The 45,583-nt window shown below is 38.2% G+C and carries 42 protein-coding genes and 5 tRNA genes; 22 read left to right on the forward strand and 25 right to left on the reverse strand.

Translation table 11 applies throughout. The features are described 5' to 3' along the window. The coding region (locus DV424_RS08240; RefSeq protein WP_154099475.1) for an IS3 family transposase at window positions 1–163 on the forward strand (163 nt) is incomplete at its 5' end. Between the two features lie 53 nt (window positions 164–216). On the opposite strand, the gene DV424_RS08245 is transcribed toward DV424_RS08240, so the two are convergent. Beyond that, window positions 217–1,533: an NCS2 family permease gene (locus tag DV424_RS08245; protein WP_118859681.1), complete on the reverse strand. Its 1,317-nt coding sequence runs from the start codon at window positions 1,531–1,533 to the stop codon at window positions 217–219. A 233-nt stretch (window positions 1,534–1,766) separates the two neighbouring features. Between DV424_RS08245 and DV424_RS08250 the strand changes: the two genes are divergently transcribed. Further along, on the forward strand, window positions 1,767–2,297 hold the full coding sequence (locus DV424_RS08250) for an inorganic diphosphatase (RefSeq protein WP_005630160.1): 531 nt from the start codon (window positions 1,767–1,769) through the stop codon (window positions 2,295–2,297). 118 nt (window positions 2,298–2,415) lie between these two features. On the opposite strand, the gene DV424_RS08255 is transcribed toward DV424_RS08250, so the two are convergent. The 4 genes from DV424_RS08255 to DV424_RS08270 form a co-directional block, all read right to left on the reverse strand. Beyond that, a tRNA-Lys gene (locus DV424_RS08255) sits at window positions 2,416–2,491 on the reverse strand. A 50-nt stretch (window positions 2,492–2,541) separates the two neighbouring features. Beyond that, window positions 2,542–2,628 (reverse strand) — tRNA-Leu (locus tag DV424_RS08260). Window positions 2,629–2,655: 27 nt separating this feature from the next. Continuing rightward, window positions 2,656–2,729 (reverse strand) — tRNA-Cys (locus tag DV424_RS08265). 6 nt (window positions 2,730–2,735) lie between these two features. After that, window positions 2,736–2,811: transfer RNA gene (locus tag DV424_RS08270), tRNA-Gly, on the reverse strand. A 245-nt stretch (window positions 2,812–3,056) separates the two neighbouring features. Between DV424_RS08270 and DV424_RS08275 the strand changes: the two genes are divergently transcribed. From DV424_RS08275 to trxA, 3 genes are all read left to right on the forward strand, one after another. Further along, complete coding sequence (locus tag DV424_RS08275) at window positions 3,057–4,166, forward strand: methionine biosynthesis PLP-dependent protein (RefSeq protein WP_192880672.1); 1,110 nt, start codon at window positions 3,057–3,059, stop codon at window positions 4,164–4,166. 12 nt (window positions 4,167–4,178) lie between these two features. Continuing rightward, entirely contained in the window at window positions 4,179–5,174 is a 996-nt protein-coding gene (locus tag DV424_RS08280; protein ID WP_118859683.1) for a 2-hydroxyacid dehydrogenase, read from the forward strand. Between the two features lie 119 nt (window positions 5,175–5,293). Beyond that, a complete protein-coding gene (trxA, locus tag DV424_RS08285) occupies window positions 5,294–5,617 on the forward strand; it encodes a thioredoxin (protein ID WP_005627940.1) in 324 nt (107 codons plus the stop codon). Between the two features lie 100 nt (window positions 5,618–5,717). Here trxA and DV424_RS08290 read toward each other — a convergent pair whose 3' ends face one another. The 6 genes from DV424_RS08290 to DV424_RS08315 all read right to left on the reverse strand — a co-directional run bounded on the left by DV424_RS08290 (window position 5,718) and on the right by DV424_RS08315 (window position 10,809). Next, window positions 5,718–6,182, reverse strand: coding sequence for a peroxiredoxin (locus tag DV424_RS08290; RefSeq protein ID WP_118859684.1), 465 nt, complete (start codon window positions 6,180–6,182; stop codon window positions 5,718–5,720). Further along, window positions 6,175–7,344 carry a cobalamin-independent methionine synthase II family protein gene (locus tag DV424_RS08295; protein ID WP_118859685.1) on the reverse strand — a complete coding sequence of 390 codons (1,170 nt, stop codon included), beginning with the start codon at window positions 7,342–7,344 and terminating at the stop codon, window positions 6,175–6,177. The genes DV424_RS08290 and DV424_RS08295 overlap by 8 nt, the downstream gene beginning before the upstream one ends. Window positions 7,345–7,397: 53 nt before the next feature. Beyond that, window positions 7,398–8,204: a phosphate/phosphite/phosphonate ABC transporter substrate-binding protein gene (locus DV424_RS08300; protein ID WP_118859686.1), complete on the reverse strand. Its 807-nt coding sequence runs from the start codon at window positions 8,202–8,204 to the stop codon at window positions 7,398–7,400. 13 nt (window positions 8,205–8,217) lie between these two features. Next, complete coding sequence (locus tag DV424_RS08305; protein ID WP_118775244.1) at window positions 8,218–9,345, reverse strand: acyl-CoA dehydrogenase family protein; 1,128 nt, start codon at window positions 9,343–9,345, stop codon at window positions 8,218–8,220. Between the two features lie 111 nt (window positions 9,346–9,456). Then, window positions 9,457–10,245: a TatD family hydrolase gene (locus tag DV424_RS08310; protein ID WP_118859687.1), complete on the reverse strand. Its 789-nt coding sequence runs from the start codon at window positions 10,243–10,245 to the stop codon at window positions 9,457–9,459. A gap of 54 nt (window positions 10,246–10,299) precedes the next feature. Then, the gene (locus DV424_RS08315; protein WP_105898885.1) at window positions 10,300–10,809 is read right to left on the reverse strand and encodes a peptidylprolyl isomerase; all 510 of its coding nucleotides are present in this window, start codon (window positions 10,807–10,809) and stop codon (window positions 10,300–10,302) included. 102 nt (window positions 10,810–10,911) lie between these two features. Here DV424_RS08315 and cysS point away from each other — a divergent pair, with 102 nt between their 5' ends. Beyond that, window positions 10,912–12,291, forward strand: a complete 1,380-nt coding sequence (gene cysS, locus DV424_RS08320) for a cysteine--tRNA ligase (RefSeq protein ID WP_118859688.1) — start codon at window positions 10,912–10,914, stop codon at window positions 12,289–12,291. A gap of 75 nt (window positions 12,292–12,366) precedes the next feature. On the opposite strand, the gene DV424_RS08325 is transcribed toward cysS, so the two are convergent. The 3 genes from DV424_RS08325 to nrdD form a co-directional block, all read right to left on the reverse strand. Beyond that, window positions 12,367–13,233, reverse strand: coding sequence for a ferritin-like domain-containing protein (locus tag DV424_RS08325; RefSeq protein ID WP_118859689.1), 867 nt, complete (start codon window positions 13,231–13,233; stop codon window positions 12,367–12,369). A 10-nt stretch (window positions 13,234–13,243) separates the two neighbouring features. Continuing rightward, complete coding sequence (tesB, locus tag DV424_RS08330) at window positions 13,244–14,104, reverse strand: acyl-CoA thioesterase II (RefSeq protein WP_005652525.1); 861 nt, start codon at window positions 14,102–14,104, stop codon at window positions 13,244–13,246. A gap of 117 nt (window positions 14,105–14,221) precedes the next feature. Further along, window positions 14,222–16,345 carry an anaerobic ribonucleoside-triphosphate reductase gene (gene nrdD / locus DV424_RS08335; protein WP_118859690.1) on the reverse strand — a complete coding sequence of 708 codons (2,124 nt, stop codon included), beginning with the start codon at window positions 16,343–16,345 and terminating at the stop codon, window positions 14,222–14,224. Between the two features lie 280 nt (window positions 16,346–16,625). Between nrdD and DV424_RS08340 the strand changes: the two genes are divergently transcribed. Then, the gene (locus DV424_RS08340) at window positions 16,626–17,066 is read left to right on the forward strand and encodes an HI0074 family nucleotidyltransferase substrate-binding subunit (RefSeq protein ID WP_118859691.1); all 441 of its coding nucleotides are present in this window, start codon (window positions 16,626–16,628) and stop codon (window positions 17,064–17,066) included. Beyond that, entirely contained in the window at window positions 17,059–17,403 is a 345-nt protein-coding gene (locus tag DV424_RS08345) for a nucleotidyltransferase family protein (RefSeq protein ID WP_118859692.1), read from the forward strand. Before DV424_RS08340 ends, DV424_RS08345 begins: the two co-directional genes overlap by 8 nt. Window positions 17,404–17,415: 12 nt before the next feature. On the opposite strand, the gene grpE is transcribed toward DV424_RS08345, so the two are convergent. Beyond that, window positions 17,416–18,012: a nucleotide exchange factor GrpE gene (grpE, locus tag DV424_RS08350; RefSeq protein ID WP_140449484.1), complete on the reverse strand. Its 597-nt coding sequence runs from the start codon at window positions 18,010–18,012 to the stop codon at window positions 17,416–17,418. Window positions 18,013–18,111: 99 nt separating this feature from the next. Between grpE and DV424_RS08355 the strand changes: the two genes are divergently transcribed. Continuing rightward, window positions 18,112–19,002, forward strand: coding sequence for an NAD(+) kinase (locus DV424_RS08355; protein ID WP_118859693.1), 891 nt, complete (start codon window positions 18,112–18,114; stop codon window positions 19,000–19,002). A 111-nt stretch (window positions 19,003–19,113) separates the two neighbouring features. After that, window positions 19,114–20,790 (forward strand): DNA repair protein RecN, encoded by a 1,677-nt coding sequence (gene recN / locus DV424_RS08360; protein WP_118859694.1) that lies wholly within the window; start codon window positions 19,114–19,116, stop codon window positions 20,788–20,790. A gap of 20 nt (window positions 20,791–20,810) precedes the next feature. On the opposite strand, the gene glnE is transcribed toward recN, so the two are convergent. The 8 genes from glnE to dksA all read right to left on the reverse strand — a co-directional run bounded on the left by glnE (window position 20,811) and on the right by dksA (window position 30,986). Continuing rightward, complete coding sequence (gene glnE / locus DV424_RS08365; protein ID WP_118859695.1) at window positions 20,811–23,756, reverse strand: bifunctional [glutamate--ammonia ligase]-adenylyl-L-tyrosine phosphorylase/[glutamate--ammonia-ligase] adenylyltransferase; 2,946 nt, start codon at window positions 23,754–23,756, stop codon at window positions 20,811–20,813. Window positions 23,757–23,761: 5 nt separating this feature from the next. Beyond that, on the reverse strand, window positions 23,762–24,697 hold the full coding sequence (miaA, locus tag DV424_RS08370) for a tRNA (adenosine(37)-N6)-dimethylallyltransferase MiaA (RefSeq protein ID WP_118859696.1): 936 nt from the start codon (window positions 24,695–24,697) through the stop codon (window positions 23,762–23,764). A gap of 7 nt (window positions 24,698–24,704) precedes the next feature. After that, window positions 24,705–26,594 (reverse strand): DNA mismatch repair endonuclease MutL, encoded by a 1,890-nt coding sequence (gene mutL / locus DV424_RS08375; protein ID WP_118859697.1) that lies wholly within the window; start codon window positions 26,592–26,594, stop codon window positions 24,705–24,707. Further along, window positions 26,595–27,893, reverse strand: coding sequence for a LysM peptidoglycan-binding domain-containing protein (locus tag DV424_RS08380; RefSeq protein ID WP_118859698.1), 1,299 nt, complete (start codon window positions 27,891–27,893; stop codon window positions 26,595–26,597). Between the two features lie 7 nt (window positions 27,894–27,900). Continuing rightward, window positions 27,901–28,377 carry a tRNA (adenosine(37)-N6)-threonylcarbamoyltransferase complex ATPase subunit type 1 TsaE gene (gene tsaE, locus DV424_RS08385; RefSeq protein ID WP_118859699.1) on the reverse strand — a complete coding sequence of 159 codons (477 nt, stop codon included), beginning with the start codon at window positions 28,375–28,377 and terminating at the stop codon, window positions 27,901–27,903. A 75-nt stretch (window positions 28,378–28,452) separates the two neighbouring features. Then, window positions 28,453–28,935 carry a 2-amino-4-hydroxy-6-hydroxymethyldihydropteridine diphosphokinase gene (gene folK / locus DV424_RS08390; protein ID WP_118859700.1) on the reverse strand — a complete coding sequence of 161 codons (483 nt, stop codon included), beginning with the start codon at window positions 28,933–28,935 and terminating at the stop codon, window positions 28,453–28,455. 8 nt (window positions 28,936–28,943) lie between these two features. Further along, window positions 28,944–30,302 (reverse strand): polynucleotide adenylyltransferase PcnB, encoded by a 1,359-nt coding sequence (gene pcnB, locus DV424_RS08395; RefSeq protein WP_118859712.1) that lies wholly within the window; start codon window positions 30,300–30,302, stop codon window positions 28,944–28,946. 246 nt (window positions 30,303–30,548) lie between these two features. Next, window positions 30,549–30,986, reverse strand: coding sequence for an RNA polymerase-binding protein DksA (dksA, locus tag DV424_RS08400; protein WP_005630220.1), 438 nt, complete (start codon window positions 30,984–30,986; stop codon window positions 30,549–30,551). Between the two features lie 258 nt (window positions 30,987–31,244). Here dksA and DV424_RS08405 point away from each other — a divergent pair, with 258 nt between their 5' ends. The 6 genes from DV424_RS08405 (at window position 31,245) to DV424_RS08430 (ending at window position 39,967) form a co-directional block, all read left to right on the forward strand. Then, on the forward strand, window positions 31,245–33,611 hold the full coding sequence (locus DV424_RS08405; RefSeq protein ID WP_118859701.1) for a DNA internalization-related competence protein ComEC/Rec2: 2,367 nt from the start codon (window positions 31,245–31,247) through the stop codon (window positions 33,609–33,611). Window positions 33,612–33,651: 40 nt separating this feature from the next. Next, complete coding sequence (gene msbA, locus DV424_RS08410; RefSeq protein WP_118859702.1) at window positions 33,652–35,415, forward strand: lipid A ABC transporter ATP-binding protein/permease MsbA; 1,764 nt, start codon at window positions 33,652–33,654, stop codon at window positions 35,413–35,415. A 72-nt stretch (window positions 35,416–35,487) separates the two neighbouring features. Continuing rightward, window positions 35,488–36,486, forward strand: a complete 999-nt coding sequence (gene lpxK / locus DV424_RS08415; protein ID WP_118859703.1) for a tetraacyldisaccharide 4'-kinase — start codon at window positions 35,488–35,490, stop codon at window positions 36,484–36,486. Between the two features lie 74 nt (window positions 36,487–36,560). After that, entirely contained in the window at window positions 36,561–37,325 is a 765-nt protein-coding gene (kdsB, locus tag DV424_RS08420; RefSeq protein ID WP_118859704.1) for a 3-deoxy-manno-octulosonate cytidylyltransferase, read from the forward strand. 1 nt (window position 37,326) lies between these two features. Beyond that, window positions 37,327–39,156: an excinuclease ABC subunit UvrC gene (gene uvrC, locus DV424_RS08425; protein ID WP_118859705.1), complete on the forward strand. Its 1,830-nt coding sequence runs from the start codon at window positions 37,327–37,329 to the stop codon at window positions 39,154–39,156. Between the two features lie 97 nt (window positions 39,157–39,253). Further along, window positions 39,254–39,967: a TerC family protein gene (locus DV424_RS08430; RefSeq protein WP_009766779.1), complete on the forward strand. Its 714-nt coding sequence runs from the start codon at window positions 39,254–39,256 to the stop codon at window positions 39,965–39,967. Window positions 39,968–40,005: 38 nt separating this feature from the next. Here DV424_RS08430 and DV424_RS08435 read toward each other — a convergent pair whose 3' ends face one another. Continuing rightward, window positions 40,006–40,332 carry a zinc ribbon domain-containing protein YjdM gene (locus DV424_RS08435; protein WP_005689896.1) on the reverse strand — a complete coding sequence of 109 codons (327 nt, stop codon included), beginning with the start codon at window positions 40,330–40,332 and terminating at the stop codon, window positions 40,006–40,008. 103 nt (window positions 40,333–40,435) lie between these two features. On the opposite strand from DV424_RS08435, the gene DV424_RS08440 reads away from it, so the two are divergent. Then, window positions 40,436–40,990 carry a YtfJ family protein gene (locus DV424_RS08440; RefSeq protein WP_118859706.1) on the forward strand — a complete coding sequence of 185 codons (555 nt, stop codon included), beginning with the start codon at window positions 40,436–40,438 and terminating at the stop codon, window positions 40,988–40,990. A 56-nt stretch (window positions 40,991–41,046) separates the two neighbouring features. On the opposite strand, the gene DV424_RS08445 is transcribed toward DV424_RS08440, so the two are convergent. Beyond that, window positions 41,047–41,136, reverse strand: a tRNA-Ser gene (locus DV424_RS08445). A gap of 180 nt (window positions 41,137–41,316) precedes the next feature. Between DV424_RS08445 and DV424_RS08450 the strand changes: the two genes are divergently transcribed. The 5 genes from DV424_RS08450 to DV424_RS08470 are packed head-to-tail and all read left to right on the forward strand — an operon-like array spanning window position 41,317 to window position 45,414. After that, entirely contained in the window at window positions 41,317–41,979 is a 663-nt protein-coding gene (locus tag DV424_RS08450; protein ID WP_105886224.1) for a Bax inhibitor-1 family protein, read from the forward strand. Between the two features lie 59 nt (window positions 41,980–42,038). Continuing rightward, window positions 42,039–43,103, forward strand: coding sequence for a YcjF family protein (locus tag DV424_RS08455; protein WP_118859707.1), 1,065 nt, complete (start codon window positions 42,039–42,041; stop codon window positions 43,101–43,103). Further along, entirely contained in the window at window positions 43,103–43,777 is a 675-nt protein-coding gene (locus DV424_RS08460) for a TIGR01621 family pseudouridine synthase (RefSeq protein ID WP_118859708.1), read from the forward strand. The genes DV424_RS08455 and DV424_RS08460 overlap by 1 nt, the downstream gene beginning before the upstream one ends. Before the next feature lie 47 nt (window positions 43,778–43,824). After that, on the forward strand, window positions 43,825–44,628 hold the full coding sequence (gene xthA / locus DV424_RS08465) for an exodeoxyribonuclease III (protein WP_118859709.1): 804 nt from the start codon (window positions 43,825–43,827) through the stop codon (window positions 44,626–44,628). Window positions 44,629–44,637: 9 nt separating this feature from the next. Then, a complete protein-coding gene (locus DV424_RS08470; RefSeq protein ID WP_118859710.1) occupies window positions 44,638–45,414 on the forward strand; it encodes a TIGR01619 family protein in 777 nt (258 codons plus the stop codon). Window positions 45,415–45,583 lie beyond the last annotated feature (169 nt).

Below are 45,583 nucleotides of genomic sequence, written 5' to 3' on the forward strand. Positions count from 1 at the left end.
TGGGCGATTAAAAACGGAATGTTATTACGGCAAACGATTTGAGACGTTCGAACAACTGGAAAAAACGATTCATGAATATATTCATTATTACAACCATGAGCGCATTCAGGGGAAACTAAAAGGACTCAGCCCTGTGAATTACAGAACTCAGTCCTTGAACTAAATCAGTCTAACTTTTTGGGGTCAGATCACTTTTCCCCTTTCTTATTTCTGTTACTAAATCGCCCAACCGCCTGCATAGAATGCAACGAGTACGATTGCAATAATCATGGTTCCTGCATTTAAGCGTTTAATATCGCCACTCACAATTCTTCCAATTACTAATGCCGCAAAACCTAACATAATACCTGTTACGATGTTCGCTGTAAGTACGATAAATACTGCGCAGATTAATCCGCTCATCGCGCCAACGAAATCATCGAAATCTAATTTGCTTACATTGCTTAACATTAATAAACCAACATACATTAATGCTGGAGCAGTTGCGTAGCCTGGCACTAAGAACGCTAATGGTTGGAAGAAAAGCATTAATAGGAATAACACACCAACAACGATTGCAGTAATACCTGTTTTACCGCCTGCTGCTGTTCCTGCTGCAGACTCAATATAAACGGCAGCTGGTGCTGTACCGAATAAACCTGAGAATAAGCTACTGATTGAGTCTGAAGTTAGGGCTTTACCGCCATTGATAATTTGACCATCCTTATCAAGCAAGTCGGCTTGACCTGCAACTGCACGAATTGTACCAGTTGCGTCAAATACTGCGGTCATCACGAGAGCAAATACCACTGGTAAGATTGCAGGTTGTAATGCGCCCATAAAATCTAATTGTAAGAAAAGAGAGTTTTCGCCAAAAGTTGGCATTTTGAAAATTTCTCCGCCAAATTTTACATTTGGATCAAAAATTAAACCGACAATAGTAATAGCGATAATTACCCATAAAATACCGCCTTTAATTTTCATTTTTTCAAGACCAATAATTAACGCTAAACCAATTAAGGACATCATGACTGGGAATGAAGTAAAATCGCCTAATTTTACTGGTAAGCCCGCTTGGTTGCTGACAACTAAACCAACACCGTTTGCCGCAATTAAAAGTAAAAATAATCCGATACCAATGCCTGCTCCGTGAGCGATACTGGCTGGTAAATTACGCAAAATCCATGCACGGATACCTGTGGCAGAAATTAAGGTAAACACAACCCCCATTAAAAATACTGCACCTAACGCAACGGGAATAGCGACCTTTTGACCAATCACTAAGCTAAATGCAGTGAAAGCTGTAAGAGAAATTGCACAACCAATTGCCATTGGTGCATTTGCCCATAAGCCGATTAAGATAGAGCCTAATCCTGCAACTAAACAGGTGGCAATAAAGACAGATTCCGCAGGAAAACCTGCAGCACCTAGCATATTGGGTACCACGATGACAGAATAAACCATTGCTAAGAACGTGGTTAGACCCGCGATAATTTCTTGACGAACAGTTGAACCACGTTGCTTGAGTTCAAATGTTTTTTCTAAAGTTGGCATAGTGTTCCTTGAAGTTAAGTAAAAAATTGGAAGTAATAAGGTGCGCTATTCTACATCATAAAAATAAGAAGTAAACGTTTGCGTAAGTTTTATTTAGGGGAAAGTGCGGTCAAAATTATGAATAGTTATAAAATAATCTATTTGCTGATTTTCTCAACAAATCAAACTGCGAGTATGCGGAAAAACTGCTATACTTGTCGCGTTTTTTAACTTGATAAAATGAAGGAAACAAAATGGCTGATTTTAATCAAATTTTAACGCCAGGCGATGTAGATGCCGGCATTATCAATGTAGTAAATGAAATTCCAGAAGGTAGCTGCCATAAAATCGAATGGAATCGTAAAGTTGCGGCATTCCAGTTAGATCGTGTTGAGCCAGCAATTTTTGCAAAACCAACTAACTATGGCTTCATTCCACAAACTTTAGATGAAGATGGCGATGAGTTAGATGTGTTATTAATCACTCGCCAACCATTAGCAACAGGTGTATTCCTTGAAGCTAAAGTAATAGGTGTCATGAAATTTGTTGATGATGGCGAAGTGGATGACAAAATCGTTTGTGTCCCTGCAGATGATCGTGATACAGGCAATGCGTATAATTCATTAGCAGATTTACCGGCAAACTTAATTAAACAAATTGAATTCCACTTCAATAACTACAAAGCACTTAAAAAACCAGGCTCAACGAAAGTGACCCATTGGGGCGATGTAGAAGAAGCGAAAGAAGTGATTCGTGAGTCTATTAAACGTTGGAATGAGCGTTAATTAATAAACACATTTGATTGTAAAAGTCCCTGATTCTTTGAGTTGGGGATTTTTTATAGCAAATTTCAGAAATTTAGATAATAAAAAAACACCTTTCGGTGCTTGCTTTATTTTTAAGTGGTGGGTCGTGAAGGATTCGAACCTTCGACCAACGGATTAAAAGTCCGCTGCTCTACCGACTGAGCTAACGACCCAATTAGACGACTTTAAAGTAAATTTTAAAATCTTTAGATTGGTATTTAAATGGTGCCCGAAGCCAGACTTGAACTGGCACGCCTCGAAAGGCGAGGGATTTTAAATCCCTTGTGTCTACCGATTCCACCACTCGGGCATATAGACAACTAACATTTGCGTATTATGGAGGCGTGTCCCGGAGTCGAACCGAGCTACATGGATTTGCAATCCAGTGCATAACCGCTTTGCTAACACGCCACGAATTGGAGCGGGAAACGAGGCTCGAACTCGCGACCCCGACCTTGGCAAGGTCGTGCTCTACCAACTGAGCTATTCCCGCATTCGCTGTTAGTGGTGCGCATTTTACGGAAATTCAGATAACTGTCAATTACAGATTTAAAAAAATTATCTAACCGTTTAAAAAAAGTTCATTTTGTTCAAATAAATCACAGAAAATGATGGAAAAATGGAATTTTATGTAATTTTCTAATTTCTACTTTTATCACTTTTTCCTTTGTGCCAAAATGCTAAACGTTTTTAGCACGTAAAGTGCAGTTGATTTTTTCATTATTTTCAGAGGATGTTATGACACAACAATATGCTATCGATACTTTATTAGCTCAAGCAGGCAATCGCAGTGATGAGCGTACTGGTGCAGTTTCTACACCAATTTTTCTTTCTACTGCTTATGGTCATTATGGTATCGGTGAAAGCACGGGATTTGATTACACGCGTACCAAAAACCCAACTCGTACAGTGTTAGAAGAAACGATAGCTAAATTAGAGAATGGAGATCGTGGTTTTGCGTTTTCTTCTGGTATGGCTGCAATTCAAGTTTTGATGACGCTTTTCACTGCACCAGATGAATGGATCGTTTCTAGCGATGTGTATGGTGGTACTTATCGACTATTAGATTTTTCTTATAAAAATAACAATAGTGTAAAACCTGTTTATGTCAATACGGCATCTGCTTCAGAAATTGAGGCGGCAATTAACCCAAATACGAAAGCGATTTTTATTGAAACCCCATCGAATCCTTTAATGGAAGAATGTGATGTGGTTGAAATTGCAAAACTTGCGAAAAAACATAACTTAATGTTGATCGTGGATAATACGTTTTTAACGCCAGCGCTTTCTCGCCCATTAGATTTAGGCGCTGATGTGGTGATTCACAGCGGGACTAAATACATTGCTGGGCATAATGATGCACTTGTCGGGTTGATTGTTGCAAAAGGCCAAGGACTTTGCGATCGCATTGCTTATATTCAAAATGGTGCGGGGGCAGTACTTTCTCCGTTTGATTCTTGGCTGACTATTCGTGGTATGAAAACCCTTTCTTTGCGCATGAAACGTCATCAAGAAAATGCACAAGCTATTGCGGAATTTTTAAAAGCTCAACCGCAAGTGGAATCGGTGCTTTATCCAAATAAAGGTGGGATGTTGTCTTTCCGTTTGCAAGATGAAGATTGGGTTAATACGTTCTTAAAATCCATCAAATTGATTACTTTTGCAGAAAGTTTAGGCGGTACAGAAAGTTTTATTACTTATCCTGCCACTCAAACTCATATGGATATTCCAGAAGCCGAGCGTGTAGCTCGTGGGATTACTAATACCTTGCTGCGTTTTTCAGTCGGTATTGAAGATGTAGAAGATATTAAAGCAGACTTACTACAGGCTTTTGCAAACTTAAAATAATTGGAGCAAACCATGAAAATTGCAATCTATAGCACTAAAAGCTATGACCGAAAATATATTGAGCTCATTAACGCGAAATATAATTTCGATTTAGAATTTTTTGATTTTATGCTGAACGAGAGTACCGCACGTTTGGCAGAACATTGCGAAGTAGTATGCATTTTCGTGAATGATAATGGTAGCCGAAAAGTATTAGAAAAATTAGCTGCACTTGGTGTGAAAATCGTGGCTTTGCGCTGTGCCGGTTTCAATAATGTTGATTTAAAAGCCGCTCAAGAATTAGGCATTCAAGTTGTACGCGTTCCCGCTTATTCGCCTGAAGCGGTGGCGGAACATACCATCGGTTTGATGATGACACTGAACCGTCGAATTCATCGTGCTTATCAGCGTACCCGAGAAGCGAATTTCTCTCTTGAGGGATTAATTGGTTTTAATATGCACGGACGCACGGTCGGCGTGATCGGAACAGGCAAAATTGGGATCGCAGTGATGCGCATTCTGAAAGGTTTTGGCATGAATATCTTGGCATACGATCCTTTCAAAAATCCAGTGGTGGAAGAACTGGGTGGACAATATGTTGAATTAGATGAGATTTATGCTAGATCTCATGTGATTACGCTTCATTGCCCAGCAACGCCAGAAAACTATCATTTATTAAATCGCGAGGCTTTTGCAAAAATGAAAGATGGCGTGATGATCGTTAATACGAGTCGCGGTTCTTTGATTGATACTCAAGCTGCAATTGATGCGTTAAAACAGCGCAAAATCGGTGCGTTAGGTATGGATGTGTATGAGAATGAACGAGATTTGTTCTTTGAAGATAAGTCTAATGAAGTGATTCAAGATGATATTTTCCGCCGTTTATCTTCTTGTCACAATGTGTTGCTAACAGGCCACCAAGCGTTTTTAACGGAAGAGGCACTAACGAATATTGCGGATGTGACCTTATCAAATATTTATAAATTAAAATCTGGCAAAGAGTGTGAAAATATTGTTTTGCCGTCTTAGCTTTTGGCAATTAAAACGATTAGTTTACATTTTTTAAAACGGTGTTATTCTGCACCGCACTTGTAAGTTTAAAAAAAGCCCTTATATAGGGATTCCATTCACAAAATAAGGAAAACAAAATGAGCGAAGTATTACACATTAATGACGCAGATTTTGAAAGTGTTGTAGTTAATTCAGATATCCCCGTTTTATTAGACTTTTGGGCACCTTGGTGTGGTCCTTGCAAAATGATTGCACCAGTGTTAGATGAACTTGCGCCTGAATTTGCTGGTAAAGTTAAAATCGTGAAAATGAATGTGGATGACAACCAAGCAACCCCAGCACAATTTGGTGTTCGTAGTATCCCAACATTATTATTGATTAAAAATGGTCAAGTTGTTGCAACTCAAGTTGGTGCATTACCAAAAACTCAATTGGCTAACTTCATTAACCAACATATTTAATCGTTGCTTAAAGTTATAAGTAACATTAGAGCATTGATAAGATTGCCCCTTAATGGGGCAGTTTTTTTGTCTAAAATTTTGATGAACGACCTGATGAGAATCAAAGTACTTGCTCAAATTCTATATTTAAAGGAAAGGCTTTGGTTATTGTATTGTAAATAAAACAACAGCGTAATGCATTTTGTGTGAGTTGTGTGAAGATGTCATCGGTTAAATCTGATGAAATAAAAATTTTAATTTTGCCGTCATTAATGATAGGTTGCTCACTATAGCCGCGAACGCCCAGTAAGGTTAAAGGATTGGCGAGGTTGAGCCAAATTTTTCCTTCCATTTCTACAATATCAGCACGTTGTTGAGCAAAATGTGCTTTTATACTGCTCAAAATTCCCCCTAAAATAGAAACAGCAAAATAATCTACCGCACTTTTTTGTAACGATTGGTTATCGAAATTGACTTGTGAATAGAGAGAAATGCTGTCATTCGGGGTGAATAATTTAATTTCTTCTCCGCGTAATACTGCTCGATATTTCGCTGTAAAACATTCACTTTCAGGTACGTTATACATAACGTTCCTTCAATATTGATTTTGCTTCATTTAATACCTTAAGTTTGGCTTCAATAATATCAAAACCATTTAAAGGGCGGTTAGAAAAAGTGGCAAATCCACAATCTGGATTTAGCCAAATTTGCTCTGGTGGAAGGTAATTTAAGGCTTTTTCTGCGCGCTGAACAATCTGCTCTACGCTTTCCTCTTCATCAGAACGAGGATTGATGACGCCTAAGCCTAAAATACATTTTTGTCTTAAGATTTCACTTTCTAATAACGAACTTAATTCTCCCGCTCTTGGCGTAGAAAATTCGAGCATTAAAATATCAGGTAATGCCGATTCAAATAAATCCACTAGTGATGTATAAGGTCCGCGCAGTAATACGCTTTCATCTTTGCTCCAGTTGCCACGGCATACATGTAGTGCAGTTTTGATATTTTTATTTCTTGCATACTCAAAGATTTGAGTAATTAAACTTTTTGCAAACTGTAGTTCCGCTGCAAAATCTTGTTTTTCGCTTAACGCCGCACACATAAATGAACGTGTTTGATGATGGCTAAAAATAACTTCTGTCAAAACAGGCTCATCAAATTGAACTACGCTTACGCCTAGCTCACACAAATGATCAATTTCTTGCTTTAAGATAGCAACAACATCTTTTGCCATTTCTTCTTTTGATGAATAATGTTGCCCTGACACAGGCGAAAGCCACATGGAGCGAGCCATTAAGTAAGGCCCTGGCAAGGTTGCTTTAATTGGCTGCTTAGTTAGATTTTTCAGTAGCAACATCTCATCTGCTACCAAAGATCGTTTGTAGCTAATTTTTCCCACGCAAATAGCATTTTTTATGGAAAGTGCGGGAACATCCAAGGTTTCTAGCATTGACTCAAAAATTTGCTTTTCTTTAATGTGATCGAGCATTTCACTCATGCTCATTAAGGTCGCACCTTGAATTTTTTGTGCAATAAAAGAAAGGTAATTGTCGCGAAGTAATTCGCCACTCGTGATGATATCAATGCCAGTACGTTGTTGAAGTTCGACAATTTGTTTTGTTTCTTGAACAACGATTTGATCAAGCTCTGCTGTGGTTATTTTGCCTAGTGTGTGCTTTTTACGCGCCATCAAAAGTGCTTGGCTACGAGGCATTGAGCCTAAAAGGGAAGTTGTGAAAGGTTTCATAGAAAATCCACAATGATGGGCGTTTATTACACGCCCATCATGACATATTGATCTTAAAAGAATTTTAAATATTCATTGGCAGCTTGTAATTGAGCAAAACCTTTTGTTCTGCCCGCAACCCAACGTGTTAATCCTTCCAAATCCATCATTTCTTTATGTTCTGGATTGTTGTAATCCATTTTGAATAAGGTTTCGGTGAATGCATTGAATTTGGTTTCATCTAATCCCACGCGTCCACTAAAAATACAATGGTCAAATGATGGTGTTTTTGCGAGCACTCGAACTGTTGCGGGATCGAGCGTGCCATCTTTTGTCCAACGTTCAAAGTTGAAATCTAACATCCATGTTGCGGCAACTTGGCGATCTTTTAATGCATTGGCTGCATCTAATTCACCGCCTACATGATCGCCGTGCAAACCAACACCTACATCAAAGCGTTTTTCTACATAATCTTGACCAAATTCCAAGCCATGTTGATGTAAAAACTCGATTGGAATTAACCGCGCTTGTGGGGAATCTATCGCACCAAAAGCAATAGTTTTATTTTTTAAATCTTCAATCGATTGGATAGTTAGATCATTAACAACTAAATAGCTTTGACGATCTTGGTCGGTATCACGCATGGCACCATTTAAGGTTTTACCACCACTACGTAAGTAACCATCTAACCAAGCTAGAGGAGAGTTCCACGCTACATCAATTTCAGTATTGAGTAACGCATCAACTTGCCCTTTGTAGTCTTTGAAATACACGGGTTCAATAGGGAAGCCTTCTTTTTCGAAAAAGTCTGCAATAATTCCCCAAATCACTGTCACTTGTGGGGCGTAGATTACCGCCCCAATTTTTAATTTCTCACTCATTTTTCACCGCACTTTATGGAATTTGTTGACCTGTAATGGCTTTACCTAACCAAATATTTAGCACATCGACACTTGGTGCCATCACTTGACTTGCTAATGCATCGCGTAAATAGCGTTCCATTGGTCCCATTTTGTTATAAGCCTTGCCACCGCCAATACGCATACCAATTTGTGCAAGGGTAATCGCATTTTCGCTCGCGAGAATTCGGGCAGCTAATAATTTAGCCAATGCATCTGCATCACCTTCTGTGGCTGCACGAGCCGCATCTCGCGTAGCACATACAGCAGCGTTTGTGTTTGCATAGATTTTAGCTAAGTGAATTTGCACGGTTTCGATTTCAGCTAATGCAGTGCCCGATGTGTATTTACGGTGTGTTGAATGTTTAATTGCCTCAGTAAGCACTGCTTTACATACGCCACTATAGACAGCAGCCAAGCCACAAATAAAGGCTGGTGCGATACCACCAAATACTTGTTCTGCGCCTGCGCCAACTTCGCCAATACGCCAGCTACGATCTAATGGCATATCGGTCATTCGCATAAAGCAAGAAACATTACTACGCATACCTAAGCCATTCCAGCTATCAGCTTCAAAAGTTAAGCCTTGAGTACCAAGTGGAAGCACCCAGTTATCAATAGTTTCGCCATTTTCAGAAGGCAAAAGCGCTAAATAATAAGAGGCATAATTTCCCGATGTCACCATGGATTTTAAGCCATTGAATACTGCATGTTCAGCATTAAATTGTGCGGTTGCATCGGTAATATAGAAGTGAGTACCCGTGCCTAATTCACTATAGGCGAGTGCGGCAAAGGTTTGATTTTGAACAATGTCAGAAAAGATTTTTTGTTTGAGTTGATCGCTGCCGAATAGATTTAAACAATTCACAGCAACGTTACTCATCATGTAACAGAGACCAGCAGAGGCTGAACTTTCAGCTAATGCCATACAGACTTCAGCATGTTCTTTGAGGGTTAATCCCATTCCGCCGTATTCTTTTGGAATTAAAAGTGAAAACCAACCAGCTTTACCTAATTCCTTAAATGCCTGAACAGGAAATTCTTTTTTTTGATCGAGTTCGTCGGCGTAAGGCTCAATAAACTGTTCCGCTAACTTTCTCACCTGAGTATAGATTTGCGACATAATATATCCTTATTGTGTGTTGAGAAAAACTTTCTACGAGGCGGATATTATTATGCTCCGTTTCTTTTTTCTAGTATTTAATTCAAAATAATTTCAGTAATGTGACGTGGATCAAGAAAAAATCTGGCAAGCATTTTCCCATGTGGCTTTTTTAATCAATTCAGCAGGTTCATTTCTTAAGGCGCAAAGAGCTTTAAAACTTTCCACAATACGCTCAGGTCGATTAGGTTGGCCTTGAAAACCAAATACAGGCATATCAGGACTGTCTGTTTCCAACACTAAGGCATCAAGCGGCAACTTCGCGATTGCTTGACGAGTTTTATTGGCGCGTTCATAAGTGATAGTGCCTCCAACTCCGATTTTATAACCTAAATCAACAAAGCGTTTTGCTTGATCGTAACTTCCTGAAAAACCGTGTACCACGCCAAGTTTAGATAATGGAATACGTTTTAAAAAAGTAAAAATTTGATCATGGGTTTTTCGACTGTGAATATTGACGGGTAAATTAAATTGTTTTGCCAAATAAAGTTGGCTTTCAAAAAAATGACATTGTTTTGCCCAAAGTTCATCGGTGAGCAAATCAGGAATCGCACGTTCCAAACCAATTTCAGCCACCGCCATGCAATTTGCATCACGATTTTTTAAGGCTTGTTCTAACAGAATCAAATCATTTTCGGCGTGTTCTTTAATATAAAGAGGATGGAGCCCAAGCCCATAGTACAAATTATTAGGAAAAAGTGCGGTCATATTTTGGATTGTTTTAAAATCAGCTTCTTTTACCGCCACAATCAGTATTTTTTGTACATCGGCTTGCTTAGCATTATCAATAAGCTGTGACAAAGGCTCCCCTGTAAATTGTTGGAGATAATCGAGATGCGTGTGAGTGTCGAAGAAGGGCATGAGCATTTTCCTTTAGGTCGATAAAAAATGGCGGAATTGATCCGCCATTCGCCATTATTCTACTGAAACCGATGTAATCACTACATCTTCAGTTGGAACATCTTGATGAAAGCCTTTGTTGCCTGTATTCACCTTTTTGATTTTATCAACAACATCCATGCCTTCAACCACTTCACCAAATACTGCATAGCCCCATTCTTGAACGACTTCGCGGCCAAACATTTCTTTTGAACGATAATTTAAGAAATCATTGTCTGCCACGTTAATGAAAAATTGTGCTGTCGCTGAATGTGGATCTGAAGTGCGAGCCATTGCAATGGTTCCACGTTTGTTACTTAAACGATTGTTCGCTTCATTTTGGATTGGGGCTTTAGTTGCTTTTTCGCGCATACCGCTTTCCATACCACCGCCTTGAATCATAAAGCCATCAATAACACGGTGAAAAATTGTGTTATTATAAAAACCGTCTTTGCAGTAATTTAAGAAGTTTTCTGCTGTAACTGGAGCTTTATCAAAATCCAATTTAATTTTAATGTCGCCAAAGTTTGTGTGTAACGTAACCATTTTGTTTTCCTTCTGAAAAATTAAGGGTCGTATTATTCCACAATCGAGGTAAAAGTGCTATAAAAGTGCGGTTTGTTTTTATTTCATTTTACGAGCTTAAAAATGCTAAAAATTTTCAATACCTTAACGAGAGAAAAAGAAATCTTTAAACCTATCCACGAAAATAAAGTGGGAATGTATGTTTGTGGCGTGACTGTTTATGATTTGTGCCATATCGGTCATGGACGCACTTTTGTGTGTTTTGATGTGATTGCCCGTTATTTACGTTCTTTGGGTTACGATTTAACTTATGTGCGTAATATTACGGACGTAGATGACAAAATTATTAAACGTGCGTTAGAAAACAAAGAAACCTGCGATCAACTTGTGGATCGTATGGTGCAGGAAATGTATAAAGATTTTGATGCACTTAATGTATTACGCCCTGATTTTGAACCCCGTGCGACCCATCATATTCCTGAAATTATTGAAATTGTGGAAAAATTGATTAAACGCGGACATGCTTATGTTGCGGATAATGGCGATGTGATGTTTGATGTGGAAAGTTTTAAAGAATACGGCAAATTATCTCGTCAAGATCTTGAGCAATTACAAGCTGGTGCACGTATTGAAATCAATGAAATCAAGAAAAATCCAATGGATTTCGTGCTTTGGAAAATGTCGAAAGAAAACGAACCAAGTTGGTCTTCCCCTTGGGGCGCAGGTCGTCCGGGTTGGCATATTGAATGTTCTGCAATGAACTGCAAACAGCTTGGCGAACATTTTGATATTCACGGTGGTGGCTCTGATTTAATGTTCCCTCACCACGAAAATGAAATCGCGCAATCTTGCTGTGCGCATGGTGGCCAATATGTGAATTATTGGATCCATTCCGGCATGATCATGGTAGATAAAGAAAAAATGTCGAAATCCCTCGGCAATTTCTTCACAATTCGTGATGTATTAAACCACTACAATGCAGAGGCTGTACGTTATTTCTTATTAACGGCACATTATCGTAGCCAGCTCAATTACAGTGAAGAAAACTTGAATTTAGCGCAAGGTGCGTTGGAACGTTTATACACGGCTTTACGAGGAACAGATCAAAGTGCGGTTGCTTTTGTCGGAGAAAATTTTGTAGAAACTTTCCGTGAAGCAATGGATGATGATTTTAATACGCCAAATGCACTTTCTGTTTTATTCGAAATGGCGCGTGAAATTAACAAGTTAAAAACAGAGGATGTTGAGAAAGCCAATGGGCTTGCTGCTCGTTTACGTGAATTGGGGGCGATTTTAGGATTACTTCAACAAGAACCAGAGAAATTCTTACAAGCAGGTTCTAACGATGATGAAGTAGCAAAAATTGAAGCACTGATTAAACAACGTAATGAAGCCCGCGCTGCAAAAGATTGGGCCGCTGCGGATGCAGCGCGTAATGAGCTCACCGCTATGGGTATCGTATTAGAAGATGGTGCGAATGGAACAACTTGGCGTAAGCAATAAATTCAAACGTTAAATTACTTTCATTAAAAAGACTAAGTTCAGAATGCAATAGAACTTAGTCTTTTTATTTTTTCATCATTTCTTAATATAGGATTTTAATGTTTGTTCCACTTCATAAATCCAATCTAATTCATGCTGCGTGAAACCCGCTTGAATACGAGCATCGGTATTAATGACACCTTTAAAAATTACAATACGATATTTGTGTAAAAGCTCTGTAAAGCATTTCATCGCATCTAAACCCCGTTTTTTAGAAAGGGCGTGATACCAATGATTGCCAATATATACATGACCAATTTCATCGCGCAAAATAATATCCAAAATGTTCACAGCGGCAAAATCTTTACGTTGTGCGATTTTCTCTTGCAGAACAGGTGTGGCATCGAGACCCCGCGCTTCTAATACACGAGGAACTAACGCCATTCGTTCCCAAATATCGTACGCGGTGGCTTGCGCCATTTCCCATAATCCTGCATGGGCTTCAAAAGCACCATATTGATAACCCAATGTTTTCAAATGTTCATTGACTAAGGAAAAGTGCGTGCTTTCTTCACGAGCGACACGCAACCAATCTTTCACAAAAGCCAAACCTTCACCAAGTTCTTCTTGTGCATTACGCCCAAATCGCCAAGCTGCATCTAAGCCTAAATTAATCGCATTAAACTCAATATGTGCGATAGCGTGCAATGTGGCTGCATAGCCTTCTTCTGTGGCGAAAGAACGTTTAGGCACATCTTTTGGTGCAACTAAGAGCGGTTTTTCAGGAAAAGCGGCAATATTATCTTGCGGCACGACTTCGGGAAAATCTTCTAATTTAATCAACTGAATTTGTGGCAGAAGATTATCGTAGAGATCATTAACTAAACGACATTTTTCTTGTGGATTCGCTGTTTTTAGTGCGGTTTCAACCTGTTGCCAAAATTGTGTAATAAGTGCAGTCATTTTTTCTCTCTTATTCGTTAAAACGGATCAAACCTTCTTGTTGTGTTGTTGCGATTAATTGACCATCTTGCGAGAAAATCTGCCCACGCGCCAAACCACGGCCTCCAAAGGCATTATTGCTTTCAATTGCGTGCAAATGCCAGTGATTTAAATCAAACGGACGATGGAACCAAATACTATGATCAATGGTTGCGACTTTCATTCCTTTTTGTAAAAAGCCTTTTTCGTGCGGATGAAGTGCGGTCAAAATACAGTGAAAATCGGAAAAATAAGCCAATAAACATTGCTGAATTTTTATATCAAGCGGCGTTTCACCATTGGTTTTAAACCAAGAATATTGCTCCGCAGGCAATTTTGTTCCGTTAAATGGGTTATTCAAATATTTGGTTCTCACCTCAAATGGACGCTCTGCCGCAAATTTTTCATTGAGTGGTTCTGGCAAGGTTTGAGCCACTTTTTGTAGCATCACATTTTCATCTGTAAAGTCTTCAGGCGCACCAACATTTGGCATCGTATTTTGATGTTCAAAACCTTTTTCTGGCACTTGGAAAGAGGCTGTTACATGACAAATGGTATTTTTATGTTGAATGGCTTTCACGCGTAATGCAGAAAAGTTACGCCCTTCACGCAAGGTTTCCACATCGTAAATAATCGGATATTGGCTATCTCCCGGAGCAAGAAAATAGGCATGACAAGAATGTAAAATACGATCTTCTGGCGCCACTTGCATTGCCGCTGATAATGCTTGAGCTACAACTTGCCCACCAAATACTTGACGAAAACCTAAATCTTGGCTTTCACCGCGAAAGATTAAATCATCAATTTTTTCAAGTTTAAGAAGATGAATGAGGTTATTGAGAATATCTGACATATTGCTTTCCTTGAGGATAAGAAAAAGTGCGGTTATTTTAGCGGAGATTTTTAGGAATGCCAAAGTTGGAAACAAAAAGCACGCATTAAAAAATGCGTGCTTTTGCTAGCGTGTTAATCAAAGGTGTTTAACTCTTCTCTTCACTTCTTCCTGTTTTCCCGCATTAAATGGGCGGGCATCAGGGCTGCCTAGATAGCCACAGACGCGGCGAGTGACAGACACTTTTGTGCTGTCGTGATTGCCACATTTCGGGCAGACAAAACCTTTGCTGGTACATTCAAACTCGCCGGTGAAACCACATTCATAACATTCGTCAATCGGTGTATTTGTGCCGTAGTAAGGCACGCGATCGTAGCTATAATCCCACACATCTTCCAATGCTTTTAAGTTGTGTTGAATATTTGGATATTCGCCGTAGCAAATAAAACCGCCACTAGCGAGTGGGGGATATGACATTTCAAAATCCAGTTTGTCGTAAGGATTCACTTTTTTTTCTACATCTAAGTGGTAACTGTTCGTGTAGTAGCCTTTATCCGTTACGCCTTCAATCACGCCAAATTTTTTGGTATCTAGACGGCAGAAGCGGTCGCATAAGTTTTCACTTGGCGTGGAGTAAAGGCTGAAGGCATAACCTGTTTCTTTTTGCCAGTGTTTAACTGCCTCGCTAAGGTGGCGAACAATCGCAATGCCTTTTTCGCGTAATTGTTCATCATCAAAAATATGCCCTTTGTTATATAGCGCATTAATGGTTTCGTGAATACCGATATAGCCGAGTGAAATAGAGGCGCGTCCATTTTTGAAAATTTGTGCCACATTTTCATCCGCTTTTAACCGCACTCCGCAAGCCCCTTCCATATAAAGAATGGGGGCAACGCGAGCTTTGGTATTTTCAAGGCGGGCAATACGTGTCATTAATGCTTTTTTCGCAATAGCTAAACGTTCATCTAAAGTGCGGTAGAAATCTTCTTCGTTTTTGGACTCCAACGCAATACGCGGTAAATTCAAACTCACCACGCCAAGATTATTACGCCCATCGTGAATTTCGTGGCCTTTTTCTTCGTATGCACCTAAAAAGCTACGGCATCCCATTGGGGCTTTAAAAGAGCCTGTGACTTTGACAACCTGATCGTAATTGAGAATATCTGGATACATACGTTTTGATGCACATTCCAATGCGAGCTGTTTGATATCGTAATTCGGATCGCCTTGAGTTTGGTTCAAGCCTTTTTTGATGGTGAAAACAAGTTTTGGAAAGACTGGCGTTTTATGATTTTTTCCGAGTCCACGAATCCGGTTTTTCAAAATAGCTTGCTGAATTAATCGGGATTGCCAACTTGTACCTAAACCAAAACCAAAGGTCACAAATGGTGTTTGTCCATTCGAAGTATGCAGTGTATTAACTTCATATTCTAAAGATTGGAAGGCATCGAAACATTCTTTTTCAATCAATGCTTTGGCGTAACCTTCAACATCAGGTACATTCCATTCTTGGGCATGTTTGAGGTGTTTTTCGTAACTGATTTGCACATAAGGAGAAAGCACTTCATCAATACGGTTAATGGTTGTGCCACCGTAAATATGGCTGGCGACTTGGGCGATAATTTGTGCTGTCACTGCCGTTGCGGTGCCGATAGATTTTGGGGGTTCGATTTCCGCATTGCCCATTTTGAAACCACGAGACAGCATCCCCTCTAAATCCACTAACATACAGTTAAACATTGGAAAGAACGGCGCGTAATCTAAATCGTGATAATGAATTTCACCTTTTTCATGAGCCTCTACTACATCGCGTGGAAGAATATGGTGCTTGGCATAATGTTTTGCCACAATCCCAGCAAGCAAATCACGTTGCGTTGGAATCACTTTCGCGTCTTTATTGGCGTTTTCATTAAGTAATTCTACGTTGCTTTGTTCAATCAAACCTTCAATTTCTTTTGTTAGCTGGCTACGTTTTTCGCGGGCTAAATCACGATCATGACGATATTCAATATACGCACGAGCAACCTCGGGATAACGACTTGCCATCAATTTATCTTCAACGATTTTTTGAATCTGATTAATATCAATCTCGCCTTGATGATGGGTGAAAATCTCATTTCCTACTTCTTGCCCAATTTGGTGGCAATAAAATTCATCGGAAATATTGACCGCACTTGCGGCTTTTTTAATGGCATTGATGATACGTTGAATCTCAAATTCCGCACGAGAACCATCGCGCTTGATGACCCCAAAGTTACTCATGATATAGCTCCAATATATAGTGTTTTTGAAATGCGGACTGCACTATATATAGATCTAAAAAGATAATCAACACACAATATGTAGTGTTTTTAGGCATTTTATTGTAAGAGAATTTTGTTAAAGATTGATTTTATTAGAAAAATATCAAATTAAGTTGTTGAGAACTTTTCTCAAATATTTTTGATTTTGTGATCAATATCACAATGTTTACTTTTGGGGTTATAGGTTTTGAGAAAAAATAGTCTATGGTAAAATAGATGAGTATTTAACAGAGGTAAAAATGATGACTGATAAGCTAAATTTAAATGTATTAGACGCTGCATTTTATTCGTTAGAGCAAACCGTAGTACAAATTTCAGACAAAAATTGGTTTGATATGCAACCCTCTATTGTACAAGATACCTTAATTGCAGGTGCAATTCAGAAATTTGAATTTGTTTATGAGTTAAGTTTAAAAATGATGAAACGCCAACTTCAACAAGATGCAATTAACACCGATGACATTGGGGCTTATGGATTTAAGGATATTTTGCGAGAAGCATTGAGATTTGGTTTGATTGAAGATATGTCAAAATGGGTTGCTTATCGTGATATGCGTAATATTACATCACATACGTATGATCAGGAAAAAGCCATGGCTGTTTATGCACAAATTGATGATTTTTTAATAGAAAGTCGTTTCCTATTGGAGCAATTACGTCAGAGAAATCAATATGACTAGTTTTGAACAGTTTGATATAAAATCTGAAGAATTGGCGATTGTGAAAACTATTTTACAACAATTAGTACCTGATTATACCGTGTGGGCTTTTGGTTCTCGTGTAAAGGGAAAGGCAAAAAAATATTCCGATCTTGACCTTGCGATTATCTCTGAGGAACCTTTAGATTTTTTAGCTCGTGACAGATTAAAAGAAGCTTTTTCTGAATCAGATTTACCGTGGCGAGTGGATCTTGTTGATTGGGCTACAACGAGCGAAGATTTTAGGGAAATTATCCGAAAAGTTTATGTTGTTATTCAGGAAAAAGAAAAAACGGTCGAAAAACCGACCGCTCTTTAGACCAAATGTAAATTAAGCTGCCACCATTACCATCGCTGGGCGAATGACTCGGCCATTTAAGGTGTAGCCTTTTTGCAATACGACGCTAATTTGATTGCTTTCAAAGCCTTCAGCAGGTTGCATTGAAATGGCTTGATGTAAGTCAGGATTAAATGCTTCACCGACAACCCCCACAGCTTCTACACCAAAACGACCAACGGTTGAAACTAATTCTTTTAAGGTCAGTTCTACGCCGTCAAATAAGGCTTTTACGCTTTCATCTTCTTTATTTGCTGGAGTGGCAAGCGCACGCTCTAGGTTATCGATAGTATTCAAAATGTCTTTTGAGAATTTTTCCAATGCGAATTTATGTGCTTTTTCTACGTCCTGTTCAGTTCGACGACGAAGATTTTCAATTTCAGCACGAGAGCGAAGTAAAATATCCTGTTCTTTGTTTGCGGCTTCTTCTATTTGAGTTTTTAGCTGCTCTTCAAGTTCTTGCACTCGGGCAATTGCTTCTTCTAAAGGATCAAGTTCTTGAGACGGCTCTGTTTGTTGTGTTTCTTCCACAACAGCGTCTTCTTGCTTTTCTACTTCTGGGGTTTCAATTTTTTGTTCTTGTTCTGACATTTTTTTCTCCGTAAAACAAAATTGATTAATCGTAATTGGGCATAGTGTAGCAAAAAACGATATAATGACGAAAATGTTAAATTCAAGTGCGGTCATTTTATGAATCATTTATATCGTTCCTTTAAAACCATTGCTCTTGTAGGTAAGCCTCGCAATGACATTAACTTACAAATGCACAAAAACTTATTTCATTGGTTAATGGAACGTGGTTATCAAGTATTGGTGGAAAAAGAAGTCGCCATAACACTTGAATTACCTTCTGAACATCTTGCTACGTTAGAAGAAATAGGTCGCCGAGCCCAATTAGCCATTGTGATTGGTGGAGATGGCAATATGCTAGGGCGCGCCCGTGTGTTAGCGAAATACGATATTCCATTGATTGGTATTAACCGTGGTAATTTGGGATTTTTAACGGATATTGACCCGAAAAATGCCTATTTCCAGCTTGAAGCTTGTTTAGAACGTGGCGAATTTTTTGTGGAAGAACGTTTTTTATTGGAAGCAAAAATCGAACGAGCAAGTGAAATCGTATCAACGAGCAATGCGGTAAATGAAGCGGTTATTCATCCCGCCAAAATTGCACATATGATTGATTTTCACGTATATATCAATGATAAATTTGCTTTTTCTCAACGTTCTGACGGATTAATTGTTTCTACGCCAACAGGCTCAACGGCTTACTCTCTTTCTTCTGGAGGGCCTATTTTAACTCCAAATCTCAATGCAATTGCTTTGGTGCCAATGTTTCCTCATACATTGACTTCTCGTCCTCTTGTTGTTGATGGTGATAGTAAAATATCGATTCGTTTTGCTGAGCATAATACATCTCAATTGGAAGTGGGCTGTGATAGTCAAATAGCCTTACCTTTTACGCCTGATGACGTGGTGCATATTCAAAAAAGTGAGCATAAACTCCGATTGCTTCATCTAAAAAATTATAATTATTACAATGTATTAAGTACCAAATTAGGTTGGTTGAAATCATTTTAATTTTTATAAAAAAGCATGGCAGAAACGCATCATTAAAATACTGTAAAAAAATCCTTTACTGTAAATTAAATCAGTTGTAATATGATTGATATACAGTTAAAGGATTTTGCTATGCTTACTCAACTTACTATCAATAATTTTGCGATTGTTCGCCAGCTTGATATCGAATTGGCGAAAGGAATGTCTGTCATTACAGGGGAAACTGGGGCCGGTAAATCTATCGCCATTGATGCTTTAGGTTTATGTTTCGGACAAAGAGTAGAAACCTCAATGGTACGCGAAGGGCAGGAACGTGCAGAAATTTGTGCAACTTTCCAACTAGAATCGCAGAATCCTGCTTATCAATGGTTGAATGAGCAAGAATTGCAAGATCCAGATAATCCAACTGAATGTATTTTGCGTCGTGTGATTAATGCAGACGGACGTTCTAAAGCTTTTATTAATAGCACTCCTGTATCCGCGTCTCAATTAAAAGAAATTGGTCAATATCTTGTTCATATTAATGGGCAGCACGCTTCTCAATTATTGCTAAAAAATGACTATCAGCTTCAGTTAGTTGATAATTTTGCCGCTCATCCTGAATTACTTGTGAAAATGCGTGAAGATTATCAGGCATGGAAAAATCTTCAAAATCAAGTTAAAACCTTTCAACAAAAAGTGGCAGAAAATGAAGCACGTAAACAACTTTTACAGTATCAAGTGGATGAGTTAGATGAATTTAACCTTCGACCAAATGAATATTTGGAATTAGAAGATGAACAACGTCGTTTATCTAGCAGCGAACAGCTAACCCAACTTTCTCAATCAGCCTTGCAAATTTTAAGTGAAAATGACACGGTAAATATTGATAACTTGCTTTATCGTGCGACACAATATATTGATGAATTAGCTGAACTTGACCCGCAATATGCTGAAGTGCAAAGTATGTTGAATGATGCGTTGATTCAAGTGCAAGAAGCAACCAGTGAAGTTCGAAATTTATCAAGTAATATCGAGCAAGATCCTCAACTTTTACAGGAAATCGAACAGCGAATTAGTCAGGCTTTACAACTTGCTCGTAAACATCAAGTTAAACCTGAAGATCTTGTGGAACATCACAAAAAATTAAAAGCAGAATTAACCGCACTTTTAGATTTTTCTGAAAGTGAAGATATGTTGATTGAGCAAGAAAAACTCGCATTTGAACAAATGCAATCAACGGCTAAAGCATTAACAGCAAGTCGTCAGCAATCTGCAGCTCGCTTAGCGCAGAATGTCACGCAGTCGATAAAACAACTTGCAATGGAAAATGCTGAATTTTATGTAGAGTTGAATACGGATTTAGATAAAGTAGGATCAAACGGTGCGGATAATGTGATTTTTACTTTGCGTAGTAATTTAGGTCAACAACCTCAACCGTTAGCTAAAATTGCCTCTGGTGGTGAGCTTTCTCGTATTTCTTTGGCGATTCAAGTTTTAACTTCTGATCAATCGGCTATTCCAACGTTAATTTTCGATGAAGTGGACGTGGGCATTAGCGGAAAAACAGCAAGCGTTGTCGGAAAACTTTTACGTCAATTAAGTGAACGCTGCCAAGTATTATGCGTAACGCATTTGCCACAGGTCGCTTGTCATGGCCATCATCAGTTCAATGTAGAAAAATTTACTGTGGATAATAAAACTGAAACACAAATGACCGCACTTTCACAATCTGAACGTGTACCAGCCTTGGCAAGACTCTTGGGCGGAAGTGAAATTACAGAATTAGCCTTAGCCAATGCACAGGAAATGTTAGATTTAGTTCATTAAAATGGGATTTAATTAGTATTTTATGAACTAAATAGCTTATCCCAAAATGTTTGAATAAATGACCGCTCTTTGACAAATTCAGTTTCATCCACAACGGAGGATTTGCCTATCAAATTTAAATGGTGAATAGCATTGCGTAAATCAACATAACATTGTTTTAAGGTGTCGCAGTCTGTTTGGCTAAGAATTTGAGCCTCAGCCATATTATCGAAAATACGTACGTTATCTGACCATTTTGTCAGTTGTGGGTTTTGTGGGGCATTGGCAAGCATTAAATATTGAGCAATAAATTCAATATCAGTGATACCACCGCGATCTGTTTTAAGATTAAATTCACCATCTTTTGAATGGGACAAATGCGTGAACATTTTTTCTCGCATTTCCACAACATCTCGTTTTAATTGCTCAATATCTCGTGATGCAGAAAGTACTTGTTGGCGGATATGCTCAAATTTGGCTTTAAGAGATGATTCACCAAATACAGGGCGAGCACGCACAAGCGCTTGTTTTTCCCATGTCCAAGCTTCATTTAATTGATAATGGGCAAATGCAGAAAGAGAGCAGCCAATTAAGCCAGCATCGCCAGAAGGGCGTAGGCGCATATCTGCCTCATAAAGTACGCCAGCGGAAGTATTTATGCTGAAAATACTTACAATTTTTTGTGCCAAACGCAGGTAAAATTGATTGCTATCAATCACTTTTTTGCCACCTGTTGTTTGACTTTCTACGGCATCGTACAAAAATACGAGGTCTAAATCGGATTTATAACCGAGTTCAATCCCCCCCAGTTTTCCATAACCAATCACTAAAAATCCTTTTTCGTCATTTTGTAAATGTTCAGGCACACCAAATCTAGACGAAACTTGTTTCCAAGCTAGATTCACAACGACTTCAATAATCGCTTCGGCAAGATAGGTTAAATGATCACTTACCTTCATCACTGGTAATGCTCCCAAAATATCTGCCGCAGCCACTTTTAATAGGGTTGCTTGTTTAAATTGACGCAAAGCATCAATAAGCTGTTCTTCATCATCAGGTGGTAAACGAAGAAAATATTGATGTAACTCCGCAGGATATTGGGTAAATGGCAACGGATGGCGTAGCGCTTCTGTATTAAGCAATTCATCTAATAAGATAGGGTGGCGAGCCAGTTGTTCTGAAATAAGTTGAGACTGTGCACAAAGTTCAATAACTTGCTGAAGGGCACGAGGATTTTCCAATAATAATTCTAAATAAGTCGTGCGACTCGAAATTTTTTCAATAATGTTCAGAATTCGGGGGAGCAAAGTGCGGTAATTTTCTTGCTGAAAAATGAGTGCAAGTACTGTTGGCATTAAATGACTCAAAACATCACGCCCACGCGAACCAATCACTCTGTGATTTAGGCTGTCTTTGAATTGAGCAAGCTTTTCTAAAACGTCATCAATATTATTTTCTGATACACCACTCTCTAATAATGTTTGTTCAATATCCTCAAAATCTGATTCTAGAAAATCTTGCCACTGGCTATCAGTTTGTGAAGTCTCATCTTGTTCATCACCGATTAATTGAGTAAATACCGCTCGCACTTTTTCTTGTTTTTGTTGTAAAGTGCGGTAAAAATCGTCCCAATTTTCTATTGGATAATGTTTTTCAATGGTTTGATTATTTTCATTTAAACAGGTGAATGTTTTACATGCCTCGACTAAACGAATTTGATCTATTTCATCGGTTGGTAGTGTTTGAGTTTGTTGATCGTTAATAGCTTGTAGAATGTTTTCTACGCGGCGTAAAAAAATATAACTTTCACGTAAATCGTGGAATTGTTGTTCGGTAATTAATCCTAGTTTGGTAATTTCAGGCAAGATCTTTAAGAGTGAATGTTGTTGCAGATTGATTTCTCGCCCGCCTCGAATGAGTTGAAAAACTTGCACGATAAATTCGACTTCACGAATCCCCCCTGCACCCAGTTTAATGTTATCTTTCAAACCTCGACGGCGTACTTCTCGCTCAATTTTGCCTTTCATTTCGCGTAAAGATTGAATCACACTAAAGTCAATATAGCGACGATACACAAAAGGGCGTAACATTTTTTGCAATTTTGGAACGTTGGGATCCTTTGTTTGTGCGCCCAATACTCGTCCTTTAATCATTGCATAGCGTTCCCAATCTCGACCTTGATCTTGATAATATTGTTCCATTGCCGCAAAGCTGAGAACAAGCGCACCGCTGTCACCAAATGGTCGCAAGCGCATATCAGTTCGATACACAAAACCATCAGAAGTAAATTCATCTAAGGTAGAAATAAGGTGTTGCCCTAAACGTGTGAAAAATTTCGTATTATCCACAGAACGTCGAGCATTTGTATTCTCAATGGATGTTTCCCCTTGTGATGGATAAATGAAAATTAAATCAATATCCGAGGAAAAATTTAGTTCAAAGCCGCCTAGCTTCCCCATTCCTAGGATATAAAGCTGTTGCGGATTGCCTTGTTCATCCATTGGCGTGCCCATCTCCGCACAGGCTTGATGATAAAGCCAATCGCGAGCAGCGATAATTAAACTTTCTGCAAGTTGTGAAAGCTGAACAAAAATTTCCTCAACAGTCGCAAGATTCAAACTTTGACAAAAACTTAATTTTGCCATTTCAATGTTACGGAATTGGCGTAATGTTTGATAGAGTGCAGTTTCGTCATGTACATTGGCTAACTCTTTATTCAAACGCTCAGTATAGGCAGAGCAATCTGCAAAACAGGGGGATTTTTCCCACCATTGTTTCACTAAGTGCGGGTATTTTTGCAAGACTTTTTCTACAAAGTCAGACATTGCCATAGCATAGCCTAATTGATAAACAGGCAGTTCAGGATGATTTGAATTTTGTTGAATGGCGTCGTGAATTTTTTCTGGGGAAATGTCTGGAAAAGATTGGCACAGGATTGCGCCAAGGGATTGTAATTTTTGTTCAATGAGGGCAGAAAGTGCGGTCATTTTTTCTAACCTTTTTGATAAGAATCTAAGTGACGTAATACGATTTCTTTCGCTTGTTGAGGTTGCAAACTATCCAGCCATTGTATTGGAGTTTTCCAACCGCGCAGCCAAGTGAGCTGGCGTTTTGCAAGTTGGCGCGTTGCACAAATACCACGGAAAATCATTTCCTCGTGATCGTAATCACCTTGCAAATATTCCCACATTTGACGGTAGCCTACACAGCGAATTGAAGGTAGATTAATATTTAAATCATCACGCGCATAAAGTTTTTCTACCTCTTTTTGAAAACCTAGTTCAATCATTTTATGAAAGCGTTGTTCTATGCGGTCATGCAAAATATGACGATCTTGCGGAGCAATTGCAAATTGCACAAAATCATAAGGCAAGGCTTCGCCTTTTTCTTCCGTCAGCTCTGTGAGTGATTTTCCTGTGATATAAAAAACCTCTAAAGCACGATTGATTCGTTGAGAATCACTCGGATTAATTCGAGCGGTAGAAATGGGATCGATTTTGGCGAGTTCTGCGTGTAATGTTGCCCAACCTTGTTGAGCCGCTTTTTGTTCAAGCTCGGCGCGAATATTTTCATCAGCAGAAGGCAAGGGAGAAAGCCCTTCAATTAAGGCTTTGTAATACAACATCGTACCTCCCACTAGTAACGGAATTTTGCCTTGTGCAGTAATATCTGCCATTTCTCGTAGCGCATCAGCGCGGAAATTCATTGCGGAATAGCTTTCTGACGGATCTAAAATATCGATCAGTCGGTGAGGCGCAAGGTCAAGTTCTTCTTTTGATGGTTTCGCTGTGCCAATATCCATTCCCTTATAAATAAGAGCCGAATCCACACTAATCACTTCGACTGGAAGCGAGCTTCGTAGTTGAATGGCTAAATCTGTTTTACCTGAGGCTGTTGGGCCCATTAAAAAAATTGCGGTTGGTTTCATGAAGAATCTAAATTTCGTCTAATAAAGGCTGCCAATTAACAGGTTTTAGCAACTGGGCGAATGCCGCGCGATTCGTTTGCGTCAGTAAACGTTCCGTCTCGCTCAATAAATTGAGTGCGTCCGCTAAAGTGTTAAAGGTTTTGCATTCTAATTGTGAGCAAAGTGCGGTTAAAAATGATGATGAATTTTCATCTCTAGTCAGCATTGCCATCACGCATTTTTGTAGATTTTGTGTACGCAATACACTTGGCACTTTATTTAAGGTTAAGCGTAATTGTGCTTGATTTTCGATAAATTCAAAGCCAATTTTTTTGAAATCAGCTGAATATTGTTGCCATGTTTGAAATTGTGCTTCCGTTAAACGAAACACAATGGGAATCAATAAAGGCTGTTGTTCAATCTGTATTTGTTTTAACGCTAGTTGCCATTGCAAGCGTTGTAATTTTTCCAATGAAAGCAAAAAGAAATCTTGGTTTTGTTGTAATAACAACGCGCGATCTTCAATAAGTGAAAGGGCGCGTAGATGTGATGAGCACTCAATTATTTCAGTTGAGATGATTTTAGCTGTATCTGAAATATTTTGTTGTGCTGTATTTGATATATCCTTTTGCTCTGTAGGCGGTAATGTACGTAATAATTCAGCATATAAACGTTGCTCAGTTTTACTTGGTGCATCAGAACGGTAATCTCGATAACCAGTACTTACATGATTTGACAACACTGGTGTATTAGAAAAGTGCGGTTGATTTTGCTGTGATTTTTCATGATATTGTGGCGCAAAGATATTTTGCCCCGCAGAGGCACGATTAGGACGAATACTGTAATTTGGTTGGGGTTCACGCACCGCATTTTCTTCGTGATTTTCTACCGCACTTTGGTCTGTGTGCCAATTAAGCTGTTCTTGATTGTTTAGCGCATAGCTGATGCCTTCGTAAATAAAATCATGAATCAGACGTTGTTGATGAAAGCGTACTTCATGTTTGGTTGGATGAACATTGACATCTACATCGTGCGGATTTAAATCAATAAACAACACAAACGCAGGATAAGCATCGTTTGACAAATATTGAGCATAGGCTTGTCTAATAGCATGGTTGATCACTTTATCACGCACCATTCGCCCATTGATATAGCAATAACTTAAATCATTTTGAGTTCGGCTAAAATTTGGTGTGGCTACCCAGCCCGATAAATGTAAATCATCGTGTTTCCAATCAATTCGTAAGGCATTTTTGACAAAATCATCCCCACAAATAGCAGCGACACGTTTCAGTTGCTGATTGAGATCGAAGGCAGGGCGATATTGACGGATGATTTTTCCATTATGCGTTAATGTAAATGCCGTGTTGAATTTCGTTAAAGCAATGCGACGAATGACTTCATCAATATGAGCAAATTCTGTTTTATCTGTGCGCAAAAATTTTCGGCGGGCTGGCGTGTTGAAAAAAAGATTGGCGACTTCAACTGTTGTGCCAACAGGATGTGATGCGGGTTTGATTGTTGTTTCCATATTACGACCTTGTGCATAAACTTGCCAAGCTTCAGTTTGTGCTTCGGTGCGAGAAGTTAGGGTTAGACGTGATACAGAGCTGATACTTGCTAAGGCCTCGCCACGAAAACCTAAACTTAAAATGGCTTCGAGATCGTCAAGATCGGTAATTTTACTCGTGGCATGTCGTGCCAAAGCAAGGCTTAATTCTTCTTTTGGAATGCCACAGCCATTGTCACGAATGCGGATTAAATTTGCCCCGCCATTTTCGATGTCGATTTGGATTTTATTTGCGCCTGCATCAAGGCTATTTTCCACTAATTCTTTTACCACAGATGCAGGGCGTTCTACCACTTCTCCAGCAGCAATTTGGTTAGCAAGTTGTGGGGAAAGAATTTTAATAGGCATTTATTTTTCTCTTAATTTTATTTTTTGTCCTGTAATAACTTTGCCATTTTTTAAATGTGGATTTAGGCCCAATAGTATATTTACTGGAATGTTATATTCTCTCGAAATAGCATAAAGTGTTTGGTTTTTTGTTACTTTATGATAGAGCGGAATTATATTTTTTTGATTGTTGTTTTGTATATTCTTCTCTTTTTTTAAATCTTTATTGATATTATTTACTGATCTATTTTGTTTTTTGTGAGAATTATTTTCATTAATTATTAATGGTTTAGTTTTTATATCGCCATTATCAGGAATTTTAATACTTTCATTTAGCCAAAGTGTTTTTCTCTTTAATTGATTTAATTTAATAATATCAGAGACTTTTACGTGATATTTATTTGATAAGCTACCTAAACTTTCTCCTTTTTTTACAATATGGCGAATGCCACTGTCTTTAATATTATCTTCATTTATATTTTGTTCTGAAGTGCGGTTATTTTTCCCTGATTTTTTTGTATCGTTTTGTTTGATGTTTTGCACTAAATTGTCTTTCACTAAGGCGTTGGTTTTACCACTACGGAATGCAACTAAGCCTTCATAAATCATATAAGCAATGCGGCGACGATAGGCTTGAGAGTTAAGTTTTTTTTCTTCTTCTGAATTGGAAAGAAATCCCGTTTCTACCAACACAGAAGGAATATCTGGCGAACGTAGAACACCTAGACTTGCATGTTGTGGGGTACTGCGACTTAATATTGTTACTTTAGCAAAATGGCGCAAAATATGTTCGCCTAACGCATAGCCAGTACGTTGGCTATGACCAAATTGTAAATCAAGCACAGTTTGATCTAGGTATTTGTCATTATTGTGTGAAAGCACCTTTCCTGCACCACCAAGTAATTCCGAGCGTTTTTCATCGTCTTCTAGCCATTGACCCATTTCATCATTGGCTCGACGGTTTGATAATACCCAAACAGAAGCCCCGCGACGATCAGGCGATTCAGATGAATCGGCATGGATAGAAATAAGATAATTCGCTTTAAATTTACGTGCGATTTCTGAACGTTCAGGCACGGAAATATAATAATCACTTTTACGCGTTAATACACCGCGAAAATGTGGATCTTTATCCAATAAGGCTTTTAACTCTTTTGCAATCGAAAGGGTAACATTTTTTTCATAAATGCCTAAATTTCGGCTGATTGCACCGGGATCTTTTCCTCCGTGACCAGGATCAATTGCAATCGTAATAGGTGCTGCAAAAATAGAAAAGCTAAATGTCGAGAAAAAAAGAAAAAATAAAATTTTAGTTTTCATAAATAAGTTAATTAGAAAATGCGCTTATAATATTTTTACCCAAATTTGTTTGTGCGATTAATTCAATATTTCGTGCATCATCGTAATAATCAATATTTATTAAAATATCCGCTTCTGGCAATATGCCTTGACCTTTTTCAGACCATTCAATTAAGCAAATGCTATCAGTATTAAAATAATCTCTAATACCCATAAATTCGAGTTCTTCAGGATCTGCTAAACGATATAAATCAAAATGATAAATCATTTTGCCTGCAATATTGTATTCTTCAACCAGCGTGTAAGTTGGGCTTTTTACATTACCTTGATGACCGATACCTTGCAACATTCCACGTGTCAGCGTTGTTTTTCCTGCGCCAAGATCACCGTTAAGATAAACCATAATTGCTTTTTCAGTATGCAAATCTAAAAGAATTTCGGCGAATTTTTTGCCGAAGCGGAGCATAGAAAATTCATCAGGGATATATTGAGTTAAGCTTTCCATAACAGGTCATTAATGAAGAAAAATGTGAGCAGATTCTACCGCACTTTTGAGATTCATAAAAGTGCGGTGAAATTTCTAGGGATTTAATTTTATCATTTCATGGTCAGCAAATTGCTTGACCAAATTTGCTAGTGGCTGAGTGTTAGGTAAGACCAAATCCGATGCGATTTCAAACAACGGCACAATGACAAACTCACGATTATGCATATCATAATGGGGAATCGTTAAGCGTTCGTTTTGAATAATTTCATTGCCGTAAAGTAAAATATCTAAATCTAATGTGCGTTCGCCCCAGCGACGTAAACGCACTCGACCTTGCTCGTTTTCAATACGCTGTAATTCATCTAATAGCGCAAGCGGGCTAAGCTTGGTTTCAATTTTTGCAACAGCGTTCACATAATCGGGTTGATCTTGTGGACCGAGTGGTTTGCTTTTATAAAAAGAACTCGTTGTTACCAAATCTGTGTTTGGTAACTGACTTATCGCTTTAAGCGCAGCATGTAATTGTTCTATTGGCGTATTTAAATTGCTGCCTAACGCAATATATGCGGTAATCATCTCTTCCCTTAATCTGCTGAACGCGTTGTTTTACGACGGCGTGGACGGTAGTATTTTTTCTTTGGTTTAGGATGTAAGCGTTGTTGCTCCTGTATCAACTGTTCACGCTGTTCACTATTGCTGAATTGATATTCGTGCCACCATTTGGCTAATTCAATTGTTTCGCCACCTTCAATTTCTGCACGCATAGCCAGTAAATCAAAGCCTGCACGGAATTTTGGATGTTCCATGGTACGCATTGGTGCTGAACCAGTACGTTTTAATAATTGCAGCTGTAAGAACCAAATATCACGAATGACCGCAGTATGACGACGTGGCGCAGCTAAAGCACGGCAGAACAAATCTAAAACTTCATTACCCGCCAACGCATAAGCATCATGATTATTTAGACCACCTTCATTTTTCAAAATTTCCACTTTTTCGCGTAATGGATACCAGAAAAATGCCGCAAATAAGAACGCAGGATTAATACGAAGTTTATCTGCAACACGTTCATCTGTCGAAGTAAGCGCGGTGACGATCATGCGTTCTGCAAAACTATCTTCTTTCTCCGTAAAATATGGACTTAATGCTGGGAAAAGTTGTTCAAATAAACCATATTGACGTAATAAACGATAGGTTTTTACGCCTTGTCCTGCTTGTAATAATTTTAAACTTTCGTCAAATAAGCGAGCTGGCGGAATATTTTTTAATAAAGGCGTAAGTTCACGAATTGGTTGTTCGCTCGGTTTTTCAAGGAACATATCAAGTTTTGCCATAAAACGAATTGAGCGAAGCATACGCACAGGATCTTCTTGATAACGCGTAACTGGATCACCGATTAAACGTAGCTTGCCTGCTTTGAGATCTTTAATGCCCTCGAAATAATCTCGTAACGTATTATCTTGTGGATTGTAATACAGTGCATTGACCGTAAAATCACGGCGTGCCGCATCTTGTTCGATCGTACCGTAAACATTATCGCGTAGTAACATGCCTTCATTACTTTGCTTTGCTTGATTTTCATTGCGAGCATCACTGTGATTGGCACGGAAAGTGGCGACTTCAATAATATCTCGACCAAACATAATATGCGCTAATCGGAAACGGCGACCCACTAAACGGCATTGGCGTTGAAAAATGTTTTGGATTTGATCAGGACGGGCGTTTGTTGCTACATCAAAATCTTTTGGTTTTTTACCGAGCAATAAATCACGGATACATCCACCGACGATATAAGCCTCGAAACCTTGACGTTGCAGTTTTTCCACAACAGTGAGTGCATTACGGCTAAAATCTCGCGGGGAAATATCAAATTGAGCCGCTTTAATCACATTTTTATCGTAGCGACGTGTTTGTTCTGATTTTTTTGCTCGCACTTTTGATATTTGGCTATTAGAACGCTCAACTCGTTTAGAATAAGCACTTGTTTTGGCAACCTCTTTTGATTTTTTTGTTTTTTTGCCAAACAAATTTTTGATATAAGTAAGAATAATTTACTCCGTTTTTTTATTGTAAATTAATGGTTTAGCTCTTTTCTTGTAGGAAAAGTTAAGGGAAAATTTTCCGTATTTTTAAATGTAAAAAAGTGCGGCTAATTTTAACCGCACTTTGGTATTTTTCAATAGAATGAATTAACCAGCGACCTGTTTTTCGCGGATTTCAGCTAACGTTTTGCAATCAATGCAAAGATCTGCTGTTGGGCGTGCTTCCAAACGACGGATACCGATTTCCTCTCCGCAACAATCGCAGTAACCGAAATCATCGGTATCAAGTTTTTTCAAGGTTGCTTCGATTTTTTTCATTAGTTTGCGTTCGCGATCACGATTACGCAATTCTAGACTAAATTCCTCTTCCTGAGTTGCTCGGTCTGCGGGATCGGGGAAATTGGTCACTTCATCCTGCATATGTGCAACGGTGCGAGAAGCTTCTTCCACGATTTGTTCGTGCCAAGCATTAAGAATTTTTCTGAAATGAAGAATTTGCTCTTCATTCATATATTCTTCATCTTTTTTCATTTGATAAGGCTTAACGCCTGCTAAATCTAGCAAGCTCAATGACGCTCTTGACATTTCTCACTCCTAATACATACAGAATTTAAGCGTGGACTTCACGACTTCCTGTCTTGTTATTTTAGTTTGTTCCTGACAGCTTTTTAGGAACCCAATTTTTGCGGGCGGTATAAATATCAGAAGTTGTTTGTTTTAGCAAGTAAATTTTCCTGAAAAATTTATTTTTACGATACAGATCGCAAAATTTGAAGCAATCGTTTGCATATTTAAATAAAACTAGCCTAGGCTTAGAGATATTATGATTAATCTTTTACAAAAATGAAATTAAACTTAATAACTTTAGCTGTCTTGTTAATTGTTGCGGATTTAACCTTGTTATTTCTACCGCAACCGTTGCTATTGTCTTGGCAAGTTGCTCTCGTTATTGCGCTTGCTTTGATTTTTCTTTTTATTTTTTTCCATAGAAACGTTTTAGTTTATCTTGCCTTTTTTGTTGTTTCTCTAGGTTATACACACCATTCGGCACTTAGCTTGTTACAACAGGCTCAAAGTATTACCGCTCAAAAACAAGTGGTGACTTTTGAGATTCAAGAAATTTTGCACCAACAGGATTATCAAACGCTTATCGCCACAGCAACATTGGCGGATAACTTACAAGAGCAACGAATTTTTTTAAATTGGAAAGCAAAAGAGGTGCCTCAACTATCGGAAATTTGGCAAGCTGAAATTTCTTTACGTCCCCTTTCTGCGCGATTAAATTTTGGTGGATTTGATCGGCAACAATGGTATTTTTCAAAGGGGATTAACGCTGTTGGAACCGTAAAAAGTGCGGCGAAAATTGCTGATGTTTCATCATTGCGTGCAGAAAAATTGCAACAAGTGAGAAAGCAAACGGAAGGGTTATCACTACAAGGTTTATTGATTGCGTTAGCTTTTGGCGAACGGGCTTGGTTAGATAAAACCACTTGGTCAATTTACCAACAAACCAATACCGCACATCTTATTGCTATTTCTGGTTTACATATTGGGTTGGCTATGGGAATTGGATTTTACTTGTCGCGTGTTGTGCAAGTATTTTTCCCAACCCGTTTTATTCATCCTTATTTTCCTTTAGTTTTTGGTGTTTTATTTGCTTTAATTTATGCGTATTTGGCTGGTTTTAGTGTGCCAACTTTTCGTGCCATTTCAGCACTTGTTTTCGTTTTCTTTGTTCAAATAATAAGGCGACATTATTCGCCCATTCAGCTTTTTACGGTGGTTGTTGCTTTTTTGATTTTTTGCGATCCATTAATGCCGCTTTCGGTTAGTTTTTGGCTTTCTTGTGGGGCAGTTGGTTGTTTGATCCTCTGGTATCGTTATGTGCCTTTTTCTCTTTTTCAATGGAAAAATCGTCCCTTTCCCCCAAAAGTGCGGTGGATTTTGAGTTTATTTCATTTGCAATTGGGGTTATTGCTCTTTTTTACGCCTTTGCAACTTTTTCTATTTAATGGCTTATCGCTGAGTGGATTTTTAGCCAATCTTATCGCCGTTCCAATTTATAGTTTTTTCCTTGTGCCATTAATTTTATTTGCCGTTTTTACCAACGGCACAATGTTTTCTTGGCAACTTGCAAATAGGTTAGCCGAAGGAATCACTTGGTTAATTTCTGTTTTTCAAGGAAATTGGCTCACGGTTTCATTTAATTTAGCATTGGTTTTAACCGCACTTTGTAGCGGAATCTTTATGTTAATTATTTGGCGTATTTATCGAGAACCAGAGGCTTCATCATCAACTTGGAAAATTAAACGAGCAAGATTTTTTACATTGAATCTCAGTAAACCTTTGCTAAAAAATGAACGAATCAACGTTTTGATATGTTCTTTCGGCATTATTCTTATGTGTTTTATGATTTTGTTGTTTAAACAATTGAGCAAACCAACTTGGCAGGTAGATACTTTAGATGTGGGGCAGGGCTTGGCAACGCTGATTGTGAAAAATGGCAAAGGGATTCTTTATGATACGGGTTCTTCTTGGCGAGGTGGAAGTATGGCTGAGTTGGAAATTTTGCCTTATTTACAAAGAGAAGGGATTGTTTTGGAAAAATTGATTTTAAGCCACGACGATAACGATCACGCAGGTGGTGCTTCGACAATTTTAAAGGCGTATCCCAATGTGGAATTTATTACCCCGTCGCAAAAAAATTATGGGGAAAATTACCACACTTTTTGTACTGCTGGACGTGATTGGGATTGGCAAGGGTTACATTTTCAAATACTTTCTCCTCACAACGTTGTGACACGAGCTGATAATCCTCATTCTTGTGTAATTTTAGTCGATGATGGAAAGCATCGAGTTTTGCTGACTGGCGATGCTGAAGCAAAAAATGAACAAATTTTTGCCCGCACTTTAGGCAAAATTGATGTGTTGCAAGTGGGGCATCATGGAAGTAAGACATCGACAAGTGAATACTTACTTTCTCAGGTTCGACCAGATGTAGCGGTTATTTCTAGTGGGCGTTGGAATCCGTGGAAATTCCCCCATTATTCGGTTATAGAAAGGCTTCATCACTATAAAAGTGCGGTAGAAAATACCGCTGTTTCAGGGCAAGTGAGGGTAAATTTTTTTCAAGATCGATTAGAAATCCAACAAGTACGCACAGAATTTTCCCCTTGGTATGCGCGTGTAATTGGATTATCGAAGGAATAAAAGGTACAATGCGCGCAATTTTTACTATTAGATAGCGATTATGCAAGAGCAAAAATTACAAGAAAATGATTTTTCAACCTTACAAACTTTTAAACGTTTGTGGCCAACAATTAAACCTTTTAAAGCGGGGCTTATTGTTTCTGGTGTTGCGTTGGTTTTTAATGCGTTGGCTGATTCAGGTTTGATTTATTTGTTAAAACCGTTGTTGGACGATGGATTTGGCAAGGCAGACCATTCATTTTTGAAAATTATGGCTTTTGTCGTTGTTGGAATGATTATTTTACGTGGCATTACCAACTTTATTTCTAATTATTGTTTGGCGTGGGTATCAGGCAAAGTTGTGATGACAATGCGTCGCCGCTTGTTTAAACATTTAATGTTTATGCCAGTGAGTTTCTTTGATAGAAATTCAACAGGTAAATTACTTTCTCGCATCACTTATGATTCTGAGATGATTGCAAGTTCTTCTTCAGGATCTTTGATTACCATTGTGCGAGAGGGAGCATATATTATTTCTCTATTGGCAGTAATGTTTTACACAAGCTGGGAATTAACCCTTGTTTTATTTGTTATCGGGCCAGTTATTGCGGTATTGATCACTATCGTGTCAAAAATTTTCCGTAAATTGAGTAAGAATTTACAAGATTCAATGGGAGAATTAACTGCAACGACCGAGCAAATGCTGAAAGGACATAAAGTCGTGCTTTCTTTTGGTGGTCAGCTTGTCGAGGAAGAACGTTTTAATAAAGTGAGTAACAATATGCGTCGTAAAGGTATGAAAATGGTTACCGCAGATTCCATTTCCGACCCTGTTGTGCAGATTATTGCTTCTCTTGCTTTAGCTGCTGTATTGTTTTTAGCTACCACGCCATTAATTGCGGAAGATAATTTGAGTGCAGGTTCTTTTACGGTAGTTTTTTCATCTATGTTGGCAATGATGCGTCCATTAAAATCTTTAACCAACGTAAACTCTCAATTCCAGCGTGGAATGGCAGCCTGTCAAACGCTATTTGCCATTTTAGACTTAGATCCAGAAAAAGATAACGGTACTTATAAAGCTGAACCCGCGAAAGGCGAATTAGAATTTAAAAATGTGAGTTTTGCATATCAAGGAAAAGAGGAACTTGCATTAAATAATATTTCTTTTAGCGTGCCTGCAGGAAAAACCGTAGCTCTAGTGGGACGTTCTGGATCGGGCAAATCAACCATTGCTAATTTAGTGACACGTTTTTACGATATTGAGCAAGGCGAGATTTTACTGGATGGCGTGAATATCCAAGATTATCGTTTATCTAATTTACGCGAAAACTGCGCTGTGGTTTCTCAACAAGTCCATTTATTTAACGATACCATTGCGAATAATATTGCTTATGCAGCGCAGGATAAGTATTCTCGCGAAGAAATTATCGCTGCAGCAAAAGCGGCTTATGCTTTAGAGTTTATTGAAAAATTACCGCAAGGTTTTGATACGGTAATTGGCGAAAATGGTGCTAGCCTATCAGGTGGGCAACGTCAGCGTTTAGCGATTGCTCGTGCTTTATTGCGTAATTCTCCAGTATTAATTTTAGATGAAGCCACATCTGCACTAGATACGGAATCTGAACGCGCCATCCAATCTGCATTAGAGGAATTAAAGAAAGATCGCACGGTTGTTGTGATTGCCCATCGATTATCTACTATTGAAAATGCGGATGAAATTCTTGTGATTGATCATGGAGAAATTTGTGAGCGTGGCAACCATAAAACATTGCTTGAACAAAATGGTGCTTATAAACAGCTACACAGTATGCAGTTTAGTGGCTAATTTATTAATTATCGAAAACGCGAGTTGAAAAACTCGCGTTATTTTATCCGCACTTATTAGAAAGGATTTTCTATGCCCTTCTGGTATTCCAATTCCAAACTTATTTGGCTCTTATCGCCTTTTTCTTTATTGTTTTGGCTGATTAGCCAAATTCGTCGCGCCTTATTCTCTTTGGGGATAAAATCTTCTTATCGCGCACCAAAACCAGTGATAATTGTGGGAAATTTGTCTGTGGGTGGAAATGGCAAAACGCCCGTGGTGGTGTGGCTTGTGGAAGAATTAAAAAAACGAGGTTTGCGCGTAGGTGTGATTTCTCGTGGTTACGGCAGCAAATCTAAAACTTATCCATTATTCGTCACTGAAAATACGCGTCCAATTGAAGGTGGCGATGAGCCTGTATTGATTGCTAAACGCACCAATGCGCCAGTTGTGATTTCTCCGAATCGGCAGCAAGCGATTGAATTACTCTTAAGCCAAACAGAATGCGATATTATTATTTCTGACGATGGTTTACAGCATTATCAATTACAGCGTGATTTAGAAATTGTCGTAATGGACGCAGAGCGTGCATTGGGAAATGGTTTTGTATTGCCTGCAGGCCCATTGCGTGAATTACCAAGTCGATTAAAATCCGTAGATTTTGTGATCACTAATGGTGGAAAAAATCAGTATTCAGATGCGGTTATGCGTCTTGTGCCTCATTTCGCGATTAATTTAAAAACCAATGAAAAACGCCAATTAAAGGAATTTCAATCAGGTGTTGCCATCGCAGGGATTGGCAATCCACAGCGTTTTTTCACTATGTTAGAAAACTTAGGGATTCAGTTACAGCGAACGCAAGCATTTCAAGATCATCAACATTTTGAAGCTTCTCAATTAGAAAAATTTGCTGAAAATCAACCGCTCTTTATGACGGAAAAAGATGCCGTAAAATGTCAATCTTTTGCCAACGATAATTGGTGGTATGTCCCTGTGGATGCAGAGATTATTGAGGCTGAAAAACAATGTGAAAATTTACCGCACTTTTGGGACAAAATAGACAAACTTGTGGCGCAATATAGAAATGGCTGAAAGAATTAATTCTCCGTTGTTTGAAGTGATTGTTTATCGATAAAGCCGAAATATTAAAGAATAAGGAATAAATTATGTCATTTACCGTGATCATCCCCGCTCGTTTTGCATCAAGTCGTTTGCCAGGAAAACCGCTTGCTGATATTGCGGGTAAGCCAATGATTCAACATGTATTTGAGAAAGCACTGCAGTCTGGGTCGAACCGAGTGATTGTTGCTACCGATAATGAAAATGTGGCTGATGTTGCCAAAAGTTTTGGAGCGGAAGTGTGTATGACTTCGGTTAATCATAATTCTGGTACAGAACGTTTAGCGGAAGTGGTAGAAAAATTAGCGATTCCTGACAATGAAATCATTGTCAATATCCAAGGCGATGAGCCTTTGATTCCCCCCGTTATCGTGCGACAAGTGGCAGATAATTTAGCAAAATTTAATGTAAATATGGCAAGCCTTGCGGTAAAAATTCACGATGCCGAGGAATTATTCAATCCAAATGCAGTGAAAGTGTTAACAGATAAAGAGGGCTATGTACTGTATTTTTCCCGTTCGGTTATTCCTTACGATCGTGATCAGTTTATGAATTTGCAGGATGTTCAGAAAGTACAGCTTGCGGACGCTTACTTACGTCATATTGGCATTTACGCATATCGTGCGGGGTTCATAAAACAATATGTGCAATGGGCACCGACTCAACTTGAAAATCTAGAAAAACTTGAGCAGCTTCGCGTGTTATATAACGGCGAACGTATTCACGTAGAACTTGCGAAAGAAGTGCCTGCAGTGGGGGTGGATACCGCTGAAGATTTGGAAAAAGTGCGGGCAATTTTAGCGGCTAATTAAAATGTTTGATGCTAAAAAGTTCTTAGCGGATGTCTCTCACGAACCTGGTGTTTATCGTATGTATGACGATAAGGATCAGGTTATTTATGTTGGGAAAGCAAAGGATCTAAAAAAACGTCTTTCAAGCTATTTTCGTAAAAATCTGAGCAGTAAAAAAACAGAGGCGTTGGTTGCGTCAATTCATCATATTGACACCACGCTAACTTCATCTGAAACGGAAGCTTTACTGCTAGAGCATAATTTCATCAAGCTTTATCAGCCTCGCTATAACGTATTATTGCGTGATGATAAATCCTATCCATTTATTTTATTAACCAAAGAACGCCATCCAAGAATCACTTCTTATCGAGGGTCTAAAAAATTTGCGGGTGAATATTTCGGGCCATATCCTCACGCTGGAGCCGTGCGTGAAACGTTATCGCTTTTGCAAAAACTTTTCCCTGTTCGTCAATGTGAAAATTCCGTTTATTCCAACCGCTCTCGTCCTTGTTTGCAATATCAAATTGGGCGTTGTTCCGCACCTTGTGTTCAGGGATATGTTTCCGATGAAGAATATAATCAACAAGTTGAATTAGCGCGCTTATTTTTGCAAGGCAAAGATCAACAGGTGTTAGATTATTTAATTGGTAAAATGGAGCAGGCAAGCAGAAATTTAGATTTTGAACAGGCGGCTCGTTATCGCGATCAAATTCAGGCGGTGCGTTCGGTTATTGAAAAACAATTTGTATCCAATGAACGTTTAGATGATATGGATATTATGTCCATCGCTTACCAACACGGTTTAGCCTGTGTACAAGTGATGTTTATTCGTCAAGGAAAAGTGCTAGGCAATCGCAGTTACTTCCCAAAAGTCCCCGCCAATACGGATTTATCGGAACTTACCGAAACTTTTGTGGGGCAATTTTATTTACAAGGTCATCAAGGACGAAGTATCCCGAATAGTATTATTGTGGATCGTCAATTAGCTGAAAAATCAGAGCTTGAGCAACTTCTTACGGATCAAGCTGGCAGAAAAGTGACGATTCAAGAAAGCGTAAAAGGCGATAAGAGTAAATATTTACAGCTCGCACAAGTTAATGCTAAAGCGGCTTTAAATGTACAACTTAAACAATCTTCACGAATGTCAGAGCGTTATCAAGCGTTGTGTGATCTGTTAAATCTCCCTGAAATTAAGCGTATGGAATGCTTCGATATAAGCCACACGATGGGAAATCAAACGGTCGCATCTTGTGTTGTTTTTAATCAAGAAGGCCCACTGAAATCTGATTATCGTCGTTTTAATATTGAAGGCATTACTGGTGGGGATGATTATGCAGCAATGGAACAAGCGTTGCAGAAACGTTATGAGCGTGATTTAGAAGAAGATAAAATTCCCGATATTATTTTTATTGATGGTGGAAAAGGGCAATTGAATCGTGCGCTGAACGTGTTCCAACATCTTCAAGTAAAATGGAATAAAAATAGACCGCACTTAATTGGCGTGGCAAAAGGTGTGGATCGTCGAGCAGGGCAGGAAGTACTGATCATCAGCAAACAAGACCGCGAAATTCATTTACCTGATGATAGTTTGGCATTGCATTTGATTCAACACATCCGTGATGAAAGCCATAATCACGCAATAAGCGGACACCGTAAAAAACGTCAAAAAGCCTTTACACAAAGTGGTTTAGAAACCATTGAAGGTGTGGGCGCTAAACGTCGTCAGGCTTTACTGAAATATCTTGGTGGTTTACAAGGTGTGAAAAAGGCGACCTTAGATGAAATAGCCTCTGTGCCTGGAATTTCCCTTAAACTTGCCGAAACGATTTTTGAAACGCTTAAAAACGACTAATCAATCATTTCTCAAATGTAAATAACGATTGCTTTTCATCATAAAGCCATTATGATCCGCACTTTCGGATTTATTTAACTCTATTATAGGAAAAATTATGTTTGAATGGATTACCGATCCTGAAGCGTGGATATCACTTGCGACACTTGCTGCTTTGGAGATCGTTTTAGGGGTCGATAATATTATTTTTATTAGTATCCTAGTTGGGCGTTTACCTGAAAGCCAACGCCAGTCTGGTCGTATTGTTGGACTTGGTTTAGCAATGCTAACAAGAATTTTGCTTTTAATGTCACTGGCGTGGATGATGAAACTTACTGCACCGTTATTTACTGTGTTTAATCAAGAAATTTCTGGGCGTGATTTGATTTTATTAATCGGTGGTTTATTCCTGATTGTAAAAAGTTCAGGCGAAATTAAAGAAGCAATCAATCATCAAGACCATCATGAATCGGAAAGAAAAAATAAAGTGAGTTATCTTGGCGTATTAATTCAAATTGCAGTGCTAGATATTGTGTTTTCTTTAGATTCCGTGATTACAGCCGTAGGTATGGCAAGCCACCTTCCTGTGATGATTTTGGCGATTATTATTGCCGTGGGTGTGATGATGTTTGCAGCAAAACCAATCGGCGATTTTGTGGATACACACCCAACGTTGAAAATTCTAGCTTTAGCCTTCTTGGTTTTAGTGGGAATTAGTTTAATTGCAGAAAGTTTAGATATTCACATCCCGAAAGGTTATATCTATTTTGCAATGGGATTCTCTGTTGTAGTCGAAATGATCAATATTCGAATGAGAAGATTGATGAAATAAATTAGAAGTGCGGTCTATGTAGACCGTATTTTTTTCGATTAAGCTTTTTTCAAAAACTCAGATTTCAACATGATTTTGCCGCAATCGACATTATGATCGCCATTTACTAAGCGGATGTTTTTGAATTTTGTACCTTTTTTCAATACTTCTGATGAACCTTTTAATTTTAAATCTTTAATTAAAAGTACATCATCACCATCCGTAAGCAAATTCCCATTGCTGTCTTTTACGATTAGTTGATCGTCATCTGATTCTTGAATTTCATTATTATCCCATTCATTACCGCAATCAGGGCAAACAAAATTAATTGAATCGTGGTAAACGTATTCACTTTGACATTTTGGGCAATTAGGCATTTGATCCATTGGGTTTTCCTTCTTGATTACATATAATAGGCGCGCGAGTATAGCAAAAAAGATCTCTTTCGCCAAAGCGTGAAAGTTTTTGATAAATTTTTAAGGAAAATGTATGAAAAAACAAATTCTTGCCTTAGTTTGTGGCGTGATGTTTAGTAGCTCAACTTGGGCACACAATTTGCAATTAGAGCAATCTTTACCATCGGTCAAAGTGAGTGAGTATGGTGAAATTGTACTTTCTGGAAAAGATACCGCGTTTCAACCTTGGGGTTCTGCGGAATTAGCGGGTAAAGTGCGTGTTGTACATCATTTAGCAGGTAGAACTGCAGCAAAAGAGAAAAATCAGCCAATGATTGATGCGATAAAAGCATCCCATTTTAATCCTGTAAAATACCAAACAACGACTATTATTAATGCGGATGATGCGATTGTTGGTACAGGTATATTTGTAAAAAATAGTGCGCAAAAAGGTAAACAAGAAAATCCACATAGCCAAGTTGTGTTAGATGATAAAAGTGCGGTAAAAAATGCTTGGGGATTAAATCCTAAAGATAGTGTAATTATCGTGTTAGACAAAACGGGAAAAGTAAAATTTGTGAAAGAAGGAAAATTGTCTGATAGTGATATTCAGGCTGTTATTTCACTGGTGAATGGATTAACTAAATAACGTAATACAAAGTAAAAATCCCTAGGTCTTGAGACTTAGGGATTTTTTAATTCTGATGGCGGAGGAATAGGGATTCGAACCCTAGGAGGGCGTAAACCCTCGCCGGTTTTCAAGACCGGTGCCTTCAACCACTCGACCATTCCTCCGTGATTGATGGGCGTAGTATAATGAATATTTTATTGATGTAAATAGAAATTTGATGATTTAACTTTAGATGATGATAATTTATTCATTTTGATGAAATTAATTCCATTAATAGCATTGACTTTTTTATCCTTAGCCCTTACTTTACTGAAGACTTTTTATTTATTTTACAAGGAGCTTTTATGCAATCACGTCTTATTGTGGATGCTCAAAAAGAATCGTTACTCAGCACACATAAAGTGTTGCGTAACACGTATTTTTTACTGGGATTAACAATGGCATTTTCAGCAGTTGTTGCGTTTATTTCAATGAGCTTAAACTTGCCATATCCAAATATTATTGTGTTATTGGTTGGCTTTTATGGCTTACTTTTCTTAACCAATAAATTAGCTGATCGCCCTGTTGGTATTTTGGCTGCCTTTGCTTTCACTGGATTTATGGGATACACCATCGGGCCAATTTTAAATATGTATGTGGCACGTGGAATGGAAGATTTGATTATGCTTGCATTCGCGGGAACTGCTATCGTATTTTTCGCGTGTTCCGCTTATGTATTGACCACGAAAAAAGATATGTCATTCTTATCTAGTGCAATGTTCGCATTATTTATTGTGCTATTGCTTGGTATGGTGGCAAGTTTCTTCTTCCAAATTCCTGCGTTATCAGTCGCAATTAGTGCATTATTTGTTGTGTTCTCAACAATGACCATTTTGTATGAAACCAGTAATATTATTCACGGTGGAGAAACAAATTACATTCGAGCAACCGTGAACATCTATGTTTCAATCTACAATTTATTCTTGAGTTTATTAAGATTACTTTCTATCTTTTCAAGTGATGAATAATGATTGAATTTTGACTTTATGACCCCACTATTTAGTGGGGTTATTTTTTGGAATAGGCAATGGAAAAACAAATTTTTGAACACGTAGTCAATGTTGAGGAAGAACAATATCAGCCTAAGCAAGAGTTTCATAATGTGGAAACAAAGTTAGATGAAGCGTTAGACGGAGAGTTACTTGATGCTCAGCTTGAACAGGCATTGAAACCAAAATCCAGTTTTGGAAAAACGGTATTAAAATTTACCGCACTTTTATTTGGCACGGCGACGATAGCCCAATCCGTGCAGTGGATTTGGGATAGCTATCAACAACATCAATGGATTTATCTTGCTTTTGCTTTAGTCAGTTTAATTGTCATTTTATTGGGTATTAAAGAGATTATTGGTGAGTGGCGACGTTTAGTTCGTTTAAAAAAACGTGAGCAATTGCAACAACAAAGTCAGCAGATTTGGTTAGAAAGTGCGGTAAAAAATAGTGATGTTTTTTCTGTTCATAACGTAGAAAAAAGTAAAGTTCTTTGCTTAGATATTGCAAAATCTCTACGTTTGGAAAATGATTCTCCAGCGGTAATTCAATGGCAACACCAATTAAATGAAGCTTATTCAGCGCAAGAAATTACGCATTTATTCAGTCGTAATGTTTTGTCTTCTTTTGATGTACAAGCTAAAAAATTGATTAGTAAAATGGCCGCTGAATCAGCTGTGATTGTCGCGATTAGTCCACTTGCTGTAGTGGATATGTTTTTTATTGCGTGGCGAAATCTTCGATTAATGAATAAGATTGCTGAAATTTATGGGATTGAATTAGGGTATTTTTCACGTATTCGATTGTTAAGAATGGTATTGGTCAATATTGCTTTTGCTGGGGCAACTGAAGTGGCACAAGATATTGGAATGGATTGGCTTTCTCAAGATGTGACAGCAAAACTTTCTGCGCGTATAGCTCAAGGAATCGGTGTGGGATTGCTCACTGCTAGATTAGGCGTGAAAGCAATGGAGCTTTGTCGCCCATTAGCATTTCAATTAAATGAAAAACCAAAGCTCTCACATATTCAACAGGAATTACTTAGCTCGGTGAAAGATATTGTTCTCGGTAAAAATAAAATTTACAAAAAGGAGCAAGTCTGATGAAAATCGAGGTTGTTTATCAACATAGCGATTTTATTATTATCAATAAGCCTGAAGGTATTAGCGTTCATAAAGATCAAGAAGAACAAGGCTTAACAAAACTTGTTGCAAAACAACTGAATGTGCCTCAAGTATGGTTAGTTCATCGCTTGGATAAAGTGACGTCGGGGCTATTAATTTTGGCGCTGAATGCTGAAAGTGCGGCTGAATTTTCACGACTTTTTTCTGAACATAAAATTCATAAAACGTATCTGGCATTAAGTAACCAAAAGCCTAAAAAGAAACAAGGTTTGATTATCGGGGATATGAAGAAATCCAGAGATGGCGCATGGAAACTTTGCCAAACAAAAGACAATCCCGCAATTACGCGTTTTGCAAGTGTAAGTTGTGAGCCTAATTTACGTTTATTTATTTTAAAACCACAAACGGGAAAAACGCATCAATTACGTGTTGCCATGAAAAGTTTAGGTAGCCCGATTTTAGGCGATGGACTTTATGGTAAAAACACTGAAAAAATTGACCGCACTTATTTGCATGCTGCCCAATTGGAATTTGATTATTTGAATGATTTTATTTCGGTAACTTGTTTACCCTCTCAAGGTCAATTTTGGATTAAATCCAGTGTGTTTGAGCAAATTAAGGCTTATCTGGCAAAGCCGTTTTTATCAAAATAGAAATCTCTGTATAATAAAGACAATTTTACTCTTTAATAGGAACAAAAATGAAATTTATCTCTTTTAATATAAATGGTTTACGTGCTCGACCACATCAACTTGAAGCCATTATTGAAAGATATCAGCCAGATGTAATCGGCTTGCAAGAAATTAAAGTCGCTGATGAGGCTTTTCCTTATGAAATTACAGAAAACTTAGGTTATCACGTATTTCATCACGGTCAGAAAGGTCACTATGGCGTAGCATTACTGACTAAACAAGAACCTAAAGCGGTTCGTCGAGGTTTTTCAACAGACAATGAAGATGCGCAAAAACGCATTATTATGGCTGATCTTGAAACTGAATTTGGTTTGTTGACCGTAATTAATGGCTATTTCCCTCAAGGGGAAAGCCGTGCGCACGAGACTAAATTTCCTGCTAAAGAGAAATTTTATGCAGATCTTCAACAGTATTTAGAAAAAGAACACGACAAATCGAATCCTATTTTAATTATGGGTGATATGAATATTAGCCCAAGTGATTTAGATATTGGTATCGGAGATGAAAATCGTAAACGTTGGTTACGCACGGGTAAGTGTTCTTTCTTACCCGAAGAAAGAGAGTGGTATCAACGTTTGTACGATTACGGATTGGAAGATAGTTTCCGTAAGCTTAACCCAACAGCAAATGATAAATTCTCGTGGTTTGATTACCGTTCTAAAGGTTTTGATGATAATCGAGGTTTACGAATTGATCATATTTTAGTAAGTCAAAAATTGGCTGAACGCTGTGTCGATGTGGGCATTGCACTAGATATTCGAGCAATGGAAAAACCTTCTGATCACGCACCGATTTGGGCTGAATTTAAATAGGAAAGCGAAATGGATATGGCAAATTGGCAGAATTATCGTTCTACCGTGAACGGTATGCCTGCCGTGTTTACCGCAAATATTGAAGATGTTGAAAAATATCATGGTAAAGATCTCGATAAAATAGTGCAATTCACAATCGCTTATAAGGCAGATGATGAAACAGGTTTGCCCTCAGAAGTTGAATACGATAAGTTAATTAATCGTGTATTTAAAATTCTGGCGCAATTAACCGCACTTCCGAATGTATTTTTTGCCGGACATTTTATTTGTAATTCTCAAGCTAAAATGCATTTTTACTGTGAGCATGAAAATCTTCTTGTAGAAACTTTACAACAAATTGATTTTGTTAAAGATATTAATGTACAAAAGGATTTAAGTTGGGATACTTATTTTGACTTTTTGCTTGCTTCCCCATTAGAGATTAAATTAAATGCAACGGAAGAGTTACTTGATTTGCTGAAAAATAAAGGTCGTGATTTAAGTGATACCTATCTGGTGGAGCATAGTTTTCATTTTGATGAAGAAGAAAAAATGTTCCCTTTTATGGATGAGCTTAGTTTAGGGGATTATTCTTTCACGACATTACAATATTCTGCACAAGCTATTCAGTTTAATGAAGAGGATGAACCTTATTTCTTAGTAAAATTAGAGCAAGAAATTTCATTAGATAATGGTGAAATTTTTGAACAAGTAGAACGTTTTGAAAAACTTGCTGGTCAATTTGCGGGAGAGTATATCGGCTGGGAATGTGATTCTTTGATGGATTCTAATAAACAGTTGAATTAGTTTTTTAGATACTCGTAAGTCATAAAAAAAGAGAGATATTTATGATCTGCACCCCAAAAGTTGGACTAAATAACCAACTCACTAAGGTGCAGATTTTTTATGACCAAATACAATTTTCTTTTCAAGCAACAAGTCATCGAATTTTATCTTCAAAATGGTAAAAATAGTT

It is taken from the genome of Haemophilus haemolyticus (genome assembly GCF_003493605.1).
GTDB lineage: Bacteria > Pseudomonadota > Gammaproteobacteria > Enterobacterales > Pasteurellaceae > Haemophilus > Haemophilus haemolyticus_J.

What these genes read in the sequence shown, in the direction of transcription:
- DV424_RS08300 (WP_118859686.1), bottom strand. Translation starts at nt 8,204, where the DNA reads ATGAGTGAGAAATTAAAAATTGGGGCGGTAATCTACGCCCCACAAGTG.
- DV424_RS08470 (WP_118859710.1), top strand. Translation starts at nt 44,638, where the DNA reads ATGGATATGGCAAATTGGCAGAATTATCGTTCTACCGTGAACGGTATG.
- dksA (WP_005630220.1), bottom strand. Translation starts at nt 30,986, where the DNA reads ATGTCAAGAGCGTCATTGAGCTTGCTAGATTTAGCAGGCGTTAAGCCT.
- glnE (WP_118859695.1), bottom strand. Translation starts at nt 23,756, where the DNA reads ATGACCGCACTTTCTGCCCTCATTGAACAAAAATTACAATCCCTTGGC.
- msbA (WP_118859702.1), top strand. Translation starts at nt 33,652, where the DNA reads ATGCAAGAGCAAAAATTACAAGAAAATGATTTTTCAACCTTACAAACT.
- DV424_RS08245 (WP_118859681.1), bottom strand. Translation starts at nt 1,533, where the DNA reads ATGCCAACTTTAGAAAAAACATTTGAACTCAAGCAACGTGGTTCAACT.
- tsaE (WP_118859699.1), bottom strand. Translation starts at nt 28,377, where the DNA reads ATGGAAAGCTTAACTCAATATATCCCTGATGAATTTTCTATGCTCCGC.
- lpxK (WP_118859703.1), top strand. Translation starts at nt 35,488, where the DNA reads ATGCCCTTCTGGTATTCCAATTCCAAACTTATTTGGCTCTTATCGCCT.
- grpE (WP_140449484.1), bottom strand. Translation starts at nt 18,012, where the DNA reads ATGTCAGAACAAGAACAAAAAATTGAAACCCCAGAAGTAGAAAAGCAA.
- DV424_RS08325 (WP_118859689.1), bottom strand. Translation starts at nt 13,233, where the DNA reads ATGACTGCACTTATTACACAATTTTGGCAACAGGTTGAAACCGCACTA.
- DV424_RS08430 (WP_009766779.1), top strand. Translation starts at nt 39,254, where the DNA reads ATGTTTGAATGGATTACCGATCCTGAAGCGTGGATATCACTTGCGACA.
- nrdD (WP_118859690.1), bottom strand. Translation starts at nt 16,345, where the DNA reads ATGAGTAACTTTGGGGTCATCAAGCGCGATGGTTCTCGTGCGGAATTT.
- DV424_RS08405 (WP_118859701.1), top strand. Translation starts at nt 31,245, where the DNA reads ATGAAATTAAACTTAATAACTTTAGCTGTCTTGTTAATTGTTGCGGAT.
- DV424_RS08290 (WP_118859684.1), bottom strand. Translation starts at nt 6,182, where the DNA reads ATGTATAACGTACCTGAAAGTGAATGTTTTACAGCGAAATATCGAGCA.
- DV424_RS08435 (WP_005689896.1), bottom strand. Translation starts at nt 40,332, where the DNA reads ATGGATCAAATGCCTAATTGCCCAAAATGTCAAAGTGAATACGTTTAC.
- cysS (WP_118859688.1), top strand. Translation starts at nt 10,912, where the DNA reads ATGCTAAAAATTTTCAATACCTTAACGAGAGAAAAAGAAATCTTTAAA.
- uvrC (WP_118859705.1), top strand. Translation starts at nt 37,327, where the DNA reads ATGTTTGATGCTAAAAAGTTCTTAGCGGATGTCTCTCACGAACCTGGT.
- miaA (WP_118859696.1), bottom strand. Translation starts at nt 24,697, where the DNA reads ATGAAACCAACCGCAATTTTTTTAATGGGCCCAACAGCCTCAGGTAAA.
- DV424_RS08250 (WP_005630160.1), top strand. Translation starts at nt 1,767, where the DNA reads ATGGCTGATTTTAATCAAATTTTAACGCCAGGCGATGTAGATGCCGGC.
- trxA (WP_005627940.1), top strand. Translation starts at nt 5,294, where the DNA reads ATGAGCGAAGTATTACACATTAATGACGCAGATTTTGAAAGTGTTGTA.
- mutL (WP_118859697.1), bottom strand. Translation starts at nt 26,594, where the DNA reads ATGCCTATTAAAATTCTTTCCCCACAACTTGCTAACCAAATTGCTGCT.
- recN (WP_118859694.1), top strand. Translation starts at nt 19,114, where the DNA reads ATGCTTACTCAACTTACTATCAATAATTTTGCGATTGTTCGCCAGCTT.
- DV424_RS08315 (WP_105898885.1), bottom strand. Translation starts at nt 10,809, where the DNA reads ATGGTTACGTTACACACAAACTTTGGCGACATTAAAATTAAATTGGAT.
- DV424_RS08355 (WP_118859693.1), top strand. Translation starts at nt 18,112, where the DNA reads ATGAATCATTTATATCGTTCCTTTAAAACCATTGCTCTTGTAGGTAAG.
- DV424_RS08345 (WP_118859692.1), top strand. Translation starts at nt 17,059, where the DNA reads ATGACTAGTTTTGAACAGTTTGATATAAAATCTGAAGAATTGGCGATT.
- DV424_RS08380 (WP_118859698.1), bottom strand. Translation starts at nt 27,893, where the DNA reads ATGAAAACTAAAATTTTATTTTTTCTTTTTTTCTCGACATTTAGCTTT.
- DV424_RS08310 (WP_118859687.1), bottom strand. Translation starts at nt 10,245, where the DNA reads ATGCCCTTCTTCGACACTCACACGCATCTCGATTATCTCCAACAATTT.
- DV424_RS08305 (WP_118775244.1), bottom strand. Translation starts at nt 9,345, where the DNA reads ATGTCGCAAATCTATACTCAGGTGAGAAAGTTAGCGGAACAGTTTATT.
- DV424_RS08455 (WP_118859707.1), top strand. Translation starts at nt 42,039, where the DNA reads ATGGAAAAACAAATTTTTGAACACGTAGTCAATGTTGAGGAAGAACAA.
- xthA (WP_118859709.1), top strand. Translation starts at nt 43,825, where the DNA reads ATGAAATTTATCTCTTTTAATATAAATGGTTTACGTGCTCGACCACAT.
- kdsB (WP_118859704.1), top strand. Translation starts at nt 36,561, where the DNA reads ATGTCATTTACCGTGATCATCCCCGCTCGTTTTGCATCAAGTCGTTTG.
- DV424_RS08450 (WP_105886224.1), top strand. Translation starts at nt 41,317, where the DNA reads ATGCAATCACGTCTTATTGTGGATGCTCAAAAAGAATCGTTACTCAGC.
- DV424_RS08460 (WP_118859708.1), top strand. Translation starts at nt 43,103, where the DNA reads ATGAAAATCGAGGTTGTTTATCAACATAGCGATTTTATTATTATCAAT.
- DV424_RS08280 (WP_118859683.1), top strand. Translation starts at nt 4,179, where the DNA reads ATGAAAATTGCAATCTATAGCACTAAAAGCTATGACCGAAAATATATT.
- tesB (WP_005652525.1), bottom strand. Translation starts at nt 14,104, where the DNA reads ATGTCAGATATTCTCAATAACCTCATTCATCTTCTTAAACTTGAAAAA.
- DV424_RS08340 (WP_118859691.1), top strand. Translation starts at nt 16,626, where the DNA reads ATGATGACTGATAAGCTAAATTTAAATGTATTAGACGCTGCATTTTAT.
- DV424_RS08440 (WP_118859706.1), top strand. Translation starts at nt 40,436, where the DNA reads ATGAAAAAACAAATTCTTGCCTTAGTTTGTGGCGTGATGTTTAGTAGC.
- DV424_RS08275 (WP_192880672.1), top strand. Translation starts at nt 3,057, where the DNA reads ATGACACAACAATATGCTATCGATACTTTATTAGCTCAAGCAGGCAAT.
- folK (WP_118859700.1), bottom strand. Translation starts at nt 28,935, where the DNA reads ATGATTACCGCATATATTGCGTTAGGCAGCAATTTAAATACGCCAATA.
- DV424_RS08295 (WP_118859685.1), bottom strand. Translation starts at nt 7,344, where the DNA reads ATGAAACCTTTCACAACTTCCCTTTTAGGCTCAATGCCTCGTAGCCAA.